48 protein-coding genes, 1 tRNA gene and 1 pseudogene (1 of these 50 cut by a window edge) are annotated in these 57,401 nt (G+C 64.5%); 29 read left to right on the forward strand and 21 right to left on the reverse strand.

Going from position 1 to position 57,401, the window contains the following annotated elements:
* The 6 genes from gshA to GTP41_RS04185 form a co-directional block, all read right to left on the reverse strand.
* Positions 1-352: the 5' end (the start) of a glutamate--cysteine ligase gene (gene gshA, locus GTP41_RS04160; RefSeq protein WP_161024294.1), read on the reverse strand. Its footprint begins 1,241 nt before the window's first position; the window shows 352 of its 1,593 coding nt (coding positions 1-352); the start codon lies at positions 350-352; the stop codon falls past the left edge of the window.
* Between the two features lie 103 nt (positions 353-455).
* Positions 456-1,283 carry a peptide chain release factor N(5)-glutamine methyltransferase gene (prmC, locus tag GTP41_RS04165; RefSeq protein WP_161024295.1) on the reverse strand — a complete coding sequence of 276 codons (828 nt, stop codon included), beginning with the start codon at positions 1,281-1,283 and terminating at the stop codon, positions 456-458.
* Positions 1,280-1,747, reverse strand: a complete 468-nt coding sequence (locus GTP41_RS04170) for a disulfide bond formation protein B (protein ID WP_229502726.1) — start codon at positions 1,745-1,747, stop codon at positions 1,280-1,282. Before GTP41_RS04170 ends, prmC begins: the two co-directional genes overlap by 4 nt.
* 119 nt (positions 1,748-1,866) lie before the next feature.
* A complete protein-coding gene (gene prfA / locus GTP41_RS04175) occupies positions 1,867-2,943 on the reverse strand; it encodes a peptide chain release factor 1 (protein WP_161024297.1) in 1,077 nt (358 codons plus the stop codon).
* A 70-nt stretch (positions 2,944-3,013) separates the two neighbouring features.
* Positions 3,014-4,288, reverse strand: a complete 1,275-nt coding sequence (gene hemA, locus GTP41_RS04180; RefSeq protein ID WP_161024298.1) for a glutamyl-tRNA reductase — start codon at positions 4,286-4,288, stop codon at positions 3,014-3,016.
* Between the two features lie 54 nt (positions 4,289-4,342).
* A complete protein-coding gene (locus GTP41_RS04185) occupies positions 4,343-5,032 on the reverse strand; it encodes a response regulator transcription factor (protein WP_161024299.1) in 690 nt (229 codons plus the stop codon).
* A gap of 205 nt (positions 5,033-5,237) precedes the next feature.
* Between GTP41_RS04185 and GTP41_RS04190 the strand changes: the two genes are divergently transcribed.
* Entirely contained in the window at positions 5,238-5,726 is a 489-nt protein-coding gene (locus GTP41_RS04190; protein WP_161024300.1) for a hypothetical protein, read from the forward strand.
* Between the two features lie 77 nt (positions 5,727-5,803).
* On the opposite strand, the gene minE is transcribed toward GTP41_RS04190, so the two are convergent.
* The 3 genes from minE to minC are packed head-to-tail and all read right to left on the reverse strand — an operon-like array spanning position 5,804 to position 7,665.
* On the reverse strand, positions 5,804-6,055 hold the full coding sequence (gene minE / locus GTP41_RS04195; RefSeq protein ID WP_161024301.1) for a cell division topological specificity factor MinE: 252 nt from the start codon (positions 6,053-6,055) through the stop codon (positions 5,804-5,806).
* The gene (gene minD, locus GTP41_RS04200) at positions 6,055-6,870 is read right to left on the reverse strand and encodes a septum site-determining protein MinD (RefSeq protein ID WP_161024302.1); all 816 of its coding nucleotides are present in this window, start codon (positions 6,868-6,870) and stop codon (positions 6,055-6,057) included. The genes minE and minD overlap by 1 nt, the downstream gene beginning before the upstream one ends.
* A gap of 33 nt (positions 6,871-6,903) precedes the next feature.
* Positions 6,904-7,665 carry a septum site-determining protein MinC gene (minC, locus tag GTP41_RS04205; RefSeq protein ID WP_161024303.1) on the reverse strand — a complete coding sequence of 254 codons (762 nt, stop codon included), beginning with the start codon at positions 7,663-7,665 and terminating at the stop codon, positions 6,904-6,906.
* A 154-nt stretch (positions 7,666-7,819) separates the two neighbouring features.
* Between minC and GTP41_RS04210 the strand changes: the two genes are divergently transcribed.
* Positions 7,820-8,644: a ribonuclease E inhibitor RraB gene (locus GTP41_RS04210; protein WP_161024304.1), complete on the forward strand. Its 825-nt coding sequence runs from the start codon at positions 7,820-7,822 to the stop codon at positions 8,642-8,644.
* A 75-nt stretch (positions 8,645-8,719) separates the two neighbouring features.
* On the opposite strand, the gene metE is transcribed toward GTP41_RS04210, so the two are convergent.
* On the reverse strand, positions 8,720-11,053 hold the full coding sequence (gene metE / locus GTP41_RS04215) for a 5-methyltetrahydropteroyltriglutamate--homocysteine S-methyltransferase (protein ID WP_161024305.1): 2,334 nt from the start codon (positions 11,051-11,053) through the stop codon (positions 8,720-8,722).
* 103 nt (positions 11,054-11,156) lie between these two features.
* Here metE and GTP41_RS04220 point away from each other — a divergent pair, with 103 nt between their 5' ends.
* From GTP41_RS04220 to GTP41_RS04265, 10 genes are all read left to right on the forward strand, one after another.
* Positions 11,157-12,065: a LysR family transcriptional regulator gene (locus GTP41_RS04220; protein ID WP_161024306.1), complete on the forward strand. Its 909-nt coding sequence runs from the start codon at positions 11,157-11,159 to the stop codon at positions 12,063-12,065.
* 125 nt (positions 12,066-12,190) lie between these two features.
* On the forward strand, positions 12,191-12,463 hold the full coding sequence (locus GTP41_RS04225; protein ID WP_161024307.1) for a hypothetical protein: 273 nt from the start codon (positions 12,191-12,193) through the stop codon (positions 12,461-12,463).
* Positions 12,464-12,538: 75 nt separating this feature from the next.
* Positions 12,539-13,717, forward strand: coding sequence for an acetyl-CoA C-acetyltransferase (locus GTP41_RS04230; protein WP_161024308.1), 1,179 nt, complete (start codon positions 12,539-12,541; stop codon positions 13,715-13,717).
* A 32-nt stretch (positions 13,718-13,749) separates the two neighbouring features.
* Positions 13,750-14,490, forward strand: coding sequence for an acetoacetyl-CoA reductase (gene phbB / locus GTP41_RS04235; protein ID WP_161024309.1), 741 nt, complete (start codon positions 13,750-13,752; stop codon positions 14,488-14,490).
* A gap of 322 nt (positions 14,491-14,812) precedes the next feature.
* Entirely contained in the window at positions 14,813-15,166 is a 354-nt protein-coding gene (locus tag GTP41_RS04240) for a hypothetical protein (RefSeq protein ID WP_161024310.1), read from the forward strand.
* A gap of 63 nt (positions 15,167-15,229) precedes the next feature.
* Positions 15,230-15,625: a DUF1761 domain-containing protein gene (locus tag GTP41_RS04245; RefSeq protein ID WP_161024311.1), complete on the forward strand. Its 396-nt coding sequence runs from the start codon at positions 15,230-15,232 to the stop codon at positions 15,623-15,625.
* A 14-nt stretch (positions 15,626-15,639) separates the two neighbouring features.
* Positions 15,640-16,914, forward strand: coding sequence for an amino acid deaminase (locus GTP41_RS04250; RefSeq protein ID WP_161024312.1), 1,275 nt, complete (start codon positions 15,640-15,642; stop codon positions 16,912-16,914).
* A gap of 37 nt (positions 16,915-16,951) precedes the next feature.
* A complete protein-coding gene (pip, locus tag GTP41_RS04255) occupies positions 16,952-17,911 on the forward strand; it encodes a prolyl aminopeptidase (protein WP_161024313.1) in 960 nt (319 codons plus the stop codon).
* Positions 17,911-18,363: a DUF2721 domain-containing protein gene (locus tag GTP41_RS04260; RefSeq protein ID WP_161024314.1), complete on the forward strand. Its 453-nt coding sequence runs from the start codon at positions 17,911-17,913 to the stop codon at positions 18,361-18,363. Before pip ends, GTP41_RS04260 begins: the two co-directional genes overlap by 1 nt.
* Positions 18,364-18,371: 8 nt before the next feature.
* Entirely contained in the window at positions 18,372-18,824 is a 453-nt protein-coding gene (locus GTP41_RS04265; RefSeq protein ID WP_161024315.1) for a hypothetical protein, read from the forward strand.
* On the opposite strand, the gene GTP41_RS04270 is transcribed toward GTP41_RS04265, so the two are convergent.
* Entirely contained in the window at positions 18,821-19,450 is a 630-nt protein-coding gene (locus tag GTP41_RS04270; RefSeq protein ID WP_161024316.1) for an SRPBCC family protein, read from the reverse strand. The genes GTP41_RS04265 and GTP41_RS04270 overlap by 4 nt on opposite strands.
* Before the next feature lie 87 nt (positions 19,451-19,537).
* On the opposite strand from GTP41_RS04270, the gene GTP41_RS04275 reads away from it, so the two are divergent.
* Positions 19,538-21,577 carry an NADPH-dependent 2,4-dienoyl-CoA reductase gene (locus tag GTP41_RS04275; RefSeq protein WP_161024317.1) on the forward strand — a complete coding sequence of 680 codons (2,040 nt, stop codon included), beginning with the start codon at positions 19,538-19,540 and terminating at the stop codon, positions 21,575-21,577.
* A gap of 97 nt (positions 21,578-21,674) precedes the next feature.
* Here the strand turns inward: GTP41_RS04275 and GTP41_RS04280 are convergent, their stop codons facing one another.
* From GTP41_RS04280 to GTP41_RS04290, 3 genes are all read right to left on the reverse strand, one after another.
* On the reverse strand, positions 21,675-23,381 hold the full coding sequence (locus tag GTP41_RS04280; RefSeq protein ID WP_161024318.1) for a cation:proton antiporter domain-containing protein: 1,707 nt from the start codon (positions 23,379-23,381) through the stop codon (positions 21,675-21,677).
* A gap of 110 nt (positions 23,382-23,491) precedes the next feature.
* Entirely contained in the window at positions 23,492-24,613 is a 1,122-nt protein-coding gene (locus GTP41_RS04285) for a beta-ketoacyl-ACP synthase III (RefSeq protein WP_161024319.1), read from the reverse strand.
* Between the two features lie 112 nt (positions 24,614-24,725).
* Positions 24,726-26,156, reverse strand: coding sequence for a S41 family peptidase (locus GTP41_RS04290; protein WP_161024320.1), 1,431 nt, complete (start codon positions 26,154-26,156; stop codon positions 24,726-24,728).
* Between the two features lie 285 nt (positions 26,157-26,441).
* Between GTP41_RS04290 and GTP41_RS04295 the strand changes: the two genes are divergently transcribed.
* The 5 genes from GTP41_RS04295 (at position 26,442) to GTP41_RS04315 (ending at position 35,617) form a co-directional block, all read left to right on the forward strand.
* The gene (locus tag GTP41_RS04295) at positions 26,442-26,990 is read left to right on the forward strand and encodes a hypothetical protein (RefSeq protein ID WP_161024321.1); all 549 of its coding nucleotides are present in this window, start codon (positions 26,442-26,444) and stop codon (positions 26,988-26,990) included.
* Between the two features lie 110 nt (positions 26,991-27,100).
* Positions 27,101-29,293, forward strand: a complete 2,193-nt coding sequence (locus GTP41_RS04300; protein WP_161024322.1) for a TonB-dependent receptor plug domain-containing protein — start codon at positions 27,101-27,103, stop codon at positions 29,291-29,293.
* Between the two features lie 51 nt (positions 29,294-29,344).
* Entirely contained in the window at positions 29,345-31,357 is a 2,013-nt protein-coding gene (locus GTP41_RS04305) for a M13 family metallopeptidase (protein WP_202419619.1), read from the forward strand.
* A gap of 108 nt (positions 31,358-31,465) precedes the next feature.
* On the forward strand, positions 31,466-33,493 hold the full coding sequence (locus GTP41_RS04310) for a M13 family metallopeptidase (RefSeq protein ID WP_161024324.1): 2,028 nt from the start codon (positions 31,466-31,468) through the stop codon (positions 33,491-33,493).
* A 114-nt stretch (positions 33,494-33,607) separates the two neighbouring features.
* Positions 33,608-35,617 (forward strand): M13 family metallopeptidase, encoded by a 2,010-nt coding sequence (locus GTP41_RS04315; protein ID WP_161024325.1) that lies wholly within the window; start codon positions 33,608-33,610, stop codon positions 35,615-35,617.
* Between the two features lie 181 nt (positions 35,618-35,798).
* On the opposite strand, the gene GTP41_RS04320 is transcribed toward GTP41_RS04315, so the two are convergent.
* The gene (locus tag GTP41_RS04320) at positions 35,799-36,338 is read right to left on the reverse strand and encodes a c-type cytochrome (RefSeq protein ID WP_161024326.1); all 540 of its coding nucleotides are present in this window, start codon (positions 36,336-36,338) and stop codon (positions 35,799-35,801) included.
* 151 nt (positions 36,339-36,489) lie between these two features.
* Between GTP41_RS04320 and GTP41_RS04325 the strand changes: the two genes are divergently transcribed.
* Positions 36,490-36,565: transfer RNA gene (locus GTP41_RS04325), tRNA-Arg, on the forward strand.
* A gap of 121 nt (positions 36,566-36,686) precedes the next feature.
* Entirely contained in the window at positions 36,687-37,694 is a 1,008-nt protein-coding gene (locus tag GTP41_RS04330) for an acyltransferase family protein (protein ID WP_161024327.1), read from the forward strand.
* On the opposite strand, the gene GTP41_RS04335 is transcribed toward GTP41_RS04330, so the two are convergent.
* Positions 37,645-38,568, reverse strand: a complete 924-nt coding sequence (locus GTP41_RS04335; protein WP_161024328.1) for an AAC(3) family N-acetyltransferase — start codon at positions 38,566-38,568, stop codon at positions 37,645-37,647. The two genes, GTP41_RS04330 and GTP41_RS04335, sit on opposite strands and share 50 nt — an antisense overlap.
* Positions 38,561-39,745 carry a hypothetical protein gene (locus GTP41_RS04340; protein WP_161024329.1) on the reverse strand — a complete coding sequence of 395 codons (1,185 nt, stop codon included), beginning with the start codon at positions 39,743-39,745 and terminating at the stop codon, positions 38,561-38,563. Before GTP41_RS04340 ends, GTP41_RS04335 begins: the two co-directional genes overlap by 8 nt.
* A gap of 271 nt (positions 39,746-40,016) precedes the next feature.
* Between GTP41_RS04340 and GTP41_RS04345 the strand changes: the two genes are divergently transcribed.
* From GTP41_RS04345 to prsR, 9 genes are all read left to right on the forward strand, one after another.
* The gene (locus GTP41_RS04345) at positions 40,017-41,648 is read left to right on the forward strand and encodes a methyl-accepting chemotaxis protein (RefSeq protein WP_161024330.1); all 1,632 of its coding nucleotides are present in this window, start codon (positions 40,017-40,019) and stop codon (positions 41,646-41,648) included.
* A gap of 105 nt (positions 41,649-41,753) precedes the next feature.
* Entirely contained in the window at positions 41,754-42,776 is a 1,023-nt protein-coding gene (locus GTP41_RS04350) for a glycosyltransferase (protein ID WP_161024331.1), read from the forward strand.
* Positions 42,777-43,667 carry a glycosyltransferase family 2 protein gene (locus tag GTP41_RS04355; RefSeq protein ID WP_161024332.1) on the forward strand — a complete coding sequence of 297 codons (891 nt, stop codon included), beginning with the start codon at positions 42,777-42,779 and terminating at the stop codon, positions 43,665-43,667. It begins immediately after the preceding gene.
* Complete coding sequence (locus GTP41_RS04360) at positions 43,667-45,139, forward strand: lipopolysaccharide biosynthesis protein (RefSeq protein WP_161024333.1); 1,473 nt, start codon at positions 43,667-43,669, stop codon at positions 45,137-45,139. Before GTP41_RS04355 ends, GTP41_RS04360 begins: the two co-directional genes overlap by 1 nt.
* A 250-nt stretch (positions 45,140-45,389) precedes the next feature.
* Positions 45,390-46,676 (forward strand): nucleotide sugar dehydrogenase, encoded by a 1,287-nt coding sequence (locus GTP41_RS04365; RefSeq protein WP_161024334.1) that lies wholly within the window; start codon positions 45,390-45,392, stop codon positions 46,674-46,676.
* Between the two features lie 35 nt (positions 46,677-46,711).
* Positions 46,712-47,755 (forward strand): SDR family oxidoreductase, encoded by a 1,044-nt coding sequence (locus GTP41_RS04370; protein WP_161024335.1) that lies wholly within the window; start codon positions 46,712-46,714, stop codon positions 47,753-47,755.
* Between the two features lie 66 nt (positions 47,756-47,821).
* Positions 47,822-49,225: a TIGR03013 family XrtA/PEP-CTERM system glycosyltransferase gene (locus GTP41_RS04375; protein ID WP_161024336.1), complete on the forward strand. Its 1,404-nt coding sequence runs from the start codon at positions 47,822-47,824 to the stop codon at positions 49,223-49,225.
* A gap of 15 nt (positions 49,226-49,240) precedes the next feature.
* Entirely contained in the window at positions 49,241-51,265 is a 2,025-nt protein-coding gene (prsK, locus tag GTP41_RS04380; protein WP_161024337.1) for an XrtA/PEP-CTERM system histidine kinase PrsK, read from the forward strand.
* A gap of 17 nt (positions 51,266-51,282) precedes the next feature.
* Positions 51,283-52,647 carry a PEP-CTERM-box response regulator transcription factor gene (prsR, locus tag GTP41_RS04385; RefSeq protein WP_161024338.1) on the forward strand — a complete coding sequence of 455 codons (1,365 nt, stop codon included), beginning with the start codon at positions 51,283-51,285 and terminating at the stop codon, positions 52,645-52,647.
* On the opposite strand, the gene GTP41_RS04390 is transcribed toward prsR, so the two are convergent.
* From GTP41_RS04390 to GTP41_RS04405, 4 genes and pseudogenes are all read right to left on the reverse strand, one after another.
* The gene (locus tag GTP41_RS04390) at positions 52,620-55,049 is read right to left on the reverse strand and encodes a hypothetical protein (RefSeq protein ID WP_161024339.1); all 2,430 of its coding nucleotides are present in this window, start codon (positions 55,047-55,049) and stop codon (positions 52,620-52,622) included. The genes prsR and GTP41_RS04390 overlap by 28 nt on opposite strands.
* Positions 55,046-55,810, reverse strand: coding sequence for a tetratricopeptide repeat protein (locus tag GTP41_RS04395; RefSeq protein WP_161024340.1), 765 nt, complete (start codon positions 55,808-55,810; stop codon positions 55,046-55,048). Before GTP41_RS04395 ends, GTP41_RS04390 begins: the two co-directional genes overlap by 4 nt.
* On the reverse strand, positions 55,807-57,096 hold the full coding sequence (locus tag GTP41_RS04400) for a glycosyltransferase (protein ID WP_161024341.1): 1,290 nt from the start codon (positions 57,094-57,096) through the stop codon (positions 55,807-55,809). The genes GTP41_RS04395 and GTP41_RS04400 overlap by 4 nt, the downstream gene beginning before the upstream one ends.
* Positions 57,090-57,401 (reverse strand): annotated as a pseudogene (locus GTP41_RS04405) (hydrolase 1, exosortase A system-associated); the annotation flags it as partial. The gene GTP41_RS04400 and the pseudogene GTP41_RS04405, both read right to left, overlap by 7 nt.

Here is a 57,401-nt window from a genome sequence, read left to right on the forward strand (position 1 = left end):
TCTCGATCTCGTCCTCGCCTGGCAGCTCGCACGGCATGGACTGGCTCCAGATCAGCTCATTGCCCAGCTTCGCATAGCTGTAGCGGTGGATCGCGTCCAGGCGCTCCAGCGTGGTGGCGATATCATGTTCGGCCGGAGTGATGAACTCCAGCAGGGTCTCCGCGTAATCGGTGGTGATGTGCGGGTGGGTCAGGGCGGAGCCCAGGGGCAGCGGATGCGGCGTATGCGCCAGGTGGCCATCAGGCTGCACGCGCAGGGTTTCTCGCTCGATGCCGCGCAGGCCGCCGCCCAGCACCGCACGGTGCTTATCGTCGGCCAAAAGGGCCAGGCGGCGCGTCAATAGATTGGACAATTTGCTCTTCCTTTCCGCTGCAGCAAATCAAGATGGGTGCGAGATTAACCGAAAACCGAGAAGTGCGTGCGCGGCCCCCCAAAACCGGGCCGGAAGCCGCATTTTACCGTGAGCGGCCGCCGCTCACCCGTTCGATGCCGGCCAGGTCTTGCCAGCTTTGCACCTCAGTGTAACCCGCCGCCGACAGCAGCGCGCGGACCGCCGCCGACTGGTCGTAGCCATGCTCCATCAGCAGCCAGCTGCCCGGCGCCAGGCGCGCCGGCGCGCCGGCGATGATGGTGCGCAGGGCGCTCAGGCCGTCGGCAAAGTCGGTTAGGGCGCCGCTCGGCTCGAAGCGCAGGTCGCCCTCCGACAGATGGCGGTCGCCGTCGGCGATATAGGGCGGGTTGGAGACGATCAGGTCGAACTGCTCGCCCGCCACCGCGCCGTACCAGTCGCTATGCAGCAAGCGCACGCTGGCGCCATTGCGCTGCGCGTTGCGCGTGGCCACAGCCAGCGCCTCCGTGCTCACATCCAGCGCGGTGACGGCGGCATCGGGCCGGTGGTGCGCGATGGCGACGGCAATGGCGCCGCTGCCGGTGCCCATATCCAGCACCTTGCCGCGCGGCGGCAGGCGCTCCAGCGCCAGTTCCACCAGCAGTTCGGTATCCGGGCGCGGAATCAGTACCGCCGGCGTGGTTTCAAACGGCAGCCCGAAGAACTCGCGCTGGCCGACGATGTAGGCCACCGGCTCGCCGTCCGCGCGGCGCTGCAGCAGCGCCGCGATGCCGGCCGCTTCCTGCGCGTTCAGCGCGCGTTCAGATTGGGTGATCAGCGCGGTGCGGCTGATGCCCAGCGCATGGCAGACCAGGATGCGCTGGTCGACCGGGTCCAGCAACGGCGCGCGTTGCAGCGCGCCCAGCGTGGTGCCGGCCGTGATCGCGATGCTCATGCGCGCTTGCGCAGCATCGCCCACGCCGTGACGGCCGCCAGGATGCCGAACCAGATGAAAGCCCAGGTCGGAACCTGCAAACCCATGAATTTTTCCTTCGCATCCTGGCACAAGCCTTCGGCATAGAACAGCCAAGGCAGGTATTCCGCGGTCGGAATCTTGTTCAGCATGGTTTCCATCGGATCGATGCCGCAGGACAGGCTAGGCTGCGACAGCACGTACAGCTGCTTGCCCGCCACGCCCAAGCCGCCCAAAGCCGCCAGCAGGCCCACGCCCGCCCCCAGCTTCGGCTTGCTGGTGAGGGCACCGACCAGCGCCGCCAGACCAACCGCGATGAACAAGTAGCGCTGGATCACGCACAGCGGGCAAGGCATCAGGTACAGCACATGCTGCAGATACATGGCAGCGCCGATCAGGCCAAAGCTCACCAGGGCAATTGCCAGCAGAACGTTACGGTTGCTCATCGTCATAAACTTAACAGGTTGAAAATCCGGCCAATTCTCGCACAAATGTCCAAAAAATGGGGACGTACCCCATTTATCTAGAACCACGATAAATGGGGTACGTCCCCATTTTTTGGGGCTTAGTCGCCGAGGGCGGCGAGCAGCTCGGCCTGGTGTTCGGTGGTCAGGGAGGTGGTCAGCTCGGTCAGGTCGCCGTCCATTATCATGTCCAGCTTGTACAGCGTGAGGTTGATGCGGTGGTCGGTCATGCGCCCTTGCGGGAAATTGTAGGTGCGGATGCGCTCGCTGCGGTCGCCGGAACCGATCAGGCTCTTGCGCGTGGCCGCTTCCTTCGATTGCTGTTCGCGCAGCTGTACGTCCTTGATGCGCGCGGCCAGCACCTTCATGGCGGAGGCTTTGTTCTTGTGCTGGGAACGGTCGTCCTGGCATTCCACCACGATGCCGGTCGGCAGGTGGGTGATGCGCACGGCGGAGTCGGTCTTGTTGATGTGCTGGCCGCCGGCGCCGGAGGCGCGGTAGGTGTCGATGCGCAGGTCGGCCGGGTTGATGTGCACGTCTTCCACTTCGTCGGCTTCCGGCATCACCGCCACGGTGCAGGCGGAAGTGTGGATGCGGCCCTGGGTCTCGGTGGCCGGCACGCGCTGCACGCGGTGGCCGCCGGATTCGAACTTGAGCTTGGAGTAGGCGCCGTGGCCGATGATGCGGGCAATCACCTCGCGGTAGCCGCCCAGGTCGCTCTCGGAAGCGGACACGATCTCCACCTGCCAGCGCGAGCGCTCGGCGAAGCGGGTGTACATGCGCAGCAGGTCGCCGGCGAACAGGGCCGATTCGTCGCCGCCGGTGCCGGCGCGGATTTCCAGGAAGATGTTGCGCTCGTCGTTTTCATCCTTGGGCAGCAGCATCTTCTGCAAGTCCAACTCCAGCCCGCCCAGGCGCGCCTTGCCGGCTTCGATTTCCTCCTGCGCGAACTCCTTCATGTCCGGGTCGGACAGCATGGCTTGCGCATCGTCGATATCGCCCAGTACTTGCTGGTAGTCCTTGTACAGCGCCACCAGCGGCTGCAGCTCGCTGTGCTCGCGCGTCATCTTGCGATAGCTGTCCATATTCGACGTTGCGCCTTCGGACATCAGCAGTTCGTCCAGTTCGACCAGGCGGTTTGCCAATTGGTCCAGCTTGGCCAGCATTGATGGTTTCATACGTTCCTGAATTCGAGGGGGGATGGCACGGGGCGCCGCGCAGGGGCGGCAGGCAGGGCAGGGGGCGCCGCTAACGGCGGCCGCGGAACAGTTGCGGCAGCAGTTCGGCCAGCTGGGCGCGTTCGTCGCCCTGGGCGCGGTGCAGCGCTTGCTGCGGGCCGTGCATGAACTTGGCGGTCAGGCCGCGCGACAGCGCTTCCAGCACCGCATCCACCGATTCGCCCTTGGCGAGCAGCTTGCGCGCCCGTTCCAGTTCCAGCAGGCGGATCGTCTCGCTGTTTTCCTGCAGGCCCTGGATCACCGGCACCACGGCGCGGTCGTCGATCCAGTGCATGAAGGATTGCACGCGGGTCTCAATAATCGCTTCGGCTTGCGCCACGGCGGCCTGGCGGTTTTCCAGGCCGGTCTGCACCACCTTGCCCAGGTCGTCCACGGTGTAGAGGAAGACGTCGTTCAGGCGGCCCACTTCCGGCTCGATATCGCGCGGCACGGCCAGGTCGACCATGAACATCGGCTTGTGGCGGCGTGCCTTGATGGCGCGCTCCACCATGCCCAGGCCGATCAGCGGCAGCGAGGAGGCGGTGCAGGAAATGACGATATCGTATTGCTGCAACTGGTTGCCCAGGTCGGCCAGGCGCATGGCCTTGCCGTTGAAGCGGTGTGCCAGCGCTTCGCCGCGCTCCATGGTGCGGTTGGCCACCGTGATGGTTTTCGGGTTCTGCGCCGCGAAGTGCGTGGCGCACAGTTCGATCATTTCGCCGGCGCCGATGAACAGCACGTTCTGCTCGGCGATCTTGTCGAAGATGCGCTGCGACAGGCGCACCGCGGCGGCGGCCATCGACACGCTGTGGGCGCCGATTTCAGTCGTGCTGCGTACTTCCTTGGCGACCGAGAAGCTGCGCTGGAACAGCTGGTGCAGGTAGGTGCCCAGGCCGCCCGCTTCGTCGGCGGTGCGGATGGCGTCCTTGATCTGGCCCAGGATCTGGGTCTCGCCCAGCACCATCGAGTCCAGGCCCGATGCCACGCGGAAGGTATGGCGCACGGCGTCGTGCTGCGGCAGCATGTACAGGTGCGGGCGCAGCTCGGCGTAATTCAGTTTGTGGAAATCGGCCAGGAACTGGGCGCCGGCGTCGAGCGGGTGGGCGGCATTGCTGGCCGCGTACAGCTCGGTACGGTTGCAGGTGGACAGGATGGCCGCTTCGTCGCCGCCTTTGGAGTCGGCGCAGGCAAACCAGTTGCGCGCTGCCGCGACCGCCGTGCCCAACTGCTCAGGCGCGAACGCCAGCCGTTCGCGCAAGGCGACAGGCGCGGTGGTGTGGTTGAGGCCGACGGCGAGGAGTTGCATTTCGGTATAGGCGGACGATTCCAGACGCCATTATACCTTGATGTGAGTGGGGTCTCAGGAGCCCAGCTTTTCCAGCCGGTAGCCGTAGCTGTACACCGGCACCAGGCGGAAGCCGTTCTCTGGTTTTAGTTGCAATTTATTGCGGACGCGCGAAACGTGGGTATCCATGGTGCGCGACGGCACTTCGGTTTCGCGGATCCAGACTGCTTCGTGGATATAGGCGCGCGACAGCGGGCGGCCAATGTTGCGGAAAAACAGCAAGGCCAGATAGAACTCTTTGTGGGTCACGTCCAGCACCTGGCCATCCATCAGCAGGCGGCCCGGGCGGGTTTCGAACACGTATTGGCCGAACTGCAATTGTTCGGCACCGTTCTGGCTCGGGTAAGCCAGCCGCAGCTGCGCTTGCACGCGCGCCACCAGCTCGGCGCGGCGCAGGGGTTTGACCAGGTAGTCCTCAGCGCCGGCGGACAGGCCGGCCACGATATCGTCCTCGCCGGAACTGGTGGTCAGAAATAGCACGGGGCCGTTTTCCGGCAGCTTTTCGCGCACCTTGCGCAACAGCTCCCCCGGCTCCATATCAGTCACCTGCCAGTCGAACACCAGCATGTCGCAACTGTCTTTGCGCAGGTTGGCCAGCAAGTCCTTGGCCGACTGGTAGCCGTGGCAGGCGTGACCGGCAGAAGTCAGCACTTGGCAGATCAGGTCTGCCTGGCTTCGGTCAGCATCAAGGACAACGATTCTCATGGTTCTTTACAGCAAAATGTTAAGAAGCAGTCACACGAATATAACAGAGATTTACAAGAAATAGTTACCAATTTAATAAATATTTCTAGTTGGCACTACCTTTTGCCTGCCGTGCGAGGCTGTGTCCCAATCACACGGTACACTGCTTGGGCGGCTAGCACAATGGATGGGGTGATGTTTGCCAGTCGAGGAAGGGGCGGAAACGATGAAAAACGAGTGGACTGTCATACCGGCAAGCGAGGCGGATATTGATGCCGTACGGGAACGCTGCCGCCGCATGGTACGGCGCCGTGCGGCAGTGTCGGCCGGGGTGGCGGCCGTGCCCATTCCGGGCGTGGATGTGATGACCGACCTTGGCCTGTTCACCCAGCTGATCGATGAAGTGAACCGGGAATTCGGCTTGACCCCGGCCCAGATCGAGCGCCTGCAGCCGAAAATGAAGCTGATCGCTTACGAGGCTGTGGTAAGCCTGGGCGGAATGCTGGTGGGGAAAGTGGTGACGCGCGAATTGGTGGCCACCGTGCTGAAGCGCAGCGCGGGCAAGTTGGCGGCCAGACAGGCTGGCAAGCTGGTGCCGATTGCCGGTCAAATCGCCTCAGCGACTATTGGTTTCTTTGCCTTCCGGCAGATTGGCTACCAGCATGTGGAAGCTTGCGCCAAGGTGGCGAGGCAAGTGGTGGTGCAGGCGCGCTAAAGCGGCGGAAAACAAAAAAAACCGGGAAACCAGGGTGCGACCCGAAGGGTCCTACCCTGGTTTCCCGGTTTTCAGCCTCAAGCGTCCGGCAAAACGACGTTAACGTCCAAAACCTCCAGATTCCCCTGGCGATCCAGGGAAATCTTGATATCGTCCGCCGACACCTTGGTGTACTTGGAAATCACATCAATCAACTCTTTATGCAGCGCCGGCAGGAAATCCGGGCCGGCGCGGCCGTTGCGCTCGCGGGCGATGATGATCTGCAAGCGCTCCTTGGCCGCCACCGCCGTCTTGGGCTTGTTTTGGAACAGGAAAGAAAGCAGCGCCATTATTTCGCTCCAAAGATACGCTTCAGGAAACCAGGCTTTTCATAGTCGGTAAACTTCAGCTCAATTTCTTCGCCCAGGAAGCGCGACACCACATCGGTGTAGGCTTCCGCCACATCGGTGCCCTTGAAGTGGATTGCCGGGTTACCCTGGTTGGAAGCATGCAGGACCTGCTCCGACTCCGGGATGATGCCGATCAACGGAATGCGCAAAATCTCCTGCACGTCGGTATAAGACAACATCTCACCCGCTTCCACGCGCTTTGGCGAGTAACGGGTAATCAGCAAGTGTTCCTTGACCGGTTCGCCGCCGGACTGCGCGCGGCGCGACTTGGCCTGGATGATGCCCAGGATGCGGTCGGAGTCCCGCACCGACGACACTTCCGGATTGGTCACGATCAGGGCTTCGTCAGCGAAGGTGAGCGCCATCAGGGCGCCATGCTCGATACCGGCCGGCGAGTCGCAGATGATGAAGTCGAACTCCATCTTGATCAGCTCGGCCAGCACGGCTTCCACGCCGTCTTCGGTCAGGGCATCCTTGTCGCGCGTCTGGGACGCCGGCAGGATGTACAGGTTTTCGCAGTGTTTATCCTTGATCAGGGCCTGGTTCAGGGTGGCTTCCTTGTTCACCACATTGATCAGGTCATACACAACGCGTCGTTCGCAACCCATGATCAGGTCCAGGTTGCGCAAGCCGACGTCAAAGTCGATGACGACGGTTTTGTGGCCGCGCATGGCGAGGCCGGTAGAGAAGCTGGCGCTGGAAGTCGTTTTGCCGACACCGCCCTTGCCGGACGTAACTACAATAATTCGTGCCACAAAGAATCCTTTACTGAACTATTATTTTGCGGTTTATTTTGCTGGATTGACAGATTGTATATCCAGTCGGTCACCACTCAGCCGGATTTGTGTCGGCTGGCGTGCGTGGGCCGCAGGGAACCCGTCTTCAAACGTGCTGTACACACCCGCGATCGAGACCAGCTCGGGGCTCATCGACAGAGCGAAAATGCGGGCATTGGTATCGCCGGAAGCACCCGCCAGGGCACGGCCGTTCAAAGTGTTGTAAACGTGAATACTGCCATCGGCGATAAGCTCGGCGCCGTTGTTCACGACCGCCATCACGATCAAGTCGCCGCCGCGCGCATAGATGCGCTGGCCGGCGCGCACCGGGGTGTCGATGATCATGGTGCCGCTGAAAGCTGGTGCCGCTGGCGCCGCCGCAGGGGACGGTGCCGGGGCCGGCGCGGGGGCCGGAGCAGGCGCAGCCTTGGCAGGGGCGGGCGCTTCGTCGCGCTTGCCGCTGTCCAATTGCAGGCCGTGTTGCTGGATCTCATCCACCATATCCGGCGTGGCATTGCGCACGGCCACCGGGTTCAGGCGGTATTTTTTCAGGAGCGCGATGGTGGCGGCCCAGTCAATGCGTTCGCAGCCTGGCGCCAGGTCGCCGACGTCGATCACGGCCAGGTCGCCTTCGAAGAAGTCCGGCACGCCGCCGGTCATTTCGCGCATGGCGGCGTCAAGCGCGAGCAGGTCGCTGGTGTACATGATCGCCGACACGGCGACAACGGTGGAAATCTTGATTTCGATAGGCTTTTGGAACGTGCTCTTAGGCATAACAATCGCAAGGTAACGGGCTCAGCCCAGGCTGGGTGCATTGTACTTTGCTAAACGTTGCTTGGGGAGGGGAGCCCTGCATTTATGCGGCTTGCGACCCGGGCGGTATGCAATGTTGCTGTGATAAAATTACTAAAAACACAATCCAGCTCGCATGAGTTCAAAAATCGAAATTGGCAATATAGTATTCGAGGTTCCTGAGGGCAGTTCGGCGTCGCATTCCCGGAATTCCGGGCCAGAGGCCAGCAAACCGGAAACGCCTGAGCCGCTCGAGGAAACCCCCTATATCTATCGGCCAAACGACGCCTTTCAATCGGCAGTCGACGAGGCGCGCGCCATCGCCAGCATCACCTCCGGCCATAAACCTTGGGTGCTAAAGACCTGGTTTGTGCTGTTTGTGATCGGTCCCCTGGTGTACGCCCAGTTATTCGCCCTCGCGCTAGCCCAACATAAGTATGGCTGGGACTGGATGCGAACAGTTGCTGGCGCTAACTTGTTTATATTGCCGATCTGGTCGATCTATTACGGTATTTGGCGTCGCCGCGTTAAAAAGGCAAAGTCGAATCGACGTCTGTTTCTGGTGCTTGCCCTGGTGGGCCTATGCGGAGGGCTCTTCATTTTTGGCAGCTATGCTCGATCGGTTCCGGAGCCTGCTTATACGGATGCCGCCTTGGTTCAACAATTGCGCAGAGCCGGTTCCGACTTGACTCAGGCTCATGGCATCAATTTTTACCTGTACTTTCCAAGTGAGAGCGGCGCGCGCTGGGCGGCTGGACGTTTGGGCGAGATGGGATTCGGAATCTCCTTAGCCGCTGCCGAGGGTGGAATCCCTCAATGGCAGCTGACTGCCTCGCGCCGTATGGTTCCGAATCCGGAAGAACTGGCAAACCTGCGTGCATACTTTGGGGACCTGTGCTCGAGCCAGGGCGGTGCATATGATGGCTGGGATACAGAAGTAGTCCGTGCAGGAATGCACTGATGCCGATCAGCGTCACGCTGGTGTAACTGAGATTGCAGCGGTTGAAGGCGCGTGCGCTGACGGGACAGAAAAGACTTAAGAAAGTTCCAGCTCCTTGCGCAACTGGCGCGCGGCGCTGATCATGTTTTGCAGGGCGGCGGTGGTTTCCGGCCAGGCGCGGGTTTTCAGGCCGCAGTCGGGGTTGACCCAGAGCTGGGCCGGCGGCACCACTTTCGCCGCCTTGCGCAGCAGCTCCACCATCTCATCGCTGCCCGGCACGCGCGGCGAGTGGATGTCATACACGCCGGGGCCGATTTCGTTCGGATAGCGGAAGCTGGCGAAGCCGCCCAGCAACTCCATGGCGGAGCGGCTCGATTCGATCGTGATCACGTCCGCATCCAGCGCGGCAATCGCGGGCAGGATGTCGTTGAACTCGGCATAGCACATATGGGTGTGGATCTGCGTCGCGTCGCCCGCCACGGCGGCGCTGATGCGGAAGGCCTTGGTGGCCCAGGCCAGGTAGGCATCCCAGCGGCTGCGCCGCAGCGGCAAGCCTTCGCGCAGGGCCGGTTCGTCGATCTGGATCACGGCGATGCCGGCCTGCTCCAGGTCGCGCACCTCGTCGCGGATGGCGGCGGCAATTTGCAGCGCGGTGTCCGCGCGCGGCTGGTCGTCGCGCACAAAGGACCATTGCAGGATGGTGACTGGACCGGTCAGCATGCCTTTCACCGGCTTGCCGGTCAGGCCTTGCGCATATTCGGCCCAGCCCACCGTCATGGCCTGCGGGCGCTGCACGTCGCCGTAAATGATAGGCGGCTTGACGCAACGCGAACCGTAGGATTGCACCCAGCCGTTGGCGGTGAAGGCGAAGCCATCGAGCTGCTCGCCGAAATACTCCACCATGTCGTTGCGCTCGGCCTCGCCGTGCACCAGCACGTCCAGGCCGAGTTCTTCCTGCTGGCGGATGGCGTGTTCAATTTCCGCGCGCATGGCTTGCTGGTAGGCTGGCGCGTCCAGTTCGCCGCGCTTGAAGGCGGCGCGCGCGGCGCGGATTTGCGCCGTTTGCGGGAAGGAGCCAATGGTCGTAGTGGGGAATGCCGGCAGCTTGAGGCGCGCTTGTTGCTGGCGCTGGCGCTCGGCAAACGGCGAGGCGCGCCGGTCGGCCTGCACGGCGCCGTCCAGCGCGGCCACGCGCGCCTGGATGGCGGCATTGTGCACGCGCGGGCTGGCGCGCCGGCTCGCCAGTGCGCTGCGGGCGGCGGCGAAGCCGCGCGCGGCCTGGCCGGACACGCGCTCGTCGGCCGACAGCGCGGTTTTCAGCAAGGCCAGCTCGCCCAGCTTTTCCTCGGCAAAGGCGAGCCAGGAACGCAGTCCTTCATCCAGCGCCGGCTCGGCGGCCAGGCTGTACGGCACGTGCAGCAGGGAGCAGGACGTCGACAGCCACACCGGGCCGCTGCGCTTGGCCAGCACGGGCATCAGGGCCGCCAGCGCCGCGTCCAGGTCGCTGCGCCAGATATTGCGGCCATCGATGATGCCGACCGACAGCACCTTGTGCGCTGGCAGCCAGTCCGCCACGCTGGTCAGTTCGCTGGCCGCGCGTACCGCGTCCACGTGCAGGCCGGCCACCGGCAGGCGGCAGGCCAGGCTGACGTTCTCTTCCAGCGGCGAGAAGTAGGTGGCCAGCAGCAGCTGGGCGCCGGACTGGTTGAGCAGCCAGTAGGCCGGCTCAAAAGCGTTGCGCCAGGCATTCGGCAAGTCGAGGCCGAGGATGGGCTCATCCAGCTGCACCCACTCCGCGCCGGCCGCGCGCAGCTGCACCAGCAGCTTGCTGTACAGCGGCAGCAAGCGCTCCAGCAACTCCAGGCGCGCATCCGCCGCGCCAGCCGCGGCGCGTTCCTTGCCTAGCCACAGGAAGGTCAGCGGCCCCAGCAGGACTACCTTGACCGGATGGCCGGCCGCGCGCGCCTCGGCCACCTGCGCCAGCAGCGGCTCGCTGTGCAGCGAGAACTCGGTGGCGCCGCTAAATTCCGGCACCAGGTAATGGTAGTTGGTGTCGAACCACTTGGTCATTTCCAGCGCCGCACCATTTTGGCCGCAGCCGCACGTTTCATGTGCACCGTCGCCGCGCGCCATGGCGAAATAGCGCGCCAGCGGCGACTCGGTACCGTCGAAGCCAAAGCGCGCCGGCTCGCAGCCGAACAGCTGGATATGGTTGGCCACGTGGTCGTACAGAGCGAAATCGCCGACTGTGACGAAATCCAGGCCATGCTCGCGCTGGGTTTTCCAGTGTTGGGCACGGAGCTTGCTCGCAGTCTCCTGCAGGGCTGATTCGTTGAGTTCGCCGCGCCAGAAACGCTCCAGCGCGAATTTCAGTTCGCGCGCTGCGCCGATGCGGGGGAAGCCGGGAATATGGGTTTGGATTAGTTTCATTTTTGTCATGCTCAAGAAATATTGGTGCAGTACAGTTTGCGGCATGAAGGCTTATAATAAAAACGAAACTTTTTGCGCATCAACTTGAAAATTATTCATAGCCATGCTCGAGATTCGTCATCTTCGTACACTGTCGGCCCTGCGTTCCTCCGGCAGCCTGGTCAAGGCAGCCCAATTGCTGAACCTGACCCAGTCGGCCTTGTCGCATCAGATAAAATTGCTGGAAGATCGCTACGGTTCGCCGCTGTTTGAGCGCAAATCCATGCCAATCGGCTTTACGGCCACCGGTGAACGCCTGCTGCGGCTGGCCGATATGCTGCTGCCGGAAGTGGAGCGCGCCGAGCGCGACGTCGTGCGCCTGACCCAGGGCGACACCGGCCAGCTGCGGGTGGCGCTGGAATGCCATACCTGCTTCGACTGGCTGATGCCGGTGATGGATGAATTCCGCACCCGCTGGCCGGACGTGGAGATCGACCTGGTGTCCGGCTTCCACAGCGAGCCGGCCGACCTGCTGCGCAATGGCGCCGCCGACTTGGTGATCGGTTCCGACTACAGCGCTGAATACACGACATTTCCGCTGTTCCGCTTTGAAATCCTCACGGTCATGGCGCAAAAGCACCGGCTGGCCGCGCAGCGCCGCCTGTTGGCGCAGGACTTTGCCGGCGAAACCCTGATCACCTACCCGGTGCCCGAGCAGCGCATCGACCTGATCCGCGAAGTGCTGCGCCCGGCCGGCGTGGAATTCCAGCGCCGCACGGCGGAACTCACGGTGGCCATCCTGCAACTGGTGGCCAGCCGCCGCGGCGTGGCCGCGCTGCCCAACTGGGCCATCAAGAACTATGTGGATTACGACTACGTCGTGGCGCGCCCGGTTGGCGAAACCGGCTTGTGGAGCGACCTGTTCGTGTCGGTACCGCCCGCCCTGCAGCACAAGGCGTATGTGACCGACTTCGTAAACGTGATACGTGAACAGTGCGCCGCGTCGCTTGACGGTATCAAGTTATTGTCGTGACATCGCCTTGATATTTATGCAAAATGAAATTGGCTTGATGTTTATCAAACGTGCGCGAGTATTCGCCAACTAATATGAGAAGTCTTGCGGTACCTCATCCAGTGATTTGACGGAAGGAGCCTGGCATGTACGCGTTCTCTGATGATTTTTCCCGCGCCGCGCAAGCGGCATTCGATGCCCAGTTCGCCAGTTTTGCCAGCCTGTGCGACTGGCAACGCGATGCCGCCTGGGCCTCCATGGCCGCGCTGACGGCGGTCTCTAACGAACTCCTCACTATCCAACAACCGCAGGAGTTGTTGCAATTCGCGGCTGAACATGGCGCGCAAGCGATGGACCGCGCGCAAGCTTTTGGCCGCGAGGCAACGGAAATGGCTTTGAATAAGCCACTATTCCGATAGGTCATTGCTGGCAGCAGGACGGACAGTTAGCTAGAATGCATTGAATCACTTTCATACCACCCCCGGAGAAGCAGAATGGATGATGTAGTAATCGTTGCAGCAGGCCGTACCGCAGTAGGCAAGTTTGGCGGTTCCCTGGCCAAGATCCCGGCAGCAGAGCTGGGCGCGCATGTCATCAAGGGCTTGTTGGCCAAGACTGGCATTGATCCTAACCTGATCAGCGAAGTAATCCTGGGCCAGGTACTGACCGCGGGCGTGGGCCAGAATCCGGCGCGCCAGGCGGTTGTCAAAGCAGGCCTGCCTCACGGCGTGCCAGGCTACACCATCAACAAGGTCTGCGGCAGCGGCCTGAAAGCGACCCACCTGGCGGCGCAAGCCATCAAGTGCGGCGACGCCAACATCATCATCGCCGGCGGCCAGGAAAACATGAGCGCCTCGCCGCACGTGCTGAACGGATCGCGCGACGGCTTCCGCATGGGTGACGCGAAAATGGTCGACACCATGATCGTCGATGGCCTGTGGGACGTCTACAACCAGTACCACATGGGCATCACCGCCGAGAACGTCGCCAAGAAATACGATATTTCGCGCGCCCAGCAAGACGAATTCGCCCTGCAGTCGCAGCTGAAAGCCGAAGCGGCACAGAAGGAAGGCAAGTTCAAGGACGAGATCATCCCGCTGGAAATCGTGCAGAAGAAAGGCAGCATCCTGTTCGACCAGGACGAGTACGTGAAGCCAGGCTCCACGCTCGACGCGCTGGCCGGCTTGCGCCCGGCCTTCGACAAGGCTGGCTCGGTCACCGCCGGCAATGCCTCCGGCCTGAACGACGGCGCAGCCGCCGTGATCATGATGTCCGCTACCCAGGCCAAGCAACTGGGCCTGACCCCGCTGGCGCGCATCAAGGCCTACGCCTCGTCCGGCCTGGACCCGGCCTACATGGGCATGGGCCCGGTACCGGCCTCGCAGCTGTGCCTGAAAAAAGCCGGCTGGTCGCCACAGGACCTGGACCTGATGGAAATCAATGAAGCGTTCGCCGCGCAGGCCTGCGCCGTGAACAAGGAAATGGGCTGGGACACCAGCAAGATCAACGTCAACGGCGGTGCGATTGCCATCGGCCACCCGATCGGCGCTTCCGGCGCCCGTATCCTGGTGACCCTGCTGCATGAGATGGTGCGCCGTGACGCGAAGAAGGGCCTGGCCTCGCTGTGCATCGGCGGCGGCATGGGCGTGGCACTGGCAGTAGAGAGGGAATAAGCTTTCGTTAAAATCGATTAGGGGAACATTAAATGGCACGAGTTGCATTGGTAACGGGCGGCATGGGTGGTCTGGGCGAGGCGATTTGCATCAAGCTGGTCGCGCTGGGCTACAAAGTGGTAACGACGTATTCCCCGAGCAATAAGACGCATGAGTCGTGGCTGGCCACGATGAAGGACCAGGGCTATAACTTTGCCGCCTATCCTTGCGATGTATCGGACTACGATTCGGCGCAGGAGTGCATCGCGGCGGTCGAGCGCGACATCGGCGTAGTGGATGTGCTGGTGAATAACGCCGGTATTACCCGCGACATGACCTTCAAGAAGATGGACAAGGTCAATTGGGATGCGGTGATGAAGACCAACCTGGACTCCGTGTTCAATATGACCAAACCGGTCGCGGACAAAATGGTTGATCGCGGCTGGGGCCGCATCATCAACATCTCTTCGGTCAACGGCCAGAAGGGTGCTTTCGGCCAGACCAACTACTCGGCGGCCAAGGCCGGCGTGCACGGCTTCACCAAAGCTCTGGCGCTGGAAGTGGCGCGCAAGGGTGTCACCGTGAACACCATTTCGCCAGGCTATATCGGCACCAAGATGGTGATGGAGATCCCGAAAGACGTGCTGGATTCGAAGATCATCCCGCAAATCCCGATGGCCCGCCTGGGCAAGCCGGAAGAAGTGGCGGGACTGGTGGCCTACCTGGCATCGGAAGAAGCAGCCTTCGTCACCGGCGCTAACATCGCGATCAACGGCGGCCAGCACATGTCCTGATCGCAGCACAGAGCAACGCAACTTGGAGAGCCGTCCGGCAGGTGCCGGGCGGCTTTTTCGCACGATCCCTACGCGAACAATCAAAGCATTCCCATTATTTGCCCTGCTGGCGCTGGGCCCGCCATAAACAGTATTTTGGCGCATTGTCTGCAGCTGAGGCCCTGAGCCATAGCCGCTCCATTTCTCTTGCTCAGGCGAGAAGAAGAGTGGCTACGCAGGCATGGTCTGGAGCATAAGCCAAAACCGCTCCCAGACTGAAGCTGAAATTGAGAAGGTAATGGCCGAGCATTGCAAGGCATGACGCTAACGGAGGGGCCCTGTCATGAAACGATATGCAGTCCTGCTGGCGCTGGCCGCCAGCGCTTGCAGCAAGGATGTTCCACAAGACAAACTGGTCGAAATCATGAACCAGCGCGCGCCGCTGGTGGCGCATATCGGCCAGGTGACCCGGGTTGATGTGTTGAGCACCGCCAAGGCCGCCGCCGGCAGCCGCGGCGAGCGGCATAGCTGCGAGGTGCGGCTGTTGCACGTCAAGGGCACGAAGGGCGCCACTTACGTCAGCTTCCTGCGCCGCGAAGCCCGCGCCGACACCGAGTCAGCCATCACCTGGGCCGACGACCGCCACGCCGCCGCCGGCAAAATGGGGGAGATGCTTTCGTCCCATTGCAACACTTGATTGACCGCGCGCTGCGGCTCGCATATCGTTCCTCCTCAACAATAACTACTTGGGGAGACAACAATGGAACTGTGGCCACTGAATTACTGGGCTGTCCTGCTGGCGGCCGTATCGAGTTTCATGCTGGGCGGCCTGTGGTATTCGCCGGTCCTGTTCGGCAAACTGTGGAACGATGAGAACGGCGGCGTTAAACAGGACGGGCACCCGGCCAAAGTGTTTGGCATCGCCTTCCTGTTCTCCCTGCTGGCCGCGCTCGCCTTCGCGCGCTGGGTTGGCCAGGCGCCATCGCTGGAATACGCCATCAAGCACGCCCTCCTGGCGGGCGGCGGCATGGTGGCGGCCTGTTTCGGCATCAACTACCAGTTCGCCCAACGCAGCTTCAAGCTGCTGCTGATCGACGGCGGCTACCATACCGCCCAGTTCCTGGTGTTCGCACTAATCCTCGGGCTGTGGCACTAAAAGATCGGAAAGCTATGTTTGCCCTGCCTGAACTCGAAGAACAGACCCTGCAGCCCGGCGTGAAGGGGCTGCCCATCGTTGAACCCCTGCGCCAGCACATGATCGGCGCGCAGCACTGGAATGTGCTGGCGGCGGATACCAGCTTGCCGGTGGCGGTGCTGAAGGCGTCCGCGCTGCAACACAACCTGGACTGGATGCGCAGCTTCTGCGCGCGCCACGGTGTGCTGCTGGCGCCGCACGGCAAAACCACCATGAGCCCGCAATTGATCGCGGCGCAAATCGAGAATGGCGCCTGGGGCATCACGCTCGCCACCATCCCCCAGGTGCAGATCGCGCTGCGCTACGGCGTGCGGCGCGTGATCCTGGCCAATGAGCTGGTGGCGCCGGCCGATATCCGCGCCGTGCTGCACCTGATGCAGGAGGATGCCGGCTTCGAGTTCTACGCGCTGGTCGATTCGCTGCAGGGCGTCGAGCGCCTGTCGCAGGCGGTGCAGGCGTTCGGGTTGCAGCGGCCCTTGCCGCTGCTGGTGGAGCTGGGAATGCGGGGTAAGCGCGCCGGCTGCCGCGAACCCGAGGAAGTCATGGCGGTGGCGCGCGCCGTCGCCGCCGCTCCCGGACTGCAGCTGGCCGGCATCGAAGGCTACGAAGGGCTGGCGTCGGATGTGGACACCGTCAACGTCTTCCTCGGCCGCATGGCGGAGCTGCTGCAAGTCGCAGCGGAGGAGGATTTGTTCGCCGGCGAGCAAGTGATCATCTCCGCCGGCGGCTCGTCGTACTTCGACCTGGTGGCGCGCGGCTTCAAAGGGCTGGCGGTGGCGGGCAAGACGCTGCTGCCCATCCTGCGCAGCGGCTGCTACCTGACCAACGACCATGGCCACTACTTCAACCAGATCGCCGAGCTCGAGGCGCGCGAAGGCGGCAAGGCCGGCGCCGGTTTGCGTCCGGCGCTGGAGGTCTGGGCCACCGTACTGTCGCGGCCCGAGCCTAACCTTGCCATCCTGTCCATGGGCAAGCGCGATGCCGGCTTTGACCTGGGCTTGCCCATGGCGATTGCCGCGCACCGTCCCGGTGGCGCATCCCTGCTGCTGCCCCAGGGCGCCGTGATCGATAAAATGAACGACCAGCACGCCTATCTGCGCTGGCCGGAAGGCGTGCAAACCGGCCTGCAAGTGGGCGACCTGGTCGGCTGCGGCATCTCCCACCCCTGCACAACTTTCGACAAATGGCCGCTGCTGCTGCTGGTGGATGACAGCTACGACGTGCTGCAAGCCGTGAACACCTTCTTCTGAGCGGGTACAATCTTGGCTTCACGCAATGAGGATAGCCATGCCTGACGCCCTGCCACACCTGTTCCCCCCGATCCAGCCCCGCCACAGCGGCATGCTGGCGGTTGATGACATCCATACCATTTACTGGGAAGAAGTCGGCAACCCGAAGGGCATCCCGGTGGTCTTCCTGCATGGCGGCCCGGGCGCCGGCATGTCGCCCCAGCACCGCCGCTTTTTCAACCCGGAGCACTACCGCGTGGTCCTGTTCGACCAACGCGGCGCCGGCAAATCGACCCCGCTGGGCGAAGTGCGCAACAACACCACCCAGCTGCTGATCGAGGACATCGAGCGCCTGCGCAAGATGCTCGGCATCGACCAATGGCTGGTGTTCGGCGGCTCCTGGGGCTCCACCCTGGCGCTGGCCTACGGCCAGGCCCACCCGGAACGCTGCCTGGGCTTCGTCCTGCGCGGCATCTTCCTCTGCACGCAGAAGGAAATCGACTGGTTCCTGCACGGTTCCGAATGGTTCCATCCCGAGGTGTACGACGAATTCATCGCCCCCATCCCGGCAGAAGAGCGCGGCAACCTGTTGCAGGCCTACGTCCAGCGCATCATGGACCCGGACCCGGCCGTGCACTGGCCCGCCGTGCGCGCCTGGAGCAAATTTGAAGGCCGCCGCGTCTTCCTGCTGCCGCAGCCGGACGAGGCGCCGTCCGACATCCTGGACCTGGGCGTGGGCCGCATGGAATCGCACTACATGGCCAACCTGGGCTTCTTCAGCGACAACCAGCTGCTGGCCAATGTCGACCGCATCGCCCACCTGCCAGCCGTCATCGTGCAGGGCCGCTACGACGTGATCTGCCCGCCGGTTTCCGCCTGGCGCCTGCAGCAAGCCTGGGGTGACCATGCCGTGCTGAAAATGATCCCGGACGCCGGCCACGGCGCCATGGAGCAAGGCATCAGCCGCGCCCTGGTCCAGGCCACCGAACAATTCCGCCAGCAAGGACGCTTCGCCTAATGAACATCCAGCTTAGCGATATCGCCCACATCATCCAGCTCGCCATTGCCCCGGTGTTCATGCTGTCCACCGTCTGCACCAACCTGCTGGTGCTGCTGAACCGCCTGGCGCGCATCATCGATCGCTCGCGCGTGCTGGAAGAACGCCTCGATGTCGCCTATAACGAAACCTATATCAACGAGCTGGACGTGCTATACCGCCGTTCGCACCTGATCAATGTCGCGATTGCGCTATGCACCGCCTGCGGCCTGTTCGTCGGCCTGGTGGTGGCCCTGCTGTTTGTCGGCGACGCCACCGACCTGCCGCTCGACAAGTACATTGCCGGCCTTTTCATTGCCGCGATGACCTGCCTGATCGGCAACTTCGGCTACCTGCTGCGCGAGATCTTTATCGCCTCCACCTTTATGCGTGCCCACCGCCACGTGCGGCACATTGAACGCAACCAGAACTAAGAAATATCATGCACGACTACCAACGCCCACCCACGCTGCACCGCTACGGCCCGCGCAGCGAACTCGAACAAGCCCTGAAAGAAGGCCAGTTCGTCCTGCGCCCTGTGGGCAGCTTCCTGACCCTGAGCTTCTCGCAAGCCTGGAAACCCGAGCTGTTCGTCCATTTCGGCGCCGAAAGCTGCCTGGTCATCCATAACACCGAAGAGTTCGGCGAACGTATCCACCGCGCCGTGCAGCGCACCCTGCCGAACTGGGCGGGCATTGACGGTGCGATCGAGTACGGCGGCCGCGCCGCCCTGGGCGCCGCCTTCACCAAGACGCGCGAAGATGCGATCGAGAAAGAATGGCAATTCGCCTGGCGTTCCATGCAGAGCAAGTCCAGCATGAACCCGGTGATGATCCGTATCGGCAGCCTGGAAAATTTTGCGGAAGTGCGCGACCGCGACCAGCGCGCTTCTTAAGGCACCTGCACGCCGGCGGCCACGCCGCGTGCCAGCTCCGACTGTTTCGGCAGCGCCGGCTGGCGCTCCAGGTGGGTCAGCACCGCATGCATCATGCGCTCGATATCGCCGCGGATGATGTTGGTGCCCAGGATGCCCGGCACATAAAAGTTCGGCATCAGGCGCCCGCTGTAGATCACGCGGGTGCCGCCGGTTTCCGGAATGGGAATCAATTCCCAGCGCGCCTCGTAGTGCTTCATATCCCCCGAGACCAGGGCGATGTCGATCGACGACATCGGCTGCTCCGTCGCGCGCACCACCAGGTGGATCGAGCGTGACATGAACAGGAAGCGCGCCGTGCCAAATTGCTCAATGATGACTTCATTGCCATTGCGCGAGAGCACCCGGCACGACGCCAGGTCCGGCACGAATTCCTCCATGCGGTCATAGGTGGTGAGGATGCGCCAGACCGTGGCCAGCGAGGCATTCACCGAGCCGCTGGCGTTCACTTCGTAGAGTTGCTGCGCATCTGCCTTGACCCGATGGACGCTCACTTCCAGCTTGGGCAATTCCAATCGGGACGCCTGTCCCGCGCCCATTGCAGGCGCCGCAAAACCGAGGAACAGTACTAATAACAGTTGCTTCATCCTTCCAGCGTAAGGGAACTGGTGGCAGAATACAAGCGCCGCGCGCTTCCATCGTTAGACAGCGCACGAAACTCCAGCCATAGCGCCATGACCACCAATTTCCCGCATCTCCTCTCGCCCCTCGACCTGGGTTTTACCACCTTGCGCAATCGCGTGATCATGGGCTCCATGCACACCGGTTTAGAGGATCGGTTCTATAACTATGACAAGTTGGCCGCGTTCTACCGCGAACGCGCCAAGGGCGGCGTGGGCATGATCGTGACCGGCGGCATTTCGCCGAATCGCCAGGGCTGGCTGCTGCCGTTTGGCGGCACCATGAACTTCATCGGCGACGTCTTCAACCACCGCAAGGTGACCAAGGCCGTCCACGAGGAAGGCGGCAAGATCCTGATGCAGATCCTGCATGCGGGCCGCTACGGCTACCAGCCGTTTGCCGTCTCCGCCTCCGACAAGAAATCGCCGATCTCGCCCTTCAAGCCGAAGGCGCTGACGGAAGGCGGCATCGAATCCACCATCAAAGCCTATGTGCGCGCCGCGAAACTGGCGCAGAAAGCCGGCTACGATGGCGTGGAAGTCATGGGCAGCGAAGGCTACCTGCTGAACCAGTTCCTCTGCGCGCGCACCAACCTGCGCACCGACCGCTGGGGCGGCAGCATCGAGAACCGCATGCGCCTGCCGGTGGAAATCGTGCGCCGCATGCGCGAGGCCGTGGGCCGCGACTTCATCATCATGTACCGCCACTCGCTGCTGGACCTGGTCGATGGCGGCAATACCTGGGACGAGGTGGTGACTGTTGCCAAGGCCTTGCAGCAGGCCGGCGTCACCATCCTGAACACCGGCATCGGCTGGCACGAAGCGCGCGTGCCGACCATCGTCACCTCCGTACCGCGCGCCGCCTTCGCCGAAGTGGCTGGCCGCCTGCGCAAGGAAGTCACGATCCCGGTGGTCGCCTCCAACCGCATCAACATGCCGGCCGAAGCGGAAGACATTGTGCGCCGCGGCGATGCCGACATGGTTTCGATGGCGCGCCCCTTCCTCGCCGACGCCGAGTTCGTCAACAAAGCCGCCGCCGGCCGCGCCGACGAAATCAACACCTGCATCGGCTGCAACCAGGCCTGCCTTGACCACACCTTCCAGAACAAACGCGCCAGCTGCCTGGTCAACCCGCGCGCCTGCCACGAGACGGAATTGGTGTACCAGCCCGCAGCTGCCAAGCGCAAGGTCGCCGTGGTCGGCGCCGGCCCGGCCGGCCTGTCGGCAGCCACCGTCGCGGCCGAATGCGGCCACGACGTCACCCTGTTCGATTCCGGCGACCGCATCGGCGGCCAGTTCAACATCGCGCGCCAGATCCCCGGCAAGGAGGAATTCAACGAAACTCTGCGCTACTTCGGCCGCAAGATCGAGCTGACCGGCGTCAAGCTGCAGCTCAATCACCGCGTCACGCGCGAAGAGCTGCTCGCTGGCGGCTACGACGACGTGATCATCGCCACCGGCATCCGCATGCGCAAGCCGAAGATCGAAGGCATCGACCACCCGAAAGTGCTGTCCTACATCGACGTCCTGCGCGACAAGAAACCGGTCGGCAAGCGCGCCGCGATTATAGGCGCCGGCGGCATCGGCTTCGACGTCGGCGAATACCTGCTGCACAATCCCGAGCACGCGCTGCCGCTGTCGAAAGAACACTGGACTGCCGAATGGGGCGTCGACCTGCACGCCAACACTGGCGGCGGACTGGTGCCGGCCAAAGTCGCCGAACCGGTGCGCCAGCTTTACCTGCTGCAGCGCAAGACCAGCAAGCTTGGCGCCGGCCTTGGCAAGACCTCCGGCTGGGTGCACCGCGCTGTCCTGGCGCGCAACGGCGTGGTCATGATCCCCGGCGTGCAATACAAGCTGATCGACGACCACGGCCTGCACATTGTGGTTGGTGACGAAGAACGCCTGCTCGCGGTCGACAACGTGATTATTTGCGCCGGCCAGGAAAGCCTGACCGAACTGATGCCGCCCGAAGGCGAGGCACCCGCAGCAGGCGCCCCCCGCTTCCACAAAATCGGCGGCGCCGCGTTAGCGGCCGAACTCGACGCCAAACGCGCCATCAAAGAAGGCGCCGAACTCGCCAGCCGCCTGTAAAACGCAAATGTCCGTTTTGGGGTCAGGAACAGAAGTGGACATTCTTGAAGAAAATGTCCACTTCTGTTCCTGACCCCAAAACGGACATTCTCCGAATTTACTTGGCGATGGCGGCGGCGACGTGGGCGGCCATGGATTTGGCCAGCTCTTGCTCGCCGATGAAGATGGCGCCGACGCGTTCCTTGCGCAGCAGCTCTGCTTCTTCTTCGCTGTGCGTGCGCACGGCGATCTGGATGTCCGGGTTCAGCGCGCGCGCGGTTTCAATCATGGCGCGCACGTGGAAGGTATCGGGCGTGGCCACCACCAGCATGCGTGCCTTGTGGATGTGCGCCTGGATCAGCACACCCGGCTCGCCGGCGTTGCCTGCCACGGCGGCGATGCCTTGCTGGCGCAGCTGGTCCACCAGCTCGCGGTTCTGCTCGGCCACCACATACTCGATGCCTCGCGCAGCCAGCCCCTCGGCGATGTTGCGGCCAACGCGCCCATAGCCCACCAGCACCACCTGGCCCGCCAGCTTGGAGGGCGCGGTCGTCATCGGCAGTTCTGCCAGCGGGTCGGCGCTACGCGCGTAGCGCGCGGCCAGCGTCTTGTTCTTGCCCAGCACGCGCTCCAGCCAGTCGCTCAGCAGGAACATCAGCGGGTTCAGCGCGATCGACAGGATGGCGCCGGCCAGGATCAGGCTTTGCCCTTCCGGCGGCAGCAGGCCAAGCGAGATGCCGAGCGCGGCCAGGATGAAGGAGAACTCGCCAATCTGCGCCAGGCTGGCCGAGACCATCAGCGCGGTGCCCGCCGGATAGCGCAGCAGCACCACCAGCGCCAACGCGGCCAGCGATTTGCCGAACAGGACCACCAGCACCACGGCCAGCACGCGCAGCGGCTGCTCGACCAAAATGCTCGGCTCGAACAGCATGCCGACCGAAACGAAGAACAGCACCGCAAACGCGTCGCGCAGCGGCAGCGATTCGTGCGCGGCGCGGTGGCTCAGCTCGGATTCGCGCAGCACCATGCCGGCGAAGAAGGCGCCCAGGGCGAACGAGATGCCGAACAGCACCGTTGCGGCGTAGGCGATGCCGACTGCAGCGGCAATCACGCACAGCGTGAACAGCTCGCGCGAGTTGGTGCGCGCCACCTGCCACAGGATCCATGGGAACAGCTTGCGCCCCACCAGCAGCATGAAGCCGACGAACAGCGCCACCTGGCCCAGCGTCAGCGCCAGCGCCTTGAGCAGGCCGCCTTCGGCGGCGCCGTGGCCGTGCGCGGCGTCCGGCGCATGGCCGCCCAGCGCGCCCGCCACCGCCGGCAGCAACACCAGCACCAGCACGGTCACCAGGTCTTCCACCACCAGCCAGCCGACGGCGATGCGGCCGTTGAACGAATCGAGCGTGCCGCGTTCCTCCAGCGCCCGCAGCAGCACCACGGTGCTGGCCACCGACAGCGCCAGGCCGAACACAAGCCCGCCGCCCAGGCTCCAGCCCCACCAGTGGGCCAGGGCCATGCCCATGCCGGTGGCGGCGGCGATTTGCAGGATGGCGCCGGGCAGGGCGACTTTGCGCACCTCCCACAGGTCGTCCAGCGAGAAGTGCAAGCCGACGCCGAACATCATCAGCATCACGCCGATCTCGGCCAACTGGCCGGCGAGGGCGGCGTCGGCGACAAAGCCGGGAGTGGCGGGGCCGATCAGGATGCCGGCGGCTAAATAGCCGACCAGTGCGGGGAGTTTGAGGCGGGTGGCGATAAAGCCGAAGACGAGGCCGAAGCCAAGGGCTGCGGCGATGGTGGTAATCAGGCTGACGTCATGGGGCATGCAGGACTCCTTTCGCTAAGGAGTATAACCGCATGAAGATCGGGGTCAGGTCTGACAATCGGACATTTTGCTGCGCAAAATGTCCGATTGTCAGACCTGACCCCGAATTTTTAGGCTTTGCGGACGACGACCGAGCCGATCGAGTACCCGGCGCCGAAGCTGCAGATCACGCCATACGCGCCGGACGGCAAATCATCCTGGTGCTTGTGGAACGCAATGATCGAACCGGCGGAGGAGGTGTTGGCATACGTATCCAGGATCACCGGCGCTTCCAGCGCCTCGGCATCGCGGCCCAGGATGGTGCGCGAAATCAGCTGGTTCATGCTCAGGTTGGCCTGGTGCAGCCAGAAGCGGCTCATTTGTTCCACTTGCAGGCCGGCGCGCTCGATCGAATCCTTGATCATCTGCGCCGCCATCGGGCACACGTCCTTGAACACCTTGCGGCCCTGCTGCTTGAACAGCTTGTCCGGCGCGCCGATGCCGCTTTCATCAAAGCGGTTCATGAAGCCGAAGTTATTGCGGATGTTGTTGGAGAAGCTGGTCTTCAGCTTGGTGTCCAGGATGTCCCACTGGTGCTTGGAGACCGCATCTTCCTTGGCTTCCACGATCACGGCGGTGCAGGCGTCGCCGAAGATGAAGTGGCTGTCGCGGTCGCGATAGTCCAGGTGGCCGGAGGTGATTTCCGGGTTCAGCATCAGCACCGCGCGCGCCTGGCCGCTTTGCACGGCGGCGACCGCTTGCTGAATGCCGAAGGTGGCGGAGGAGCACGCCACATTCATGTCGAAGCCAAAGCCGTCGATGCCGAGCGCTTGCTGCACTTCTACCGCCATGGCCGGGTAGGCGCGCTGCATATTGGAGCAGGCCACCAGCACCATATCGATATCGGCCGGGCTGCGGCCGGCGCGGTCCAGCGCCTGGCGCGCGGCGGCGACGCAAATCTCGGCCTGCAGCGACAGTTCGTCGTTGCTGCGCTCGGGAATGCGCGGGGTCATGCGCTTCGGGTCGAGGATGCCGGATTTTTCCATCACATAGCGCGACTTGATGCCGGAAGCCTTTTCAATGAAGGCGGCGCTCGATGGTTCCAGTGCGGTCACGCTGCCTGCGGCGATGGCGGCGGCGTTGTCGGCATTGAACAGTTCGACGTAAGCGTTGAAAGCGGTGACCAGTTCCTCGTTGCTGATCGAGTTTTCTGGGGTGTAGAGGCCGGTACCGCTGATGACGGCTTGTTTCATGATCAATCTTTCTTATTTGGAAATGGGTCAGGCGACCGGTTAGCCGGGCGATTTTACCGCATCTGCAAACAAAAACGGCGCCCCTGGGGGCGCCGGCTTGATCCGCGTCAGCTTATTTCTTGGGCGGCGGATCCAGTTTGACCAGCTTGGATTCGCCCTTGGCCAGCTGCACCGGCGTCCCTTGCAGGTGGTTGAGCGCCTGCTTCAGCTGGAAGTCCTCGCCGCTGCCGTACTCCAGCGGTTTGCGCTTCTTCTCGGCCGCCAGGATGCGCATCTGCTCTTCCAGCTCGTCGCGCTGGGACTTGCCGCCTTCCTGCTCGCGGTCGTTGGACAGGTGCTTGGCCAGGTCGGCTTCGCGCATGCGCAGGCTGTTCAGGCCGTCGCCGTCCTCGTTTTCATCCACCGCCAGGTCGGGCGCAATGCCCTTGGCCTGGATCGAACGGCCATGCGGGGTGTAGTAGCGCGCCGTGGTCAGTTTGACGGCGGTGTCGGCCGTCAGCTGGCGGATGGTCTGCACCGAGCCCTTGCCGAAGGTTTGCGAGCCGATGATGGTGGCGCGCTTGTAGTCCTGCAGGGCGCCGGCCACGATTTCCGAGGCCGAGGCGGAGCCGGTATTCACCAGCACGGCCATCGGCACGTGCTTGACCGCCGCCGGCAGCTTGGCCAGCGGGTCGCCGTCGCCGCGCAGCGAGTAGTATTCGGCGCGGCCGTAGTAGATCTGTTTCGAATCAGGCAGTTGGCCGTTGGTCGAGACGATTGGCGTGTCCTTCGGCAGGAAGGCCGCCGCCACGCCGATCGCGCCTTGCAGCACGCCGCCCGGGTCGTTGCGCAGGTCCAGCACCAAGCCTTTCAGGTGCGGGTCCTGGCGGTACAGTTCGGTGATCTTGGTGGCCAGGTCTTCCACCGTCGGTTCCTGGAATTGCGAAATGCGGACCCAGGCATAGCCCGGCGACACCATGCGCGCCTTCACGCTTTTTTGGTGGATTTCTTCGCGGTTCAGGGTGAATTGCAGCGGCTGCGGCTCATCCTTGCGCATGATGGTCAGGGTCACCTTGGTGCCCGGCTCGCCGCGCATCTTCTTGACCGACTCATCCAGGCTGAGGCCTTTCAGCGAGGTGGCGTCCAGGCGCGTGATCATGTCGCCCGCCTTGATGCCGGCGCGGTAGGCCGGCGAGTCCTCGATCGGCGCCACGATGCGGATATAGCCCTCGTCGCTCTGGCCGATTTCAATGCCCAGGCCGACGAACTTGCCCTGCGAGCCTTCGCGCAGCTCGGCATAGGCTTTCTTGTCCAGGTAGGCGGAATGGGGGTCGAGCGAGGCCACCATGCCCGAAATGGCTTCGGTCAGCAGCTTTTTGTCTTCCACCGATTCGACGTAGTCGGATTTGATCAGGCCGTACACATCGGCGAGCTGCTTGAGCTCCTCCAGCGGCAGGACCGGGTCAACCTGCTTCTGCGCCATCGCGGAAAACTGGAGGGATACCGCGACCCCTGCCACCACGCCCAAGCCGATCAGGCCGGCGTTCTTGAGTTTCTTGCCCATGTGTCACCTGTTCCGAATACAGCGGTTAACTCGTCCGCTATTGGAATTCAGTATAAACCTGATTTTCAGCAATCGTAGCTGCCAGCATGGAATAAAAGCGTGGGAAAGCCACGCAAAATGCATAACTTGATAGGTGTTTGCCAAGGTTTTAACCGGAGTAAGTATTTGTAAGAAAGCCTATTGCCCCGGCATGCCGCACCTACACTGGGTCTCGCAATTTCTCTCTACCCTGAAGTGGTCTTATGCCTGCGCCCCGCGCAGGCATCTTTTTTTCTGGAGCATGCAATGAGACTGATCCATTCTGCCCGCGCCGCCTGGCTGGTGCTGGCCATGGCCGCCGCGCCGGCCTTTGCCGTGCCGCTGATGGAGCTGCGCAGCGAGGACCTGGTGCCGATGGCCGCCGAATTCCGCAAATCCCTGAACCTGAACGCCAACCAGTCAACCCTGTGGGCCAAGGTGGAAAACCAGAGCAAGGTGCTGCTGCGCGAGCGCAAGGCGCGGCGCGACCGTCTGCAGGAGGCGACCCGCCAGCGGCTGGAGGCGCAAAACGTCGAGCTGCGCGAGCTGCAGGCCGGGCTGGAGGCGGAGCAGGCCGCCACGGCCGCCGAAGATCGCCAGTTGCGCGAATGGTGGCTGGGCATCAACGACGCCCTGGATGACAGCCAGCGCCTGGCCGTGGCAAAGTTTCTTTCAGACCAACTGGTGCGCGTGGAGGGCGGCCCCGGTGGCACGCGCGGCGAGCGGCCAGCCGGCGAACGCGGGGAGGGCGGCCAGCGCGGCGGGCCGGGCGGACGCGGCGGCATGGGCGGACCGGGCGGCGGCCGCGGCATGTAGCCCCGGTATCAAAAAGTAAAAAAACGCCCGGCGGCACGCCAGCCGCCGGGGCCGGGTTTACAATGCCTGCGCGGCGCCAACCGGCCAGCCGCGCGGATCATTGTCAAACCATGAAGAAGTTACTCCCCCTCGCTTTCGCCAGCCTGGGTGTCGCGGCCGCCAGCGGCGCTGCAGCCCAAAGCAAGCCAGCCGACCCCGTCTTACCCCAGGTCACCATCAGCGGCGGCCGCCAGGACGATATGGTCGAGCGCCGCAACTCGACCGCCGGCAAGCAGGTCTACGGCCGCGAGGAGCTCGACCGCAATGGCGACAATAACGTCGGCGACGTGCTGAAACGCCTGCCGGGCGTGACCCTGGGCGGCCGCCCAGGACGCGGCGGCGAAGTGCGCATGCGCGGCCTGGGCAGCGGCTACACCCAGGTGCTGGTCAACGGCGAACGCCCGCCTGCCGGCTTTTCCATGGAGTCGCTGTCGCCCGACCAGGTCGAGCGCATTGAAGTGATGCGCGGCCCGGTGGCCGAACACAGCGCGCGCGCCATCGCCGGCACCATCAATATCGTGCTGCGCGACGGCTACCAGGTGCGCGACGTGCAGGTGAAAGCCTCCGACCGCCTGGAGCACGGCCGCCACTCGCCCGAAGTCTCCGTCACCATCCCGGGCAAACAGGGCGCGCTGAATTACACGGTATCGGCCTCCTTCAATGTCAGCCGCCAGCAAGACCGCAGCCAGACCCGCAACCTCGACACCGAAGACAACGGCGACCTGGCCAAGGAACAGTTCCTGCAAAGCGAAAGCGCCGGCACCAACAAGGGCCTGCACCTGGTGCCGCGCCTGTCGTACAAGTTTGAAAACGGCGACACGCTGAATTTCCAGACCATCCTGATGCACCAGCAGGGCCGCAGCAATGCCACCACCATGCTGGAGCAGACCGTGCCCCTGGTGGCGGCCGGCGAGCCGCGCGGCCCGGAATACAACCTGGCGCAGCAGGGCAGCGAGAACGACGTCACCTTCCTGCGCGGCTTTGGCAACTGGGTGCACCGCCTGCAGGGCGCCAGCAAACTCGATGTGAAGTTCGGCTTCGGCCTGGGTAAGCGCGACAGCGACTCGCTGCGCTACCAGTACAACAAAACAGGCGCGCTGCTGGACCGCTTTACCGACACCGACAGCATCAGGGACAAGAGCGTCAACACTGGCGGCAAATACACCTCGCCGCTGGGCACGGGCCATATGCTGGCCGCCGGCTGGGACCTGGAAGCGAGCCAGCGCGATCAACTGCGCGTATCGCTGGACAAGAACGGCAAGCCGCAGTTTGCCGACTCCGGCGAAAACCTGGCTGCCGACACGCGCCGCATCGCCCTGTTCGCGCAGGACGAATGGGATATCACGCCGCAGTGGTCGGCCTCCATCGGCGCGCGCTGGGAAGGCATCCGCACCACTTCCGACCGCAGCGCGGGCAGCATCGCCAACACCAGCAAGGTCTTCAGTCCGCTGCTGCACGCGGTGTGGAAGATCCCCGGCGCCGAGAAGGACCAGGTGCGCGCCAGCCTGACCCGCAGCTACAAATCGCCCACCGTGCAGGACCTGATCGCCGCCCCGGCGCAATCGCGCCAGAACAGCGCCACCAGCCCTGACCGCACCGGCAACCCGAACCTGAAGCCGGAACTGGCCACCGGCCTGGACCTGGCCTACGAACACTACCTGGGCCGCAACGGCATCGTCAGCATCAGCGGTTTCGTGCGCAAGATCGATGACCTGATCCGGCGCGACCTGGAGCTGCGCCAGACGGAACTCGGCCTGCGCTGGGTGTCCGCGCCCTTCAACGTGGGCAAGGCGCGCACCAGCGGCATCGAGCTGGAAGCCAAGTTCTCGCTGGCGGAGTTGATGGACGACGCGCCGCAGATCGACTTCCGCAGCAACTACAGCCGCTTCTGGTCCAAGGTGGACGGCATCCCCGGTCCGGACAACCGGCTCGACCAGCAGGCCAGGCAGACGGCCAACCTGGGCATGGACTACCGCCTGAAAGACATTCCACTCACCTTGGGCGCCAGCTACAACTGGACGCCGCTGGTCCGCACCCAGGTCAGCGACAAGCAGCGAGTGGAAACCAGCCGCAAACGCGTGCTGGACATGTATGCGCTGTGGCGTTTCGACAGCCGCACGCAGCTCCGCCTCAGCGCCAACAACCTGCTGGCGGATGATGCAACCGGGTACAACCTGGTGTACGCTAATGGGCTTGCCTCACAAGCGGCCTCGCTGAACCCCACTTACACCCAGTGGAGTGTTCGACTTGAAACCAAATTCTAAAGGGACAACAGAGTGAAACGTTTTATCCTGAGCACCATTACCCTGAGCGTGATGGCGGCTTTCGCCCACGCGGCGGGCCACGAAGGCCATGACCACAACCCAGCCCCGGCACTGACCTCGGGTATCGACACGCAATACATCGACAAAAGCGTGCGTGCACAGGACGACTTCTTCCAGCACTTGAACGGCGAATGGCTGAAGAACACGGAAATCCCGGCCGACAAATCGAGCTGGGGTTCCTTCGCCAAGCTGCGCGACGACACCCTGTTCCACCTGCGCGACCTGATCCAGGACCTGCAAAAGCAGAAAGGCCTGAAAGGCGACGAAGCCAAGATCGCCGCGCTGTACGCTTCCTACATGGACGAAGCCAAGCTGGAAAAGAATGGCATCAAGCCGCTGGCCGGCGAGCTGTCCAAGATCCGCGGCCTGAAGGACAAGAAAGGCCTGCCGACCCTGATCGCCCACCTGAACAAATCCGGTGTGCCTGCGCCCTACGGCGTCGGCGTGAGCCAGGACGCGCGCAACTCGACCCAGTACGCCGCCTACATGGGCCAGTCCGGCCTGGGCTTGCCAGACCGCGACTACTACCTGAAAAAAGAAGACGCCAAAATGGCCGACGTGCTGGCCAAGTACGAGCTGCACGTGGCCAAGGTGCTCGGCATGGCCGGCAACAAGAACGGCGCCGACATGGCCAAGGCCATCATCGGCCTGGAAACCGAACTGGCCAAAGCCCAGTGGACGCGCGTGGAAAACCGCGACCCGGTCAAGCGCTACAACAAGATGGAAATCGTCAAGCTGGCCGAGATCGCGCCAGGCTACGACTGGAAAGCAGCGCTGGGCGCCGTGGGCATCGCCAGCAAGACCGACAGCGTGATCGTGGCCCAGCCAAGCTACATGACCGAATTCGCCAAGCTGGTGGAAAGCACCCCGCTGGAAACCTGGAAAGCCTACTTCGAATGGCAACTGCTGCGTGACGCGTCGCCTTACCTGAGCAAGGAATTCGACCAGGCCAACTTCGCCTTCTACGGCACCGTGCTGACCGGCGTGACTGAACAGCAGCCACGCTGGAAGCGCGGCGTGGGCGTGGTGGAAGGCGCCATCGGCGAAGGCCTGGGCAAGCTGTACGTGGCCAAGTACTTCCCGGCCGAGCGCAAGGCGCGCATGGAAGAACTGGTGAAGAACCTGCTGGTGGCCTACAAGCAGAGCATCGACAGCATCGACTGGATGGGCCCTGAGACCAAGAAGCAGGCGCAGGAAAAGCTGGCCAAATTCACCCCGAAAATCGGCTACCCGAACAAATGGCGCGACTACAGCAAGCTGCAGTTCAACGCCGGCGACCTGGCGGGCAACCTGCGCCGCGCCACCGAGTTCGCGTACAACCGCAACATCGACAAGCTGGGCAAGCCGATCGACAAGGATGAGTGGGGCATGACCCCGCAGACCATCAACGCCTACTACCGTCCTACCGCCAACGAGATCGTGTTCCCGGCCGCCATCCTGCAGCCGCCGTTCTTCGACATGAAGGCGGACGACGCGGTCAACTACGGCGCCATCGGCGCCGTGATCGGCCACGAAATCTCGCACGGCTTCGACGATTCCGGCTCGCAGTACGACGGCGACGGCAACCTGCGCGACTGGTGGACCGCGCAAGACCGCGCCGCCTTCAAGGTCAAGGCCGACGCCATGGTCAAGCAGTACGGCTCTTACGAACCGGTGCCGGGCTACCCGATCAACGGCAAGCTGACCCTGGGCGAAAACATCGCCGACAACTCGGGCCTGGCGATCGCCTACAAGGCCTACAAGATCTCCCTGGGCGGCAAGCCGTCCCCGGTGATCGACGGCCTGACCGGCGAACAGCGCGTGTTCATGGGCTTCGGCCAGGTATGGCGCACCAAGATGCGCGACCAGCAAGCCATTGTGCAGGTCAAGACCGACCCGCACTCGGCCGGCCGCTTCCGCGCCAACGGCACCGTGGTCAACCAGCCGGCCTTCTACGAAGCCTTCGGCGTGAAGGAAGGCGACAAGATGTACGTCAAGCCGGAAGACCGCATCATCATCTGGTAATCAATCCGGAGACAAAAAAGCCACGCCCAGCGTGGCTTTTTTTTTAAGTTTGCCAGGGCGGCGTGCTAGAGTCGCGCGATACCGTCACACATACCTAGGAGGGTAACCTTGAAACGCAAGATCATCAGCGCCGTTGTCGTCGGCCTGTTCACCGCCAACGCGGCATTTGCCGCCGGCAAAGCACCGCTCAAATCCGGCATCGAAGTCCAGCACATGGACAAAGCCGTCCGTGCCCAGGATGACTTCTACCTGCACACCAACGGCGCCTGGATGAAGAACATCCAGATCCCGGCCGACCGCTCCTCCTGGGGCACCTTCGCCGTCATGGCGGAAGAGATCCAGCCGCGCCTGCGCGCCCTGATCGAAGAAGCCGCCGCCAAAGGCGGCAGCGCCGACGCCAAGCGCGTGGGCGACCTGTTCGCCTCCATGATGGACGAAGCCCGCGCCGAGCAGCTGGGCATTACCCCGCTGGCCGGCGAGCGCGCCCGCATCGCCGCCCTGAACGACAAGAAGCAGCTGGCCGCCCAGTTCGCCCAGTTCTCGCGCATGGGCGTGAGCAGCCCGTTCGACGTCAGCATCCACCAGGACAACAAGGACTCGACCCGCTACGTGGCCGACCTGGCGCAATCGGGCCTGTCCATGCCTGACCGCGACTACTACCTGAAGAAGGACGACGCCAAGCTGGCCGACACCCTGGCCAAGTTCGAAGCCCACGTGGCCCGCATGCTGGCGCTGGCCGGCGACAAGAACGCCGCCGCCACCGCCAAGGCCGTGGTCAACGTGGAAACCCGCATCGCGCAAATCCAATGGACCAAGGTCGAGCTGCGCGACCCGGTCAAGGCCTACAACAAGTACGAAGTCGCCAAGTTGAACGAGTTGATGCCAGGTTTCGACTTCAACACCTGGCTGGACGGCGTGCACGTCGGCGGCAAGGTGAAAGACGTGATCGTCAGCCAGCCGACCTACCTGCAGGCGCTGGACAAGGTGATCGCCGAAGTGCCGCTGGAAGACTGGAAAGCCTACCTCGATTACCGCCTGCTGGCGACTTACTCGCCGCAGCTGTCCAAAGCCTTCGTGGACGAGAACTTCGCCTTCTACGGCACCACCCTGAGCGGCGCCACCGAACAGCGCCCGCGCTGGAAGCGCGCCGTGACCCTGACCGAAGGTGCCATGGGCGAAGCGGTCGGCAAGCTGTACGTGGCCAAGCACTTCCCGCCGGAAGCCAAGGCGCGCATGGAAGTGCTGGTGAAGAATCTGCTGCTGGCCTTCAAGCAAAGCATCGACACCCTGGAGTGGATGGGTCCAGCGACCCGCAAGGAAGCGCACGCCAAGCTGGCCAAATTCACCACCAAGATCGGCTACCCGAACAAGTGGCGCGACTACAGCGCGCTGGAGATCAAGCGCGACGACCTGGTGGGCAATGTGATGCGCGCCAACCAGTTCGAGCACAACCGCAATGTGGCCAAGCTGGGCAAGCCGATCGACCGCGAAGAGTGGCTGATGCCGCCGCAGCAGGTCAACGCCTACTACAACCCGGAGATGAACGAGATCGTCTTCCCGGCCGCCATTTTGCAGCCGCCGTTCTTCGACATGAAGGCCGATGACGCAGTCAACTACGGTGGTATCGGCGCCGTGATCGGCCACGAAATCTCGCACGGCTTCGACGACCAGGGCTCGCAGTTTGACGGCAACGGCAACCTGCGCAACTGGTGGACCGAAGAAGACGGCAAGCGCTTCAAAGAGCGCACCGCCATCCTGGTCAAGCAATACGGCGAATATGAAGCGCTGCCGGGCTACCAGGTCAACGGCGAACTGACCCTGGGCGAAAACATCGGCGACAACTCCGGCCTGGCCGTCGCGTACAAAGCCTACAAGCTGTCGCTGAAGGGCAAAAAGGCGCCGGTCATCGACGGCTTCACCGGCGAACAGCGCTTCTACATGGGCTGGGCCCAGGTATGGCGCACCAAGTATCGCGACGCCGCCCTGATCTCGCGTGTGAAAACCGACCCGCACTCCCCAGGTCCATTCCGCGCCAACGGCACCCTGCGCAACCAGCCAGGCTTCTACGACGCCTACAGCGTAAAAGAAGGCGACAAGCTGTACCTGCCGCCAAAAGACCGCGCGATTATTTGGTAAACCGCCAGAACCGGTAAACCAGGGTCAGACCCCAGTCCGCACCCGCCGCATAACAGGGTCAGACCCTTGGGTCTGACCCAGGTTTACCGGTTTCGAAGTAAAAAAGAGCCCCCCATGAAAAAACACCTCCTAGCCCTGGCCGCCGCGCTCCTCGCCGCGAGTGCCGGCGCCGCCGACAAAACCGGCATCGAACTGCAATACATCGACCCCGCCATCCGCGCCCAGGACGACTTCTTCAAGCACCTGAACGGAAAATGGCTCGCCAGCACCGAAATCCCCGCCGAAATGAGCAGCTGGGGCGTCTGGGAAAAGCTGTACGAAGACATCCAACCGCAGCTGCGCAAAATCATCGAAGACGCCGCCCAAAGCGCCGCCAACGCCGACCAGAAACGCATCGGCGACTTCTACGCCGCCTACATGGACGAAGCACGCCTCGAGCAACTGGGCGCCGCCCCCATCCAGCCCGAGCTGGCGCGCATCGCGGCCCTGAGCGATAAAAAGCAGCTGCCAGCCCTGTTCGCGTACCACAACCGCCACAACTTCGCGGCCCCGATCGACCTGGGCATCCACCAGGACAACAAAGACTCGACCAAATACGTCGTCGACTTCGTCCAGTCCGGCCTGGGCATGCCCGACCGCGACTACTACCTGAAGAAGAACGACGCCAAGATGGCCGAAACGCTGGCCAAATACCAGGCCACCGTTGAAAAGATGCTCGCGCTGGCAGGCGACAGCAACGCCGCCGCCAATGCCAAAGCCGTCGTCGCCTTCGAAACCAAGATCGCCCAGCTGCACTGGGACAAAGTCGCCCTGCGCGACCCGGTCAAGGCCTACAACAAGGTACCGGTCGCCAAGCTCGGCGCCCTGATGCCGGGCTATGACTGGAACGCCTACCTGACCGGCCTGGGCGTGGCCGGCAAGGTCGATTACGTGATCGTCAGCCAGCCAAGCTACCTGAAAGCACTCGACAAGCTGCTGGCCGACACCCCGCTCGACACCCTCAAGCCCTACTTCGCCTGGAACGTCATCCGCGCCAACGCACCCTACCTGTCCAAAGCCTTCGTCGACGCCAACTTCGAGTTCTACGGCAAGCAGCTGGGCGGCGCCACCGAACAGCGCCCACGCTGGAAGCGTGGCGTCTCCGCCACCGAAGGCGCGCTGGGCGAAATCATCGGCAAAGCCTACGTCGAACAGCATTTCCCGGCCGCCAACAAGGCGCGCATGGAAGAACTGGTGAAGAACCTGCTGGCCGCCTACAAGGACAGCATCGACACGCTGGCCTGGATGAGCCCACAGACCAAGAAGGAAGCGCAAGCCAAGCTGGCCAAGTTCACGCCCAAGATCGGCTACCCGAACAAATGGCGCGATTACAGCAAGCTGGTGATCGACCGCAACGACCTGCTGGGCAACGTCACCCGCGCCACCGAGTTCGCGGTGCAAAAGGAACTGGACAAGCTGGGCAAGCCGATCGACCGCGATGAATGGGGCATGACGCCGCAAACCATCAACGCCTACTACAACCCGGAACTGAACGAGATCGTCTTCCCGGCCGCCATCCTGCAGCCGCCGTTCTTCGACGCCAATGCGGACGACGCGGTCAACTACGGCGCGATCGGCGCCGTGATCGGCCACGAAATCTCGCACGGCTTTGACGACCAGGGCGCGCAATACGATGGCGACGGCAACCTGCGCGACTGGTGGACCGCGCGCGACCACAAGAACTTCAAAGCGCGCACCAAGATGCTGGTCAAGCAGTACAGCGCCTTCAGCCCGGTCAAAGGCTACAAGGTCAATGGCGAGCTGACGCTGGGCGAGAACATCGCCGACAACTCCGGGCTCGCGATTGCGTACAAGGCGTACAAGCTGTCGCTGGGCGGTAAACCGGCGCCGGTGATTGAAGGGTACAGCGGCGACCAGCGCTTCTATCAGGGCTGGGCGCAGGCCTGGCGCGCCAAGGCACGCGACGCAGCGCTGATCCAACAAGTCACCACCGACCCGCACTCGCCCGAAGAGTTCCGTACCAACGGCACCCTGCGCAACCAGCCAGGGTTCTACGAAGCGTTCGGGGTGAAGAAAGGCGACCGCATGTACCTCGCGCCGAAAGACCGCGTGATTATCTGGTAAACCCGGCAGGGCGGGTCTGACCCAAGGGTCAGACCCCCAACGGTTTCGCAGTCCGCAGCTTTCGAGCAGACGGGGTCTGACGGGGACGCCGAGTCCCTTCGGGTCAGACCCCGGTTTACCGGGTTCAAAAAGGCAAAAAAAAACCGCTCTACCGAGCGGTTTTTTTATCATCCAGCAGAAATCAGCCCTTAGGCTCCGCCGCCGGCGCCTCAGCAGCCGGAGCCGCCTGTTTAACCTCAGGCTCCTTGAACTTGCCGCCCGACTGGTTCGCCATGAACACCACAGCGCGTGCCACTTCCACATCATCCAGGTCAGGATTGCCGCCCTTGGCAGGCATCGCCTTCAGACCCTCGACCGCATGTTTCACAACGGTGTCATAGCCCTGGGCCAGACGAGCACCCCAGGCACCCGCATCGCCAGTCTTAGGTGCGCCAGCCGCGCCGGTACCGTGGCAAGCTGCGCAAGTCGCGGTGTACACCGCTTCGCCAGTCTGCAGCACCTTCGGCGCATTCGCATCCTTCAGGGTAAAGCCATTGTCAGCCACAGGCGCCAGGCGCTTAGCGATCTCTTCCGGGCTCTGGCTCTCGGAACCCGCACCGGTCAGCTTTTCCTGGGTAACAAACTGCACCAGCAAAACGATGCCAATGATAGTGATAGCGAAGAAACCTACAACGGCAGCGACCAGCTGCTTAGGCGTTCTGATAGCGGATTCGTGGCTCATGATTTCCTTAGGACAGTTTTTTAAAAGCTGTTGGAGGGTTGTTTTTTTAACATTGAAAGCGCCAGACCCTCGTCAAACCTGCGATTATAGTCGGAAACCCCTAGCTATGGAATGGATTTCCGGCTATCCTTCGTGTCTCTTCAGTATCACAGCGGCTGTAGCTCAGTGGATAGAGTATCGGCCTCCGAAGCCGAGGGTCGTGGGTTCGATCCCCGCCAGCCGCGCCATTAATTCCCCCATTTCACCTCCTGCGTGTTATTGACCGCAACAGATCATTGCGCCCCCGCAAAGACTGCTGTGCCCGGCTCGGGCAGACTGGAACTCCCGTCTCCAACCTGCGCCAGCGCGATGCTCAAACCAAACCTCGATTTCCTGCGGGCGCTGGCCGTGCTGCTGGTGCTGGTCGCGCACGTGGCGGGCTACACCATCCGCACCAATGCCATCTCATTTGCCATGGGCCAGTTGGGCGTGATGCTGTTCTTCGTGCACACCAGCCTGGTGCTCATGCAGTCGATGGAGCGTCAGCAGTTGGCCGGGGCGGCCTTGTTCCGCGCGTTCTATGTGCAGCGCGCCTGCCGCATCTACCCGTTGTCGGCGGTCATGCTGCTGGGGATTTACCTGTTCATGGACGCGCAGTGGACGTCGTTCGATTTGCTGGCGAACCTGCTGCTCGTGCAAAACCTGGTGTACGCGCCCTATATGTCCACTGTGCTCTGGTCGCTGTGCCTGGAGGTGCAGATGTACCTGGTGCTGCCGGTGTTGTTCCTGCTTTGCCGACAGCGTCCGCTGCTCTGGCTGCTCGCGCTGTGGGTAGTCTCGATCCCCGCCGCTATCGTGCAGCCGCTGGTCAGCCCGCGCCTGAGCCTGTTTGAGTTCGCGCCCTGCTTCCTGGCGGGTGTGCTGGCGTGGCGGATGCAAGGCAGGGAACGCTTGCCGGGCTGGCTGTGGCCATTGTTCCTGGCATTGGCATGCACGGCATTCGTTGCGCTGGCCGAACCGCGCACCAATAATTACGGGCGCTGGCTGGTTTGCCTGGCCGTTGGCCTGGCTATCCCGTGGCTGCGCGAGATGCGCTCGCCGCGTTTGAACAGCGCCTGCAAGTTCATCGCCAAATACAGCTACGGCATTTACCTGTTCCATCCGCCGCTGATGTGGCTGGCGTTTCTCACGCTGGAGGACTGGCATCCGCTGGCGCAGTGGAGCCTGTTTTTGTCCTCGCTGGTGACGTTGACCGGCCTCGGCTACCACCTGGTCGAGCGACCGATGATCAGGCTGGGTTTGCGCTGGAGCACGCGCACCACGGGCGCTAGGCCAGCGGGCGTGCCGCCAGTTGCTCGGGTGTGGCGTAGATGGTGATGCCCTGGGCGGCCAGGCGTTCCAGGTGCGCGTAAAAGGCGTGCGCGGGAATCCACCACGAGGCCGCTTCGCCGACCTGTCCCGCGTGCAGCAGGCCGGCCTGCGTGAATTCCGTCGCGAAGTAGGCGCGCAAGTCGTCGCGTGAGCGGTGGTCGATGCGCTGCTGCGCTAGTGCGGCGCAGAACGGGCGCAGCGGCACTTCGTGGCGCTGGCCCGCCAGGTCGAGGCAGGGCAGGCTGCGGGCCGGCGCGTCCCACACCGGCAGCGGAAAGGCCGCGCCCAGTGCGTCTTCCAGCACGTGGTAAAAGGTGATTGGCCCCATGGACACGCCCAGACCCAGCACCTTGGCCTGGTCCAGTGCGAGCAGGCGTTGCCAGGGCGAACCCTGGCCGAACACGGACGGCGCCAGGTGGTGTGCGGCCGTCAGCCAGGCGGCGTGGCGGCCCCAGGCTGCCACCGAGTGGGTGGGGTGGATGCTGCGCCGGATGCCGGCGCTGGCGAGGAAGGCTTCCGGCAGGCGGCCCATATGGGTGCCGTGGTGGCGCACGTCGAATACGTAGCCGTCCTGCTCGCAGGCGGCGCGGATCGAGCCGCCGGGCATGTAGTAGGCCGGCAGCAGCAGGGTGCCGCCCGGCCCCACGGCGTCTTGCAGCGCCCGCACCACGGTGGCGGCGCCGCCTTCCACATAGCCCAGGCTTTTCAGCGAGGAGTGGACGAAGAGCACATCGCCCGGCAGGATGCCAAGCCGTTCCAGTCCCGCCGTCAGCTCGGCGCGGCTGACGGGGCGCCGCGCCTGCCGCACGGCGCGCGCGCCCTGGCGGCGGCGCAGCTTTTCCAGCACGGCGCGCGCCAGTTGCCGGGCCGGCTTAAGCATGGCGCACCTGCAGCAGTTCCTGTTCCAGCAAGTTGGCGTCGATGCAGAACTTGGCGGCCCAGTTGAGGTATTCGTATTCGCCGTAAGCGCCGTCGACCGGGAAGGCGCCTTTGACCCCGCCGCGCGTCTCCGGCGGCCCGTCGACCTTGATGCTGCGCCGCACGTACTGGTTCAGGCGGCGCCCGGCTTCGAAGTAGGCTTGCGCGCGCGTCAGCTGGTAGAGCAGGAACAGGCAGTGCGCGATCTGCGCCGAGCCGGTCAGGCAGGCGAAGTCGGCGGCGGGGCGCCATTCGCTGTCCAGGCGGCCGGGCAGGAAGCCGTCGGCGCCGATGGCGGCGCGCAGGGCGTCGCCGGTGCGTACGGCGGCGGCCAGCAATTCCGGCACCTGGGCCAGGCGGTAGCTTTCCAGCACCCCGCGCAGCACGTAGCCGATGGTGTGGCTGAGCGGCTGCTCCGGCTGGTTCAGGCAGTTGGCGGCAAACCAGCCATTGGGCCGCTGCTTGGTGAGCGCCCAGGCCACCTGGCGCAGGCCTGCTTCGCCGTAGCCGTGGCCGGGCGCCAGGCGGTCGGCGGCGAACAGGCCCCAGGCGACATGGGTTTCATAGGCCTTTTCGCCGGGCGCGGCGAACGGGGTGGGGTGCTTGTCCCAGTAGCCGTCCGCCTCCAGCGAGTCGCGCAGCCAGCTGGCGGCGCGGTGCATGGCCTGCAGGTAGCGCGCGTCGCCGTATTCCTGCGTGCCGGCGGCCAGGCCCAGCAGGATCTGGCCAGTGTTGAAGGTGACCGGCACGCGGGGTGTGGAATCGATGCGCCCGCCCTGGAAGCCACCTTCGGCGAACTGGATCGCGACCAGCCAGTCCAGCATGGCGCGCGCGCGCTGGTGCAAGTCGGCGCGTGCGCCGCGGCGCGCCAGTTCTATCATGGTGGGCACGATATAGCCGGTGGTTTCAGGGTAGGAGGTGGCCCAGCCTTTGAGCAGGCTGTAATCGCGCGCCACGCCGCCGTCGCGCGAGGCGGAACGGTCCTGTGCCGTGCACAGCCAGTCGGTGCTGGCGGCCAGCACGGCGGCGATGCCCGGGTCGTGGCCCGGCAGGCCGCGCCGGTCGGCCCGCCGCTCCTTGCGTGCGCGGTGCGGCAGCAGCGGCACCCGGTGCCTGATGGAACTGAGGAGTTGGCGCATCTTGACCTCCAGGCAAAGCTAACAGTTCCGCAATGTTGGCGCGCCGCCAAGCGCGCGTAGTGACGCGGCGCAACGCTGTGGCAGATCGTCCCATTGATTTTTTCTATTGCCATTTTTGGTGAGTTTCTTGCGCGCATCCTGTTTCTATACTGGCATGCATGACCTGGCACGGCGCCCCTGACTGCGCGCCCTTCACGCCTTGCGAACCCCAACTCCCGGTTCGTGATTCCGTTTTTCCTATAACGAACAATCGCCAACTGGGAGCACCGCCATGCGCCTGAATACCCCTGTCTCGAACCAGGAATACATCCTGGATGATGGCAAGACCATCGTGTCCACCACCGACATGAAGGGCAAGATCACTTATGCCAATCCGTATTTCATCGAAGTCAGCGGTTTTGCCGAGGACGAGCTGATCGGCGCGCCGCAGAATATCCTGCGCCACCCCGACATGCCGGTGGAAGCCTTTGCCGACCTGTGGTCCACCATCAAGGCCGGCATGCCGTGGACCGGCCTGGTCAAAAACCGCTGCAAGAACGGCGATTTTTACTGGGTGCTGGCCAACGTCACGCCGGTGATCGAGGCTGGTCGCCATGTCGGCTATATGTCGGTGCGTACCAAGCCCAGCCGTGAACAGGTGGCGCAGGCCGATAGCCTGTACCGCGAAATCCGCGAAGGCAACCCGCGCTGCCTGCGCCTGGAACGCGGCCGCCTGGTGCAGCGCGGCTGGCGCAACTGGGCCGACCAGCTGCGCAACCTGTCGCTGGCGCGCCACATCGGAATCGGCATGGGCGCGCTGACTGCCTTGCTGGCTTTCCTGGCCGTATCGGGCGCGGTGCAGGGCGCGCCGGCCTGGCTGACCGCCACCAATAGCGCGTTCATCGCCGCCACCCTGTATTTCTGGTATTCCCTGCACCGCGCGGTCGTGCTGCCGCTGCGCCAGGCCACCGGCTTTGCGCGCAAGATGGCGGGCGGCGACCTGACCGGGGTGATCGATATCGGCGCCGATAATGAAATGGGGCAGTTGCTGGCGGCGTTGCGTCAGACCAACGTCAACCTGCACAGCATCATCGGCGACGTGCGCAACAACTTTGTGGAAATCCAGACCGCCACCAGCGAGATCGCCACCGGCAACCTGGACCTGTCGGGCCGCACCGAATCGCAGGCGTCCAGCCTGCAGCAGACGGCGGCCAGCATGGAGCAGCTCACCAGCAATGTGCAGCAGAGCGCGGCCAGCGTGCAGAACGCCAACGACCTGGCGGGGCGCGCCTCCAGCGTGGCGGCGGAGGGCGGCACCATCGTGTCGCAGGTGGTGCAGACCATGGACGATATCAGCCAGTCCTCGCGCAAGATCCTCGACATCATCGGCCTGATCGACGGCATCGCCTTCCAGACCAATATCCTTGCCCTGAACGCGGCGGTGGAAGCGGCGCGCGCCGGCGAGCAGGGCCGGGGGTTTGCCGTGGTCGCCTCGGAAGTACGCAACCTGGCGCAGCGCTCGGCGGCCGCCGCCAAGGATGTGAAATCGCTGATCGACAGCTCGATCGCCAAGGTTGACGCCGGGGCGCGCCTGACCAGCAGCGCCGGCAGCACCATGAGCGAGGTGATCGCCTCGGTCAGCCGCGTCACCCACGTCATGGATGAAATCCAGAACGCCACGCGCGAGCAAAGCCGCGGCATCGGCCAGGTCAACCAGGCCGTGGTGCAGATTGACGACATCACCCAGCAAAACGCCGCCCTGGTGGAACAGGCGGCGGCCGCCACCACCAGCCTGGCACGCCAGGCCGAATGGGTGGCGCAGGCCTTTGCCGTGTTCAAGCTGGAACAGGCGGGGCAGCGCCCGGCGCGGCCGGCCCCGCGTCCATCGGTGCCGGTGCGCAGACAGGCGCTGCTGGTGCACTGACCGCCTTGCCCGCCGGGCTGGCGGCTGGCCCGGCGGCAAATTATTGTCAATTTTGTTGCATATTCGGCTATACTCGGCGCAAACATAGGAGTTACTGCGCGGAGCATGAAGGATGGGGATTTGAAGATCGGCTGGGTCATTTCGCATGACCGGGAATGGGCAGCGAGCCGGCTTCAGGGCTATCTGGTCCATGAATGGCTGCTGCGCCAGGGCGCCGATTCCACCATTTTGCTGGAGCGGTTCAACCGCGTGCCGTCGCCGCGCAGCTGGGCTTTCGTGAAAGCCGCCGTGCGCCTGCTGCGCAGCAAGTGCGACGTCGTCGTGTTCGAAGGCGGCGACTGGCCCATGATGCAGCTGGCCAAGCTGTGGCGTGCCAGCGGCCGCCGTGCCGTCGGCACCCGCTGCGATCCGATTCCCGGCGCCTACGACCGCGCCTACGACCTGACGGTGGTCCCCACCGCCGAACTGCAGCAGCGCCTGGCCATCGAGCGCGCGCGCGTGATCGATGACAGCGCCGAAATTCCTCCAGGCAAGTTCAAGACCGATTATGCCGGCGCGCCGCGCCTGAAAGTCGTCTGGATGGGGCACCAGGGTTATGCCGACTATATAGTCGGCCTCGTGGCGCGCCTGCAACAGCATCCCGCCATTGCCGCCCATTTTGAGTTTGAGCTGGTGTCCAAGGGTGAATTTGCCACGCGGCAATGGAGCGAGGCCACCGTGGCCGACGATATCCTGGCCTGCGACATCGCCCTGCTGGCGATCCCGGCCGGCACCTGGTTCCAGACCAAGTCGGCCAACCGCCTGGCGCTGATGATGGGCCTGGGCATGCCGGTGGTGGCCTCCCTGATCCCGTCCTACCGCAGCCTGGCCCAGCCGGGCGTGAACGGCCTGTTCATCGAATCGGACGACGCCATCGCCGACGCCTTGCTGGCGCTGCGCGACCCGGCCGTGCGCGCCGCCATGGGACAGCAGGCACGCCTGAGCGTGGCGGACCGCTACAGCATCGATGCGGTCGGCCCGCGCTGGCTGGCCGCCCTGCGCGACGCCTGGGCCGGCGGACCAAAGGCGCAGGGCGCCGCCGCGCCGTGGCGCTGGCTGGTGCGCCTGCTGCAAGCAGGGAGCCGCTAAATGCGCGTGCCTGCCGAGATCAGCGTCATTATCGCCACCATGGCGGCGCCCGAGCGCGCGCAAAGCCTGCAGCGCGCCATCGCCTCGGTGCGCGCCGCCAGCACGCGGCCGGTGCAAGTGATCGTGGTGGTGAACGGCGCGCGCAGCGAGGCCGGCCTGCTCGAATGGCTGCGCCAGCAGACCGATGTGCTGCTGGAGCTGGCGCCCGAGCCGTCCCTGCCCAAGGCCATCCTGCGCGGGCGCGAACTGGTGCAAACGCCGTACTTCGCCACCCTGGACGACGACGATGAATTCCTGCCTGGCGCCCTCGATTGCCGCATGCAGCGCATGCAGCAAGCCGACCAGCCGGCCCTGGTGGTCACCAACGGCATCCGGCGCACGGCCGAGGGCGACCGCCTCACTTACAGCAGCATGGCCAATATCGAGCAGCGCCCGCTGCCGGCCCTGTTCGACTTCACCTGGCTGCAAAGCTGCAACGGCCTGTACCGCAGCGAGGCCGTGGGCCCAGACTGGTTTGCCAATTACCACGCCTACGCCGAATGGACCTGGCTGGCCTTCTCGCTGGCGCAGGCCGGCAAGTGCATCGGCGTGGTCGACGCGCCCACCTACGTCAACAACGACACGCCCGGTTCGCTGTCCAAGTCGGCCAGCTATTTCGCGGCCTATTTCGCCTTGTTCCAGCGCATGCTGGCCGTGCGCCCGCCGCCGAATATTGAAAAGCTGGTGCGCCGCCGCCTGGGCGCCTGCCTGCACGAGGATTCGGTGCGCGCCCTGGCCGCCGGCCGCCGCGCCGACGCCTGGCTGGCCCACCTGCGCAGCCTGGGCCAGCCCGGTGGCTTGCGTTTCCTCAGCTACACCCGGCGCCTGCTGCCGGGCTGGCCACAAGACTGATGGCTAAGCCAGCGGGCAATAGCGTGGTGCGCGGCGCCATGATTTACGTGGCGTTGCGCTGGACCGACCGGCTGATCGGCATCATCAGCACGGTGGTGCTGGCGCGCCTGCTCGCGCCGGACGATTTCGGCATCGTCGCCATGACGGCGCTGGCGGTGGGCCTGATTGACGTTCTGCTCGACCTGGGCGTGAACGTGGCCCTGATCCAGAATCCGAATCCGAGCAAGGCCGACTATGACACGGCCTGGACCTTGCGCCTGCTGCAGGCGCTGGCCTCGATGCTGCTGCTGTGCCTGATCGCCCCGCTGGCGGCGCGCTATTTCCACGAGCCGCGCGTGCTGCCGGTGCTGCTGGTGATGTCGACCGCCGCGGTGATCGCCGCCTGCGAAAATATTGGTATCGTCACCTTCCAGAAGGAAATGCGGGCCGACCGCGATTTCGTCTTCACCTTCTCGCGCCGCCTGCTGGGCCTGGTGGTCACCGTGGTGCTGGCCTGGGTCCTGCGCGATTACTGGGCGCTGGTCTGGGGCACCCTGGTGTCGCGCCTGTTCGGCGTCTTCCTCAGCTACCGCATGCACCCGATGCGCTGCGGCTTCAGCCTGGCCAGTTTCAAGGCGATTTTCGGCGTGTCGCAATGGAACCTGATCAATAGCGTCGGCCGTTACCTCAACAATAATCTGCATAAGATGATTGTCGGCAACCGCTTCGACAGCACCACCATCGGCGGCTACACCCTGGCCGAGGAGATTTCCGCCATGCCCGCCACGGAAATCCTGTCGCCCATCAACCGCATCCTGTTCCCGGCCTTCGTGCGGGCGCGCCAGGACCTGGCCGAACTCAAGCGCATGTTCCTGCTGGCGCAGGGCGTGCAGTGCCTGATCGCCATCCCGGCCAGCTGCGGCCTGGCCCTGGTGGCGCCGGAAGTGGTGCACCTGATGCTGGGCGAGAAGTGGGCCTTCGTCGTGCCCTTCGTCCAGGTGCTGTCGCTGGGCAGCATCGTGCAGGCCATCACCACCTGCAGCGGCTACGTGCTGCTGGCGCAAAGCTGGAACCGCGCCGCCACCCTGACCACCTGGATCCAGGTCGTGCTATTCGGCCTGGGCTGCTTCCTGTTGCCGGCGGCCTCGCCCGCGCTGGACCTGGCCTGGCTGCGCGTGGCGGTCGGCGCCGCCGGCCTGCTGAGCGCCTTGCTGATGCTGCGCCGTTGCTTGCCGCTGGTGGGCTGGGGCGATATGCTGGGGACGATCCTGCGCCCGCTGCTGGCGGCAGCGGCCATGGCGGCCGTGCTGGTGCAGCCGGCGCCGTGGCTGGCCGGCTCGGTGCTGCTGGCGCTGCTGGTCAAGGTCGTGCTGGGGGCGCTGGTGTACGGCGCGGTCTTGCTCGGCCTGTGGCTACTGCTGGGAAAACCTTTCGGTGCAGAAACGTATCTGCTGGAAAAGGTGTTGCGCCGCACCACCGGCGCGCCGCGCTAGCGTGAAAGGTTGTGACAAGCGCAGCAGAGGCGTGTAAAATTGACAAGGCATGACAAATGGTCAATCAAGTTATCACATTTGCACAATTTATGTGGTGACGCAGCAACAGACATTTGTAACACTCCAGCGCCCCTTCCGAGAAGGGCAGCCCTGCACTGGCGGCAAGATTGTTAAACCCGGCATTGCAATGTGGCGGGAGCTAGCATATGGTTATCATAAATATAACGCGTGATTCTGTCAGGAACTGAATATGAAAAACTCGGTGGTTGCGGTCGTCGGTCTGGGCTATGTGGGCTTGCCCCTGGCAGTAGAGTTCGGCAAGAAGCGCAAGACGATCGGCTTCGATCTGTCGCAGTCCAAAATTGAAAACTACCGCAATTTCTGCGACCCGACCGGCGAAGTGTCGGAACAGGAACTGCGCGAAGCGACCCAACTGAGCGTCACCTATGACCCGGCTGCGCTGGCCGAAGCCGACATTATCGTGGTGGCCGTGCCGACCCCGGTCGACAACGCCCACGCGCCCGATTTCAGTCCCCTGGTCGGCGCCTCGACCACGGTCGGCAAGCACATGAAAAAAGGCGCCATCGTCGTATACGAATCGACGGTCTACCCGGGCGCCACCGAGGAAGTCTGCATCCCGGTGCTGGAAAAGCATTCCGGCCTGAAATGGCTGCAGGATTTCAACGTCGGCTATTCGCCGGAGCGCATTAATCCGGGCGATAAGCAGCACCGTTTAACCACCATCCTGAAAGTGGTGTCCGGCGATACTCCGGCAACCCTGGATCAAGTGGCTAAACTGTATGAGTCGATCGTGACGGCCGGCGTATACCGCGCATCCTCCGTGAAAGTGGCGGAAGCGGCCAAGGTCATTGAAAACACCCAGCGCGACCTGAACATCGCGCTGATGAACGAACTGGCTATCATCTTCGACAAGGTCGGCATCGATACGCTGGAAGTACTGCAGGCGGCGGGCACCAAGTGGAATTTCCTGCCGTTCCGCCCGGGCCTGGTGGGCGGCCACTGCATCGGCGTCGATCCTTATTACCTGACCCACAAGGCTGATATGATCGGCTACCACCCGCAGGTGATCCTGGCGGGGCGCCGCATCAACGACGGCATGGCCAAGTTTGTGGCCGAAAAGACCGTCAAGCAAATGATCGCGGCGGGCAGCCATATCAAGGGCGCGAAAGTGAATGTGCTGGGCCTGACCTTCAAGGAAAACTGCCCGGACCTGCGCAACTCGAAAGTGGCGGACGTGGTGTTTGAGCTGCAATCCTACGGCCTGGACGTGCACGTGCACGACCCGGTGGCCGATGCCGAGGAGTCGGTGCACGAATACGGCATCCGCCTGGAGTCGTGGGACAGCCTGCCGCAAGCCGACGCGCTGGTGGCGGCGGTGTCGCACAAGGAGCTGCTGGCCTTGTCGCTGGGCGATCTGTCCGCCAAGCTCAATCCTGGCGGTTGTTTCATCGACGTGAAGTCGGCATTCAATATGGCAGGCCTGCAAGAAGCTGGTTACAGCGTCTGGCGCCTGTAATAAAAAGAAGTACTAGGGAGCCTGGGAGGGCGGTAGTGGGCAAGTTCGACGATGTGCGGCTGCATTTGCGTGGCCAGCGATACCATTGGCTGGTGACGGGTGCTGCCGGTTTTATCGGCTCCAACCTGGTGGAGGCGCTGCTCAAGCTCGGCCAGCAGGTCACGGGCCTGGACAACTTCGCCACCGGCCACCAGCACAACCTGGACCAGGTGCGCGAAGCCGTGGGCACCCAGGCCTGGGCCTCCTTCTCCTTTATCGAAGGCGATATCCGCGACCTGGCCACCTGCCACGCCGCTTGCGCCGGCAAGGACTTCATCCTGCACCAGGCCGCGCTGGGTTCGGTCAGCCGCTCGATCGACGATCCGCTGCTGACCAACAGCGCCAACGTGACCGGCTTCCTGCACATGCTGGTGGCGGCGCGCGACGCCAAGGCCAGGCGCTTCGTGTACGCCGCATCCAGCTCCACCTACGGCGACCATCCCGGCCTGCCGAAAGTGGAGGACACCATCGGCCGGCCGCTGTCGCCGTATGCCGTCACCAAGTACGTCAACGAGCTGTACGCCGACGTTTTCGCGCGCACCTATGGCATGCAAACCATCGGCCTGCGCTATTTCAATGTGTTCGGCCCGCGCCAGGATCCGGAAGGTGCTTACGCCGCCGTGATTCCGCAGTGGGTCTCCGCCCTGATCCGCAACCGTCCGCTGTTCATCAACGGCGACGGTGAAACCAGCCGCGATTTCTGCTTTATCGACAATGTCGTGCAAGCAAACTTGCTGGCAGCCCTGGCCGACCGCCCCGAAGCGGTCAACCAGGTGTACAACGTGGCGCTCAATGAGCGCACCAGCCTCAACCAGCTGTACCTGATGATGCGCGATTTGCTGCAGGAGCGTTTCCCGCACTTGCGCCAGCACCAGGCACAGTACCAGGGCTTCCGGGCCGGCGACGTGCGCCATTCGCAGGCTGATATCAGCAAGGCGCGCGAGCTGTTGGGATTCGAGCCGACCCACCGTATTGGTGACGGCTTGCAAGAGGCCATGGATTGGTACGTCAGCCACCTGGCCCCGCAAAACCAGGGATAAAGAAAGGCGCGAAGGCACCGCGCGCCTTCGCAGCCTGCATAAGAAGTCAAGCGGGAGGGAATAAAAATGCTAAGAATTTCCAATCACTACATATCCAAGGTCGTGTTCAGCCTGCTCTTCATGGAAGTGTTCATCCTGATTGGCTCGTTCTACGCGGGCGCGGGACTGCGCTTCTTCGACGGTGAGCAGTTCGTGGTCCCGCAGCTCGACCACTTCTTCATGTCGGCCTGCATTTTCGCCGCCGCCATCGTGTTCAGCATGAGCGCGCTGGGCATGTACCAGATCAACTTCCAGGAAGGCTTGCGCAATCCCTTCTTCCTGCAGTTGATGCCCTCGTTCGCCATGGGCTTTTGCATCCTGACCCTGATCTTCTACCTGGCGCCCGACCTGTACTTCGGGCGCGGCATCCTGGTGCTGGTGTTCCTGATCGCCGGCACCGGCATCCTGCTGGCGCGCGCCATGTTCCTGAAAACCTCGCGCTCGCATTTCCTGGCCACCCGCATCATCTTCCTCGGCGGCGGCGGCATGGCCAAGGAGTGCGGCGAGCTGGCCACGCGCGACACCAATTACCGCAAATACGATATCGCCGGCTACGTCGCCATGCCATCGGAAGAGGTGTGCGTGCCGCATAGCAAGCTGCTGCACCTGCCGGAAGGCGGCTCCCTGGTGGCCCTGGCCAATGCCCAGCGCGTGTCGGAAATCGTGGTCTCGGTGCAGAACCGCCGCGGCGGCGCCTTCCCCATCAAGGAACTGCTCGAGTGCAAGCTGTACGGCATCCAGGTCACCGACGCCGCCACCTTCTTCGAGCGCGAGACCTACCAGATCCGGGTCGAGTCGGTGCAGCCGTCCTGGCTGGTGTTCGGCGGCGGCTTCGACCAGAGCTTCATGCGCACCTTCATGAAGCGCACGGTGGACCTGGTGGCCAGCCTGTCGCTGCTGGTGGTGTCCCTGCCGGTCATGATCATCACCGCCATCGCCATCGTGATCGAGGATGGCGCGCCGATCTTCTACTCGCAGGAGCGGGTCGGCAAGGACGGCCACGTGTTCCGCGTGCTGAAGTTCCGCAGCATGTTCAAGAATGCGGAAAAGAATGGCACGCCGCAGTGGGCCTCCAAGAACGATCCGCGCATCACGCGCGTCGGCAACATCATCCGCAAGCTGCGCATCGATGAACTGCCGCAAATCCTGAACGTGCTGAAAGGCGAGATGTCCTTCGTTGGTCCGCGCCCGGAGCGTCCCTATTTCGTCGAGCAACTGACCGAGCGCGTGCCTTACTACAATGTGCGCCACAGCATCAAGCCGGGCATCACGGGCTGGGCCCAGGTGCGCTACGGCTATGGCGACACGGTGGAGGACGCGCTGCAGAAGCTGCAATACGACCTGTACTATGTGAAGAACAACAGCCTGCTGCTCGACGTGCTGTGCCTGATCGACACCGTCAAGGTGGTCCTGTTCAGGGGGGGCCGTTAAGGACATGGGGGTCTGATGCCGACCAGCACCGCTGCCTTCAGCTACGCCAGCGCCGCGCTGGCGTTTCTGTTCTTTAGCCTGATGCTGGTTCCCGGCTGGCGCCAGCGCCCGCACCGGCGTCCGCTGGCGGCCGCTTCGCTGCTGAGCGTGCTGTGGGGCCTGGTCATGGCCAGCGCCACCGTGGTGCCGTGGGCGGCCTGGGTGGTGCACGGCGCCGAATGGCTGCGCAACGCGGCCTGGAGCGGCCTGCTGCTGTCCATGCTCGGCCTGTGGCAGCGCAATTCACGCATCTTCCAGGCCAGCGTCGCCGTCTACCTGGCCATGGCCCTGGCCGGCCTGCTGGCCTCGGCGCTGCCGCAGTCGCTGGCCTTCCATGTGCAGGCCGTGGGCCGGCTCGGCATGGCGGTGCTCGGCATGCTGCTGGTGGAGCAGCTGTACCGCGACCGCAGCGTGCAGGTGCGCTGGGGCATCAAATTCTTCTGCCTGGGCCTGGGCGCCCTGTTCGCCTACGATTTCTACCTGTACAGCGACATGCTGCTGCTGCGCGAGCTCGATCCGGAACTGTGGGCGGCGCGCGGCGTGGTCAATGCGCTGACGGTGCCGCTGCTGGCGATCTCGCTGCTGCGCAGTGCCTCCTGGCCGACCCAGCTGGCCGTGTCGCGCCGCGTCGCCTTCCATTCGGCCGCCTTGCTCGGCTCGGCGGTCTACCTGCTGGCCATGAGCATGGCCGCCTACTACTTGCGCTTCGTGGGCGGCTCGTGGGGCGGCCTGATGCAGCTGGCCTTCCTGTTCGGCGCCAGCTTCCTGCTGGTCGGCGTGCTGTTTTCCGGCACCTTCCGCGCCTGGCTGAAAGTCTTCATCAGCAAGCATTTCTACCGCTACAACTACGATTACCGCGAGGAGTGGCTGGCCTTCACGCGCACCCTGTCGGCCACCGGCCCCAACCTGGGCGAGCGCAGCATCTCGGCCCTGGCCGAGCTGGTGGAAAGCCAGGGCGGCGCCCTGTGGCTGCGGCGCGAGCAGCGCTTCGAGCCGGTGGCGTCCTGGCACGTGCAGGCGCAGCAGGCGTCCGAAGCGGCCGATTCGCCGTTTTGCCAGCTGATGGAAAGCAAGCAATGGCTGGTGGACGTGCCGTCCCATGTGCTGCACGACCCCGAAGTGCCGCTGCCGGCCTGGCTGCAAGCCTTCCCCAAGGCCTGGCTGGTGGTGCCGCTGCTGCTGCAGGGGCGCCTGGCCGGCTTCGTGGTGCTGATGGCCTCGCGCAGCGAAGTCAAGCTGAACTGGGAGGTGCTTGATTTGCTGAAGATCGCCGGCACCCAGGCCGCCTCCTACTTGGCGCAGCAGGAAGCCGACAATGCCCTGATGCTGGCCAGCCAGTTCGATTCCTTCAACCGCCTGTCCACCTTTGTGGTGCACGATTTGAAGAACCTGGTGGCGCAGTTGTCGCTGATGACGGCCAACGCGGAAAAACACGCCGACAATCCCGAGTTCCAGCGCGATATGATGGAGACTGTCACCTTGTCGGTGCAGAAAATGAAACTGATGCTGCAAAAACTTAGCCGCACCGCCTCGCCCGAACGCGCCATGCCGCAGGACCTGGGCAAGCTGCTGGCGCAGGCGGTGGCGCTGAAAGCCGCGTTCGACCCCAAGCCGCAGCTGGAAGTGCTGCAGCCGGGCCTGCGCGTGCTGGCCGAAGCCGAGCGCCTGGAGCGCGTGCTGGGCCACCTGGTGCAAAACGCCATCGAAGCCACGCCGCGCGAGGGCAAGGTGACGGTGCGCCTGTCCCAGTGCGGCGAGCAGGTGCAGGTGGAAGTGAGCGACACCGGCACCGGCATGAGCGAAGATTTCATCCGCGAGCGCCTGTTCAAACCGTTCGACTCGACCAAGTCGGCCGGCATGGGCATTGGCGCCTTCGAAAGCCGGGAGTACATCCACCAGCTCGGTGGAACGCTGCAGGTGCGCAGCGTGCCGGAGCAAGGCACCACGTTTACGGTCAGCCTGCCGCTGTACCGCCAGCAAACCATTGAACAAGCCGCCTGACGGCGCAAGGACACGTTGTGAGCCAGAGTAAACCGAAGCTGTTGATTATTGAAGACGACCCCGGCCTGCAAAAGCAGCTGAAGTGGAGTTTCGACGACTATGAGGTGGTGGTGGCCGGCGACCGCGAAGCGGCGCTGGCCCAGCTGCGCCGCCACGAGCCGGCGGTGTGCACCATGGACCTGGGCCTGCCGCCCGACCCGGACGGCGCCACCGAGGGCCTGGCCACGCTGCAGCAAATCCTGGCGCTGGCGCCGGAAACCAAGGTCATCGTCCTGACCGGCAACCAGGACCGCTCGCACGCGGTGCAGGCGATTGCCATGGGCGCCTACGACTTCCACCAGAAGCCGTGCGAGCCGGAGCTGCTGTCGCTGGTGATCAAGCGCGCCTTCTTCCTGCACGGCCTGCAGCAGGAAAACCGCCGCATGCAGCAGGGGAACGCCGACAGCCCGCTGTCCGGCATCATCTCGCGCGACCCCGGCATGCTGAAAGTGTGCCGCCAGGTGGAGAAAGTGGCGCCGAGCACGGCCACCACCATGGTGCTGGGCGAGTCCGGCACCGGCAAGGAAGTCATCGCGCGCGCCCTGCACCAGGGCAGCCCGCGCGCCAAGGAACGCTTCATGGCGATCAACTGCGCCGCCATCCCGGAAACCCTGCTCGAATCGGAGCTGTTCGGCTACGAGAAGGGCGCCTTCACCGGCGCCGTCAAGCAAACCAAGGGCAAGGTGGAGGCGGCCAACGGCGGCACCTTCTTCCTGGACGAGGTGGGCGACCTGCCGATGCCGCTGCAAGCCAAGCTGCTGCGCTTCCTGCAGGAGCGCGTGATCGAGCGCGTCGGCGGCCACGAGGAAATCCCGGTCGACGTGCGCATCGTCTGCGCCACGCACCAGAACCTGAAAGAGCTGGTGAAGGCCGGCCGCTTCCGCGAGGACTTGTACTACCGCTTATCGGAAATCGTGCTGACCATCCCGCCGCTGCGCGAGCGCCAGGGCGATGCGGTGCTGCTGGCGCAGCACTTCAAGAACCGCTTCTGCGCCCAGGAAGGGCGCGCCAACCTGCACTTCAGCCCGGACGCGCTGGCACAGATTGCCCACCACGACTGGCCGGGCAATGTGCGCGAGATGGAAAACTGCATCAAGCGCGCCATCATCATGGCCGACGGCCCGGCCATCACGGCCGACGACCTGGGCCTGTCCGGCGCCCCGCTGGAAGAGGAACCGTTCAACCTGCGCCAGGTGCGCGACGAAGCCGAATACAAAGCCATCGTGCGTGCCCTGGCGCGGGTCGAAGGCAATATCGTCAAGGCTTCCGAACTCCTGGGCGTGTCACGCCCAACCCTGTACGACTTGCTGGAGCGTCACGCCATCAAGGCATCGGCGTCCTGATCCTCGGCGCCGTTGCGCTGGCGCCGCACCTTGATGCGCTTGCGCGCCGGCTTCAGGCTGCCGGCCAGGGCGAGCAGCAGGAACAGGGTGCTCAGGCGCGGCACGTCGGTGATCGAATCGAACAGGCCCACCATCATGCAGCCGGTCAGCGCCGCCAGGCTGACGGTGGCGAAGTGGTCGCCGCCCAGGCCGCGCGCCACCATCGGCGCACCCACCGCCAGCAGCAGGAAGGCGGTGGCGGCCACACCGACCCAGCCCAGCTCGAACAGCTGGTTCACCGCGAAGCTCTTGACGTGCCAGGGCATGTGGTTGCGGTCGCTGCTGAAGAACCAGTAGTCATGGCCGTCGCTGAAACTGCCGTTGCGCAGCAGTTCGCGCCCGCTGCCCGCCTCGCGTAGGCTGACATTGTCGATTTCCAGCGGCGCCTTGTGCGAGCGGTTGTACAGCTCGAACACCAGCGGCGCGCCCCAGGCCGTGGCCTGCTGCCGCACCGGCAGCTCCACCGTCACGTGCTGCCAGTCCTGCACCAGCGGCGAAGGCGGCATGCGGGCCGGGCTGCAGGCCATCGGGTAAATCAGCCAGCGCGCGCACACCATGGCGGCCGGGCCGGCGTCCAGATGCTGGCGCCGCATGTCGAAGCTCAGGGTGTAGCGCTGGCCCGGCTTCATGTCCACGTGCTGCAGCATGCGCAGCACTTCACCATAGCCGATCGCGTACTGCGCCGCGCCCAGCAGCAGGTAACGGTTGCCCGGCTCGTCCACGTACTTGAAGGTGCCGGGGATTTCGCCGTGCGTGTTCTGCCACACGTAGGCTTGCGGGAAGCGGCCCAGGCCCTGGCCGAAGGCGCTGGTGAGCGCCGTGTCGTCCATCATGCTGAGCGCTTCGCTCCAGTGCGCCAGGCGGGTGTCCATATCGCGTCCCACGGTGGCGAATCGGGTGCCGGTGTAATAGCTGCTGGAAATCGGGATCAGGGCGGCAAACACGATGGCGCTGAAGAAGCTGACGGTCAGGGTGCCGCGGTCCAGGGTCCAGGGCGGGCGCGGCAGCAGGCGGCTGGCGGCCAGCGCCACCGCCAGCAGCAGCACCATGCTGATGGCCGGCAGGGTGTCGTTGCCGCCGTAATGGCGCGCCACCAGGATGGCCGCCAGCGCCTGCGCCGGCAGGGCTGCCGCCAGCAGCAGCACGCCCCGTGGGCGCTGGGCTGGCGCACCCAGGGCCAGCAGGCCGGCGCCGCCCGCTGCGCACAGCAGGGCCAAGCCATAGGCCAGGTAGGAGCCTTTGGCGGCGCTGCCGCCGGAACCGAGCAGGCCGAGCGCTGCCACCAGGAGCAGCAAGCCCAGCGCCAGGGCGGCCGCCAGCAGCGGCTTGCCCAGGCGCGGCGCGGCGCCGCCCAGCAGCAGGGCGGTGGCCAGCAGGCCGAGCGCAGCGCCCAGGCCGCGATAGCCGCTGCTCTCAAAGACCTGGCCCAGGATCCAGTAAGCCAGCACCAAGACCAGCAGCGAGGCGGCCATGCTGCGTCCGGACAGGCTGCCGCCGCGCAAATGGTGCACGGCGCCGATGCCGGCGATCACGCCGCCGGCGGCGGCATACGCCAGGTAGATGTCGCGCGAGAAGGTGGTCAGGCCGGCAAACAGGCCCAGCCCCAGGACCAGCAGGCCCAGCGCCAGGCGGCGCGGCGGCGGGTGGTTCACCAGCCACAAGGTGACGAAGGGGAAGGCCATGGCCAGGTAGGCGTCCAGCGCGGCGCCGCCGGTATGCATGGCGGAGAACGGCGCGGTGGGGCGGTAGTCGCTGGCGAAATTGAACAGGCCGGGGAAGGCCAGGCGCTCCCACACCACGGCCAGGCTGCAGGCGGTCAGGCCGAGCAGCATGCCGGGCACCAGCAGGCGCTGCAGGTTGCTGCCCTGCTCGCCGGCTGTGGCGCGCAGGAGCGGCAGCAGGAGCAGCGGCCATAGCACGCCTTTCAGCACGCGCAGGCCGTTATAGGGGCTGGTGTAGTTGGCGAAGGAGTTGGCGTCAAGCGGCGCCAGCGGCATGAGGCCGCGCCAGGCGGCGATCAGATAGCACAGCACGAACAGGCCGAGCGCCACGCGCGCCGTACCGGGCAGCTTGGTGCGGGGCGGCGCGTCGCCCAGGCGCCAGTAGCCGGCGGCGCAGGTGGCCAGCAGCAGCAAGTCCAGCTCTTCCAGGAAGAACCAGCCGGTCCAGGGCGCGAAATCGAGCACCGGCAGCAGCGCCGGCACCGCCACCAGCCAGGCCGCCGGGCGCCACAGCAGCAGCGCCATGTAGGCGCCCAGCAGCACGGCCAGCAGCAGCGTGGGCGCCGGATAGACGCTGGCGGCGGCCAGCAGCAGGCCGGCCGCCGCCAGGGCGGCGCCGCGCCGCGCCAGCAGGCGCATCATGGCTTGACCGGCGTGGCGGCGGGCGCCGCAGGTTCAGGCTGCGTCCCCGGTTTCGCTTCCGCCTTCAGCTCCGGCACCGTGGCCGGCTTGTCGGCGCCGGCCGGCGCCGCCGCCGGGTCCTGCTCGGCTTCCGGCGGCGCTGGCGGCTCCACCCACTTGCCGGCATTGACCAGCATCTGCTTCAGGCCCGGCAGCGGGAATTGCAGGGCGTAGGCCTTTTGCGCGTAGGGCAGGGCCTGTTCGAATTTCTTCTGCTTGGCATACACCAGGCCCAGGTTGTAATTGATGCTGACATCATCCGGCGCCAGTTCCACCGCCTTTTCCAGCATCGATTGCGCCTGCGCCTCGCGCCCCACCAGATACTGGTAGCGCGCGTACATCAGCCAGGTCTTGCTGTCGTCCGGGAAGGCGCGCACGGCGCGTTCAAAGAAACACTCGGTCGGCAGCTTGGCGCCCGGCAGCATGCCGGCCGGGTAGCGCGGCGCCATGCGCAGCACGGTTTCCAGCGCGCGTACATGGTTGGGATAATGGCCCAGCGTGTACTGCAAGTCGTCGGCCACGCTGCCCGAGGCGCCGCGCACGCCCTGTTCCACCTCTTCCGTGAAGTGGCGGCTTTCCACCGTATTGAGGAAGGCCACATCGTTCATGGCGGTGCGGTAATCCTTGGTGCTGCTGCCCAGGTTGCCGCAGACCGGCTTGGCGAGGGCCGGCAGCGCGGCGGCGGACAGGATGGCGCCCAGCGCCAGTAAACGAATCTTCATGCTTCCTCCGTGGAGCCGGCCGGGGCCGGCACAGCCTGGGTTTGCGGCAGCACGCTGTCGAGCATGCGTGCCAGTTCGACGGTGCGCGCCTGGCGCGAGGCGCCGGCTACGGCGGCCGCAGCCGGCAGCGGCGCCTGGCCGGCGCGCGCCAGCTGCAGGAAATGCAGCAGGCCGCGCTTGATGCCTTCGCTGTCGTCCAGCGGGGCGATGGTGTCGACGCCGGCCGCGCGCAGGGTGGCGGCGGTATCGCCAACGGCGTCGGTCAGGGCCAGGATCGGGCGCCCGGCGCGCAGGTATTCATACAGCTTGGCCGGGATCTGGTGGTTGCAGTTGCTCGCCTGCAGCACCAGCAAGCCGTCGGCCGTCAGCATTTCCGCCAGCGCCACCTGGTAGGGCACGTGCGGCGCCAGGCTGACCAGGTCGCGAATGTCGTGCTCCTGCAACAGGGCGTCCACATAATCGTCGTGCGCGGTGGCGCGCAGCACGATGTGCAGCTGGCTGGCATCGATGGCGCCGGCCGCCTTCAGCTCGCCCAGCGCGCGCATCAGCGGTACCGGGTCGCGCTCGGACGGGTAGATGATGCCGCTGTGCACCAGGGTGAAGGGCTGGCCGGGCGCGCGCGCCGGTTGCGCCTGGGCCCCGGCGTTGCGGAAGTTTTCCTCGTCGTAGCCGTTTTCCAGCATGGTGAAGCGGCTGCGCGGCAGCTCCGGGTAGCGCGTGGTGTAGGTCACCACCGCGCTCGGCGTATTGCACACCACCAGGGCCGCGTTGTGCACCGCCTTGCGCTCGATCCAGCGCCAGATGGCACGCACGCGCGGGTCGCGCGGGTAGTCGGTGTCGGTCATCGGGTCGCGGAAATCCAGCACCCACGGCAGGCGCGTCAGCTTGTGCAGCACCAGGCCGATCAGGATGGCGCTGGCGATCGGGTGCGTGCTCCACAGCACTTGCGGGCGGTACTGGCGCACCAGCGACAGGCCGGCCGGGATGGCGCCCAGGCACCAGCCGACAAAGCGGTCGGGCCAGGCGGTAAAGCCCAGGTAGCGGCCGCGCCAGGACAGGTGGCGGCCGGAATCGAAGGCGAAGGCGCGGCGCACGATGGCTTCCGGCGGGATCTCGGCCAACTGGTCCGGCCCCTGGTTGAGGTAGGCGCGCGGGTGGGCCGACAGCACCAGCGGCTGCCAGCCCTGGGCCGGCAGGTATTGCGCGAATTTCAGGGTGCGCTGGATGCCGCTGCTGCCGCGCAGCGGCGGGAAGTGGAAGGCCACCATCAGCACGCGCTTCACCATGCCTGCACCCAGTCCGCAGTCCAGTCGGCCACCTGGTCGCGCCAGGCGCGGGTGGAGAAGGTGTGGTCGGCGCCGGCCAGCGTGTGCTGCTGGACGGCCGGGGCCGCCAGCAATTGCTGCCAGGGGCGCGAAGCCTTGGTCATGTCGAGGAACTCCTGCGCCGTCAGGTCGGCGCCACTGAAAATGAACAGGACGCGGCCCGGGAAGCGCCGCATGGCGTCCAGCAGGCGCGCCGGCAAGTCGGCACTGAGCGGCGGCGCGCTGCCGTCGCGCGGGCAGGGCGCCAGCGCGGCGGCCGCGCCCGG

This window comes from Pseudoduganella guangdongensis (assembly GCF_009857475.1).
GTDB classification, from domain to species: domain Bacteria; phylum Pseudomonadota; class Gammaproteobacteria; order Burkholderiales; family Burkholderiaceae_D; genus Rugamonas; species Rugamonas guangdongensis.

What these genes read in the sequence shown, in the direction of transcription:
- GTP41_RS04345 (WP_161024330.1), top strand. Translation starts at nt 40,017, where the DNA reads ATGCGCCTGAATACCCCTGTCTCGAACCAGGAATACATCCTGGATGAT.
- GTP41_RS04355 (WP_161024332.1), top strand. Translation starts at nt 42,777, where the DNA reads ATGCGCGTGCCTGCCGAGATCAGCGTCATTATCGCCACCATGGCGGCG.
- GTP41_RS04340 (WP_161024329.1), bottom strand. Translation starts at nt 39,745, where the DNA reads ATGCGCCAACTCCTCAGTTCCATCAGGCACCGGGTGCCGCTGCTGCCG.
- GTP41_RS04375 (WP_161024336.1), top strand. Translation starts at nt 47,822, where the DNA reads ATGCTAAGAATTTCCAATCACTACATATCCAAGGTCGTGTTCAGCCTG.
- GTP41_RS04250 (WP_161024312.1), top strand. Translation starts at nt 15,640, where the DNA reads ATGTTTGCCCTGCCTGAACTCGAAGAACAGACCCTGCAGCCCGGCGTG.
- GTP41_RS04225 (WP_161024307.1), top strand. Translation starts at nt 12,191, where the DNA reads ATGTACGCGTTCTCTGATGATTTTTCCCGCGCCGCGCAAGCGGCATTC.
- GTP41_RS04330 (WP_161024327.1), top strand. Translation starts at nt 36,687, where the DNA reads ATGCTCAAACCAAACCTCGATTTCCTGCGGGCGCTGGCCGTGCTGCTG.
- hemA (WP_161024298.1), bottom strand. Translation starts at nt 4,288, where the DNA reads ATGCAACTCCTCGCCGTCGGCCTCAACCACACCACCGCGCCTGTCGCC.
- GTP41_RS04400 (WP_161024341.1), bottom strand. Translation starts at nt 57,096, where the DNA reads ATGGTGAAGCGCGTGCTGATGGTGGCCTTCCACTTCCCGCCGCTGCGC.
- GTP41_RS04260 (WP_161024314.1), top strand. Translation starts at nt 17,911, where the DNA reads ATGAACATCCAGCTTAGCGATATCGCCCACATCATCCAGCTCGCCATT.
- GTP41_RS04210 (WP_161024304.1), top strand. Translation starts at nt 7,820, where the DNA reads ATGAGTTCAAAAATCGAAATTGGCAATATAGTATTCGAGGTTCCTGAG.
- GTP41_RS04390 (WP_161024339.1), bottom strand. Translation starts at nt 55,049, where the DNA reads ATGATGCGCCTGCTGGCGCGGCGCGGCGCCGCCCTGGCGGCGGCCGGC.
- GTP41_RS04170 (WP_229502726.1), bottom strand. Translation starts at nt 1,747, where the DNA reads ATGAGCAACCGTAACGTTCTGCTGGCAATTGCCCTGGTGAGCTTTGGC.
- GTP41_RS04295 (WP_161024321.1), top strand. Translation starts at nt 26,442, where the DNA reads ATGAGACTGATCCATTCTGCCCGCGCCGCCTGGCTGGTGCTGGCCATG.
- GTP41_RS04300 (WP_161024322.1), top strand. Translation starts at nt 27,101, where the DNA reads ATGAAGAAGTTACTCCCCCTCGCTTTCGCCAGCCTGGGTGTCGCGGCC.
- GTP41_RS04320 (WP_161024326.1), bottom strand. Translation starts at nt 36,338, where the DNA reads ATGAGCCACGAATCCGCTATCAGAACGCCTAAGCAGCTGGTCGCTGCC.
- GTP41_RS04280 (WP_161024318.1), bottom strand. Translation starts at nt 23,381, where the DNA reads ATGCCCCATGACGTCAGCCTGATTACCACCATCGCCGCAGCCCTTGGC.
- prfA (WP_161024297.1), bottom strand. Translation starts at nt 2,943, where the DNA reads ATGAAACCATCAATGCTGGCCAAGCTGGACCAATTGGCAAACCGCCTG.
- GTP41_RS04190 (WP_161024300.1), top strand. Translation starts at nt 5,238, where the DNA reads ATGAAAAACGAGTGGACTGTCATACCGGCAAGCGAGGCGGATATTGAT.
- GTP41_RS04275 (WP_161024317.1), top strand. Translation starts at nt 19,538, where the DNA reads ATGACCACCAATTTCCCGCATCTCCTCTCGCCCCTCGACCTGGGTTTT.
- pip (WP_161024313.1), top strand. Translation starts at nt 16,952, where the DNA reads ATGCCTGACGCCCTGCCACACCTGTTCCCCCCGATCCAGCCCCGCCAC.
- GTP41_RS04245 (WP_161024311.1), top strand. Translation starts at nt 15,230, where the DNA reads ATGGAACTGTGGCCACTGAATTACTGGGCTGTCCTGCTGGCGGCCGTA.
- GTP41_RS04220 (WP_161024306.1), top strand. Translation starts at nt 11,157, where the DNA reads ATGCTCGAGATTCGTCATCTTCGTACACTGTCGGCCCTGCGTTCCTCC.
- minE (WP_161024301.1), bottom strand. Translation starts at nt 6,055, where the DNA reads ATGGCGCTGCTTTCTTTCCTGTTCCAAAACAAGCCCAAGACGGCGGTG.
- GTP41_RS04395 (WP_161024340.1), bottom strand. Translation starts at nt 55,810, where the DNA reads ATGAAGATTCGTTTACTGGCGCTGGGCGCCATCCTGTCCGCCGCCGCG.
- GTP41_RS04240 (WP_161024310.1), top strand. Translation starts at nt 14,813, where the DNA reads ATGAAACGATATGCAGTCCTGCTGGCGCTGGCCGCCAGCGCTTGCAGC.
- prmC (WP_161024295.1), bottom strand. Translation starts at nt 1,283, where the DNA reads ATGAGCATCGCGATCACGGCCGGCACCACGCTGGGCGCGCTGCAACGC.
- GTP41_RS04265 (WP_161024315.1), top strand. Translation starts at nt 18,372, where the DNA reads ATGCACGACTACCAACGCCCACCCACGCTGCACCGCTACGGCCCGCGC.
- phbB (WP_161024309.1), top strand. Translation starts at nt 13,750, where the DNA reads ATGGCACGAGTTGCATTGGTAACGGGCGGCATGGGTGGTCTGGGCGAG.
- GTP41_RS04270 (WP_161024316.1), bottom strand. Translation starts at nt 19,450, where the DNA reads ATGAAGCAACTGTTATTAGTACTGTTCCTCGGTTTTGCGGCGCCTGCA.
- metE (WP_161024305.1), bottom strand. Translation starts at nt 11,053, where the DNA reads ATGAAACTAATCCAAACCCATATTCCCGGCTTCCCCCGCATCGGCGCA.
- GTP41_RS04335 (WP_161024328.1), bottom strand. Translation starts at nt 38,568, where the DNA reads ATGCTTAAGCCGGCCCGGCAACTGGCGCGCGCCGTGCTGGAAAAGCTG.
- GTP41_RS04350 (WP_161024331.1), top strand. Translation starts at nt 41,754, where the DNA reads ATGAAGGATGGGGATTTGAAGATCGGCTGGGTCATTTCGCATGACCGG.
- GTP41_RS04290 (WP_161024320.1), bottom strand. Translation starts at nt 26,156, where the DNA reads ATGGGCAAGAAACTCAAGAACGCCGGCCTGATCGGCTTGGGCGTGGTG.
- GTP41_RS04365 (WP_161024334.1), top strand. Translation starts at nt 45,390, where the DNA reads ATGAAAAACTCGGTGGTTGCGGTCGTCGGTCTGGGCTATGTGGGCTTG.
- prsK (WP_161024337.1), top strand. Translation starts at nt 49,241, where the DNA reads ATGCCGACCAGCACCGCTGCCTTCAGCTACGCCAGCGCCGCGCTGGCG.
- GTP41_RS04230 (WP_161024308.1), top strand. Translation starts at nt 12,539, where the DNA reads ATGGATGATGTAGTAATCGTTGCAGCAGGCCGTACCGCAGTAGGCAAG.
- GTP41_RS04360 (WP_161024333.1), top strand. Translation starts at nt 43,667, where the DNA reads ATGGCTAAGCCAGCGGGCAATAGCGTGGTGCGCGGCGCCATGATTTAC.
- GTP41_RS04285 (WP_161024319.1), bottom strand. Translation starts at nt 24,613, where the DNA reads ATGAAACAAGCCGTCATCAGCGGTACCGGCCTCTACACCCCAGAAAAC.
- minC (WP_161024303.1), bottom strand. Translation starts at nt 7,665, where the DNA reads ATGCCTAAGAGCACGTTCCAAAAGCCTATCGAAATCAAGATTTCCACC.
- GTP41_RS04185 (WP_161024299.1), bottom strand. Translation starts at nt 5,032, where the DNA reads ATGAGAATCGTTGTCCTTGATGCTGACCGAAGCCAGGCAGACCTGATC.
- GTP41_RS04315 (WP_161024325.1), top strand. Translation starts at nt 33,608, where the DNA reads ATGAAAAAACACCTCCTAGCCCTGGCCGCCGCGCTCCTCGCCGCGAGT.
- GTP41_RS04305 (WP_202419619.1), top strand. Translation starts at nt 29,345, where the DNA reads ATGGCGGCTTTCGCCCACGCGGCGGGCCACGAAGGCCATGACCACAAC.